This is a genomic window from Paenibacillus sp. J2R1T-4 (assembly GCF_059692235.1).
In genome coordinates this window covers 172,429-230,099 of record NZ_JCAUBA010000010.1, presented here as the reverse complement: position 1 = coordinate 230,099, position 57,671 = coordinate 172,429, and the positions used below count along the sequence as shown (strand labels likewise).

The window sequence follows — 57,671 nt, the reverse complement described above, 5'->3', positions numbered from 1 at the left end:
GGTTGGTCCGGAACGGCGTTCCCAAGCTCCAATGCGTGAGCCTTGTAATTTCTTCCGATGCAATAAATATTTTTGATTTGCTCCAACATTTTCTCTTGTCCCCTGCCTATCTTCGAATGATTGACACAAGTCTACTTTTTACGAACCATGCCATCCTTATCCACGATTGCTCCGAATGAAATACTGGACAGCCGCTCGAACAATTTAATGCTCTCTGGTTGCTGCATAATTTGCGGCAGAGCCCACTTGGTCAACACAGGGACCATCTTCAACTCACAGCCATCTTGCTTCGAGCAGGAAGCTTGGAGCACGGTAGAATCCCATGTTTTGGGCGCATCGGATCTAGTCGTGAACAAGAAATTACCCAGGCTATAGGCAATCCACTTTCCCTTGTAAGACTCAAAGCCTTGCAGGACATGCGGGTGTCCGCCGATAATCAGGTCCGCTCCCGCGTCAATGTATTTTCTTGCGTATTCTTTCTGGTAAGCCTCCGGCAGATCATTACGCTCCACTCCCCAATGAGCAATTACGATTACAATATCCGCCATACTTTTGGCTTGTCGAATCGATTCGAGAGGCATCTCCAGTGCATATGTGTCCGCTACTCCTGGCCGATCCTTGCCATCAGGATATTTACCAGCCTTCCAATCAGCAGTAGGAACCACTTTACTGAAAGAAACAAAAGCAATCTTCATCCCTTTCTTCTCGATCACAACGGGCTGGAACGCTTCTTTGACATTGCGGCCTGCGCCTACCCTCTTCAGACCGGCTTTATCCAGATTGTCGAATGTATCTAACAAACCTTCTACTCCATAATCCAAAATATGATTGTTCGCCAGATTGACCAGATCGAAGCCCGCTTCCTTGAAAGCCGGTAAAGCTTCAGGAGGTGATCGGTACACATACTCTTTCTTCTGCTCGTCACCGCGTTTCGTTATCGGACTTTCGAGGTTAGCAATAGTAAGATCAGCCTCTTGCAGAAAAGGCTTTACACTCGAATAAGGATAATCGAAACCTTTGTCCTGCAATATGTACTCAACGGTGCTTGCGAATATCACGTCTCCCACGAAGGACAGCCTCACCCGCGAGTCATCACCAGGCCATGTTACTGCACCGGTGTTGCCCGTCCCGCCGCTCGAATTCCCATTTCCGCCAGGTGCAGGGGTAGTAGTGGTTGTTGGAGCTGGAGTAGGAGTTGCACTGGGCATGGCAGTCTCTTTACTGCTATCTGGTAGCTTAGGGCTGCTGGGACTTGGAGTGATACTTGGCTTATTGTCCGAATTGGTTCCGGGACTAGGCTTAGCCAGAGTCGGTTCTGGTTGGGCGGTCTGCCCTCCCGGATCACGATTCGTCATCGCCCACACCGTTAGAATGAATACGGCTAACAGGAGCAAGGCTGCATAAGGCACAAATTGTTTACGTCCCCATATACGGGTTTTTTGTTTGCTGTTCTTATGTCTTTCTGTTCTGGATTCTCTCATCTGTAACTCCCCATCGTCGAATATCATAGTCTATTATAGCAGATTTCGATAGATTAGAGGCTACAATACGTTACGTAACAGTTGCATCATTTGTTCTGATAGTTTCCCCGGCAAAGCTTATTAATGGTCTCGACATAAAATTCGCGTTCCCTCTCCTGCACTCTTGCGCTTAGAGTCTCAACCGTATCTCCTGCCAAGACGGGCACTTCACTCTGTGCAATGATCGGTCCCTCATCATACTCTTCATTTACCAGATGAACCGTAATGCCTGTAACCTTCTCGCCTGCTGCCAGAACCGCTTCATGAACAAACATCCCGAACATGCCGTGCCCGCCGAACTTAGGAAGCAAGGAGGGATGCGTATTAACCACCTTATTCGAGTAACGCCCTAATGTCTTTGGACCTAACTTCTTCATATACCCTGCGAGAACAATCCAGTCCGCATCCTGTTCAGATAAGGTTCGCAAGATTGCTTCATCCAGATCCTGCTCGTCCGGATATGCTTTTGAGCTTAAGTGGAAGGCCGGTACATCGTGGAGTCGAGCCCGTTCCAAAGCGTAGGAGCCTGAATTATTGCTGATCACTGCACATACTTGAGCTTCCAGAATACCTGCTTGGCATGCATCAAGAATAGCTTGGACATTCGAACCATTATGTGACGCGAAGAGAGCTATGTTCGGTTTACTCATGAGTAGTTGTGATCTCCAATCTTTTTTGAATAAGCAAGGCGGCACACTCGTAACATTGAGCAAGCTCCTCCCTGGACACTTTTGCAGGATTATGCTCGAACGTGATGTGGAACTTGTCGCCCAGTCGAGATAAATAATCCAGATAGTCATTTTGTTAAGCTTCTCCGAACAAATTACCATAGTATGGATGTTTTGTCTTGCGTTTTATTGGACTATATTTCCGTTCCTATTGCATGATCCGCTGTCTAACCTGTTGGACGATATTGTCCTTCAGTCGCACGATGTCACTTATCAGGCCTTCACTCTTATGTTTATATTCACTGCGCAGCTCAGAAGCCTGCATCGCAGCCAGATTGATGTCCACTGTAAGCAACGCGGATTGAGCTGAAGCCTCGAATAGTAATGCCCCAATTCCTAGATCGGAGATGACGTTCTTATTGGCAAGAGGCGCTAACACTTCCGTTACTCTCAATGCCTCTAGACACACTTCCATCAAACGAAGAGGTATAGAAACAGCTTCCATGGACGCTGTAAGAATTGCTTGCTTGCGTATTTCTTTTTGCTCCTCTGTCACTTGGGGTAATTTCATTGCTGTCATGTACCGCTCAAAGGAAACAATATCTGCCTCGAGTAAATCCTCGCAATCCCTATCCGTTTGTTGTAAATGTCTTAAAGCATCGTCCACTTGTTCTGATATCGAGCTGAACCTCGCACCAGTAGAAAAGTTAGCGGCCATTGCGGCCATGGAAGCACCTAACGCACCTACAAGTGCTGCTATGCTTCCTCCCCCTGGTGTCGGTTTTGCTGCACTCGCTGATTGCAGAAAAGATCGAATACTATGATCCAGCTGCGGCTGATTGGTCTCACTCATCGTTCATTCCTCCCTGCACTTCCATAGTTGCTTTCATTTCGTATGCCTTTAGCACATTTTCGAATAAGATCGCGGTTGTCAGCGATCCCACGCCGCCTGGTGTAGGAGTAAAGGCCGCAATAATCTCACCTACTGAAGCCTCAACATCTCCGACGATTGAACCATCAGGCAGCTCATTGATGCCTGCATCAATAATGACATGACGTTCATGAGTCATTTCTTGGTTGATAATCCCCGGGGAGCCGACCGCTACGAAAACGAGGTCTGCATGTGCTAGGTGATGCTTGATATTCGGTGTTCTAGAATGACAGACAGTGACTGTTGCATTTTCTCGCTGTAATAGATGAAATAGCGGCATCCCGACCGTTTGTCCACGGCCAACTAGAGTTACATTGCGACCCTCTAGTGGATATCCGTAATGTTGGGCCAGCATAATACAAGCTTGTGGTGTTGCAGGTACAAGACCTGGAGCACCTGTGAGCAGTGCCAGCTTATTTGCTGGAGTTACGCCATCTACATCCTTGCAGGGAGACAGCAATTCTGTTATTCGTGCCGTAGCAATATGGCGCGGTAACGGCAGCTCCAGCATGATGCCATGAATGGAACGATCTTCGTTCAATTGTTGAATACAATTAATCAACTCTGTCTCCAAACATGCCGGGCTGAATTCATATAAATGAAATCCAATCCCAAGCCTTTCCGCAATTCGTCGCTTGGCCTGCACATAATAAGCCGAAGCTGGATCGCCTGTTACCAGGAGCACAGCCAGATTAATCGTCTCATTCTTCTGCCGCAGCAGCTCAAGCTTACCTTTTACAATTTCATAACGTTCCTCGGCAACAGCTTTTCCTCGCAATTGAATACTCATTCCTAATCCTCTCCTTCATTGTGTGAGATGATCCAGAAACACAAAAAAAAGCATTCCAAGTTGACGGCTTCCTGCATTAGCAGGCCTCAAGTCAGCTCCAAATACTCTACCCAGGCGAACGGTATTATGACAGTCAGGGCTCCCCCGTGGTACTCCACGCTTCGCCAGTTACCCAGACCGTAATCGTAAGTATGTCTTATGTAATACCCATACAATACCAAATAACTTGTATGATTGTCCATCGTTAATGCTATAATAAAGCATGCATCATGGAACACCTGGAGGCAACTTAATGGCAAACTGGAAACTTAATCTGATCGTACTATGGTTCGGTCAGTTTTTGGTAATGGCTGGAATGACGATGGTTATTCCTTTCTTACCTTTATATATTCAAGAATTGGGCATTACGGATCCGAATAAAGTATCCTTCTGGGCAGGCTTAGTGTTCGCCGGAAACTTCATCACTTCGTTCTTTTTCCAGCCGTTATGGGGAAAGTTAGCCGATCGTTATGGACGTAAGGTGATGCTGCTTCGATCCGGCTTCGGGATGGCTATCGTCATGGCCTTAATGGGACTGGCAGGCAATGTGTGGCACCTACTCTTCTTGCGTATTCTTAACGGCACGATTGCTGGGTACGTCCCGGCGGCTGTTGCCTTAATGTCAGCGACTGCACCTAAGAATCGTATGGGCTTTGCAATGGGGACCCTCCAATCAGGAGGAGTCGCCGGCACGATTCTGGGTCCTTTAATGGGGGGACTGCTAGCAGAGTGGATTGGCTTCCGTCCCATATTCTACATTACGGGCGGATTGCTCTTTATCGCATCGATGTTAGCGTTATTCGTCGTCAAAGAGAACTTCAACCTGGCGGATGCTGCAAGGAAACCAAGTGTCTCGATTATTGCAGGGTTCAAGGAATTAAGCGGGATTCCGCAATTAATGGCGCTTTTCACCGTCACCTTGCTTATTCAATTCTCCTTGTTAAGTTCGATGCCGTTAATGCCATTGTTCGTGCAGGAGCTTCACGGCAAGGGTGAATATCTAGCTTTCTTCGCCGGATTAGTCGGGTCAATTACAGGCATCTCTAATATGATCGCCTCTCCGCTTCTAGGACGATTGGGTGATCGTATTGGGCAAGTCAAAATATTGCTATTCTCATTAATCGGTTCGGCTCTTACATTCATCCCGCAAGCATTGGTGCTGAATGTATGGCAGCTCTTCGCCGTTCGTTTCATGCTCGGGATCTTCATGGGAGGGCTGCTCCCTTCCGTTAATGCGTTAATTCGTAAATTCACGCCTGATGGGATGGAGAGCCGCGCCTATAGTTTCAACAGCAGCTTTCTCAGTCTGGGTAACATGATTGGACCAATCGTTGGGGGAGCATTATCCGCTTTTATAGGCATCCGAGGTATTTTCTATATCGCCAGTGCGCTGTTAGTTGTGAATGCCGTCTGGGTCTATCAGACATTAGTTCGAAAGAAAGACAACCTTCAGAAGGATGTCAGGCGAACTTGATTTGACTTGACTGCACCTGAGCAATTTGTTCTCGGCTAGCCGAAAGCCGGATCAAGCGTCTTACTCTGCGTAAGTCAGCGCTTGACTTCCCATCTGTTCCCAAGCCTCAATGAAGGCTTGTTTCCCTACTTGCTGCCCCTTTCTCGCATCCATAGGGTTATTCAAGTAAACATATTGATCATCAAATCCTACAATCACCACGCAATGTTCATTTAACGAGGCCGATATTTCCTTGCCTTCGGGTGTCAACCAGGTTATCTTTTCATTGGCAGGGTAGAAGGAGTCTGTGTTCCATACAATAACTGGTTTACCTGCGGCAACAATCTTCTCGATTTCAGTAAAATCTTGTCCGCTTAAAATAAGCGCGCCAGGCTCGTATAAGGCTTCCAGTGTCTCAGCAATCGGATTTACATAAACCCCATATCCCATCGTATTGCCTGTAATATCTCCCACGAATCCCGCATCGGGATCCCCCCATACCTGAATTTCACCATTTTCACCCTTTTCTATTGGTGTAGGATCCACAGGCAGAAGGCCGATAAGATCCATCTTATCGACAGGAATTTGCATGAAATTCAGCAGCATCGCAAGACTGGTAATCTCGCAGCCGTTATATAATTCTGGAAACTGATTCATTGCAGGTACATCAATAATATTGCTTGGAATCTGATAATCTGCAGCCTCCGTAATAGTCGTCTCGAATATCGCAGTATTCTCTGTGTGGCCAAAGGGGATATAAGGAACTTCATTAACAAGCGATGTATTCTCCATATGGCTGAAATAGATCCCCGCCTCTTGCTGTCTTTCTTCTCCTAGATAGGGGTATCTGATCAACAGCCAAATGAGAGTAAGAACTCCTATTAAGAGACTCATGGATTTGATCTTCATCTTCATCATACTCACCTCCGTCAAACATAACTAACAGTACTATATCTAATTACTCTTCATTAAACTTTTAAGGCCAGCATAATCACATACACGCTTCCTCTACTATAAAACAAAAGAGGCCCGTAATGGACCTCTTTAATTAATTTATTCAATTGTTGCCTTCCGTTTCGGTTCCATCTTATCTACCAACTCTAACGAGGCCAATGGATCACGATCTTCCGACTCGTCAGATTCTATAAACCTCCTTAGAGCTTCCATCTTATTATCCCAAAACCGGTCAAAGAAGGCTAACCAACGTTTCAGCTCCAGCAGGGGATCAGGATCCAATCGATATCGGGTCTCCCTACCTACCTTCCTTTCCTTAACAAGCCCCGCTTCAGCCAGTATGCGGAGATGCTTGGACACCGCTGTACGAGTCATCGAGTAATGTCCGCTTATTATCGTGACAGGCATCTCTTTATCGACCAGTAGTCTCAGCAAGCTGCGGCGGGTTGGATCAGCAATGGCCTGGAAGACATCATGCTTCTGCACAGGCGCTGCCATCTCAGGCTTCGACATAGTTGCGAAGAGCCACCGTCAGGCCGCTCCAGCCACCAGACATTTTCTCACGCACAATCGCATGTGACTCGCCGAATTCAGTAACACTATCTGCATCCCAACCTGAATGGATGAGAGTAAACTCTGTTGTTCCTTCCAGATCGACAAGTTCAAAGGTTAGCGTCCAGTCCTTCCCCCATGTGAATGAAAGCCGATTCGGAGGATCCAGCTCCGTTACTTTGCAAGGGGAATCGCCGAAAGGTCCTGCATTTAGAACGAATTCATACCCATTAACGGGTTCAAAATTGTTCGGCATGAACCAGGCTGCAATTCCTTCAGAAGTAGCGACAGCATTCCAGACTTTCTGAATGGGAGCTTTGAGCACCAATGTTTTGGTGATGTCTTCCAACGTAGTTTGTTTGTTATTTCCCATCTGTTAATTCCTCCGATAAATATTAATTGTTTGCATTTACGAAACCATTTGGTTTCTCTTTTCATTATACGAAACCATTTGGTTTCGTGTCAATCACTAAAGGCTCCCTCTCATTCACTTCTCCATTCCTCAGGCAATAGTCGCTGATACTGGGGGTGCAAATACCGGTCATCCACGAGCATTAGAATACCTCGATCTTGTTCTGAACGGATTAACCTCCCGCCTGCCTGCAGAACCTTATTAATACCTGGGAACACATAGGCATAATCATACCCATTCCTCCCTGTACTCTGAAAATATTGCTTGATAATGTTGCGCTCCAATCCGATCTGAGGCAATCCTACCCCTATCACCGCTACGCCAATAAGCCGATCTCCGACCAAGTCGATCCCTTCCGAGAATATGCCGCCCATCACGGCAAACCCAGCCATGGTATTTGTATTACTCGCATCGAAGGAGGATAGAAACTGCTCCCGTTCTTCCTCTGTCATTTCATTATGCTGCAATAAAGTTCGGATCTTAGTCCCTCTCTCTTCCGCTACAAAAGCCTCATAAACACTATTCATATATTCGTATGAGGGGAAAAAGAATAAAAAGTTCCCTTTACTATTCTCAACAAGTTGAAGCAGCAGCTCCACTAATGGTCCCTTGGTTCTTTCCCGATCATGGTAACGCGTAGATAAGGGCTGAATCGATACATCCAGCTGTTCCTTCGAGAATGGTGATGGTATCGATAACTTGTAATCCTCAGGACCCGCTCCCAACATATCCATATAATAGGAACCTGGCGATAATGTCGCTGAGAAATAAATATGGGATCTATAGCCTTTACCCATTTGTTGCAGCAAATAAGAGGGATCCAGACAGAACAGCTTCACACGAACATCATTTCTGACAATCTCGTAGTACGTAACATACCGCTCATCATATAACTTATCAGCCCTTAAATAGGCTTGGGAGGCATAGTAAGTGTCGAGCAGCAGAGGCAGTGTCTGATTCGAAGGATAGACAGCTAGTTGCTTCTCGGCTTGCACAACGAATGCTTCAATGAGCCCGCTCAATAACTGAGGCCGTTCTTGGACAACGTAAAATTTGTCTGAGAACTCTTTTCGGCAAGCAATGAAATAATCATTCACAGCTTTTGCCGCCTGATGAAGCTCCGAGTTCACTCCCTTAAAGGCGCGCACAACTTCCAAGAAATCAGATTTGACAAGAGCTGCGGAGAACATCTCCCTCGCACGATCTACTAAATTATGTGCTTCGTCTACAAGGACTGCCGTTTGTTTCTTCTGTTCGGCGAATAACCGCTTCAAGGATATCCGTGGATCGAATATATAATTGTAATCGCAAATGACCGCATCCGCCGCATAAGAAACATCTAATGAGAATTCGAACGGGCAGACGGTGTGCTTGCGGGCATAGCTTTCAATAACGGGCCGTGTGATCAGTGTTTCATTAGATAAAATATCTAGAACAGCAGTATTGATCCGATCATAATACCCATCCGCGTATAGGCAATCTTCCTTCCTGCAGCTTACTTGTTCTTGAAAACATATTTTGTCCTTTGCTGTGAGCGTGACGGTATGAAGGTGTAAGCCCTTGGACTGCATCAAAGAAAAAGCCTCTTCGGCGGCAGTTCTCGTAATCGTCTTGGCGGTTAAATAAAAAAAGCGCTGCAGCAGTCCTTTTCCAATAGCTTTGATGGTCGGGAAGGTAGTAGAGATTGTCTTGCCTATACCGGTCGGAGCTCTTGCGAACAGCTTGCAGCTGTCGTCGATGCTTTTGTATACCCCGGCCGCGAGCTTTTTCTGACCCTGACGGTAAGCAGCGAATGGAAAAGACAGAGCTTCGATGCTTTGATCGCGCTCCAGCCTGTGTTGGAACACCATCTCTGCATAAGGAGCGTACTGTTGTATAGTCTCCAGAACGAATAACTCCAATTCCTCAAAGGTTGCTTCTATTGTGAACCGCTTCTGTTCCTCCGTCTCCACATGGACATAGGTTAGTTGTACAGCCATTCGCTCCATTCCATGCTCTCTAGCATACATATAGGCATAACATTTAGCTTGCGCCCAGTGCACAGGGAACCGGTCTTCCGTTATATGATCAAGGTCACTCGCAGTTGATTTGATTTCTTCGATTGTCATCAGATCGTCAGCCTGTAACAGCCCGTCGCATCGTCCATCCAACACAAATACAAGATCCTTGTATGGAATCTCGGCGGACAAGTAGACCTCCTTCTGATCTTGCTCCCTATATTGCTTCTGTATTTTCTGATGTGCCCTGGTTCCCTCTATAAGCGAGCCCGTTGTGCGGAATCCAGAGTCAATACTACCGCTCATGAATACATATTCGACTAAATACCGAACGGATAATGGAATCGTATTTGACATAATAGCCCCTTTAATAGGATGAACGAACATTTGTTCCTTCATTATAGCAAAAAAAGCTTCCCATCAACAATGATGATGGAAAGCTCGTATAAGAGAAATGAAATTAACGCGACAAGCTTTTACGCATTAGCCACAAGAAATAAGGCGCACCAATTAACGCTACCACAAGTCCAGATGGTATTTCCTTCGGTGCCAAAGCTACTCTTCCGATCAAATCTGCCAGCACGAGCAGAACAGCGCCCATCAACGTGGACAGCAGCAGCAATCGCTTATGATTGTAACCGCTCAACATCCGTGCCGCATGCGGGGCGAGCAACCCAACGAAACCAACTGTCCCGACGACAGCTACAGCAGCGCCTGCCAGTGCAACGGCTATGGCTGCAGCAAACAGCCGGGTCTTATGCGCATTAATCCCTAATCCGCTTGCAGATTCGTCACCCAACCCTAGTAGATCCAGCTTCCGGCACAATAACCAGGCTAGCGGAAGCAGTATGATCGGCCATATCACAAGCTGTGACAAATCACTCCAACCTCGTGCGTACGTGCTGCCAGATATCCACGCCAGAACCACAGCTACCTTCAAGCCTGAGATGATGACCAGTGCTTGGATGATGGCCGTGCCGAATGCCGACACTGCAATTCCTCCCAACGCTACTCGGATCGGTTGAAATCCTCCTTTACGGGCGATCAAGTACACGATAGAAGCAGCTGCCAATGCTCCAACAAATGCTGCCGCCGGCAATAAAGCAACAGGCATCTGCGGCCAGGCAATTAAGAGGAGCAGAGCTCCTACACCCGCGCCCGATGTCACCCCCATTATGGAGGGGTCAGCCAAAGGATTACGCACCACGCCTTGCAGCAGCATCCCGCTTGCGGCTAAAGCTGCTCCCGCCAATGCCGCAACCAAGGTACGGGGAAGTCTCAAATCAATTATGATGCTTTTGGCAAAATCAGAGCCTCCGCCCGTTAACAAAGCGAACAATTCAGCAGGACTAAACTTCAAGTCCCCAAGCGATAGAGCCAATACAATCGAACAAATGAACAGGACAACGGTACCAGTCATGAGCCATTTGAAAGGGATGCGTCTGCGGGCAATGCCGACATTCATATCATGCTGACCCGTAGAGTCCGATCGCATCTTAATCGTTCTTATCGTCAGCCATATGAGGAAAGGCGCTCCAATCAAGGCGGTAAACGCCCCTACAGGCAGGATGCCGAACTTCTTCATGAACAGCTGCACACACACATCAGCTGATAATACGACAACCGCTCCCCATATAAGTGACGCCGGGATCAGAACCAAATGACGGCGAAACCCAAGAAGCCGAATCAAATGAGGGGTAATAAGTCCAACAAATCCGATTGGACCTACTACACTGACCGTAACAGCAGCCAGGAACACAGCCGTCAATAAACCAATAAGGCGTGTACGAGCGACCCTCTGTCCCAATGAACGCGCAGTATCATCTCCGAGCGCTAATATATCCATGGAAGGAGCCAGTGTCAGAGCAATACCTGTACAGATTGCTATCCAAGGCCAACTGAACAAGAACCCGCTCCAGTCATTCTGAGTCAACGTTCCAGAGCCCCACAGGAAGAGACCTGCTGTCTGGTTCTCGTAGAGCAGCTGCATCGCTCCTGTAACGGAAGCAAAGATCATAGAGACAGCCATCCCGGCCAAGGCCATTCTTGCGGGAGTGGACTTCATACCGCCTGCAAGCAAATAAGCGAGCAAAGCTGCAAGTATGCCTCCAAGGAGGGCGACTAATAGCGAGAAGCCCTGCAGCATGGAAGGAGCAAATACAGTTGCTGCAACAACAGCGGCATAAGCGCCTGCGTTAATCCCGAGCGTAGAAGCAGAAGCCATTGGATTGCGAGTAAGAGATTGAAGCAGCACACCGGCAACTGCCAATGCTCCGCCAGCCAGCACGCCCATCATAGCGCGAGGCATACGCAAGTATCGAACCATATTATGCTCCAGTGAATCCGTTGGGCTAACAATCGCTTCGAATACGGTGCGAACCTTCAAATCCGCTTGTCCAAGGCTAATATCAATCAAAAACAAGGCAAAAAGCAGGAGAGGGCCCCCAATAAATACAAAGGCCGCTAACACTGCTTGTTTTCCATTCCACATCTTCACTCTTTTGCTCGCTTGAGCTCGTATCATACTCATTTGCTCAACAGGTCAGCTGCCTGATTAGCGAACACTTCTGCAGATAGAGGACCGCCGAACAACCATGTGCCTCCGCCTAAGGGGTAAGTCCGATTTTCTTTTACGAATGCAAGACCTTTCCACACAGGATTATCCTTCAATTGGTTCGTAAAAATATTATCTTTGTCGTTCACTACATAGAGGAAATTAGCTTTCTGGATAGCGGGGAGTGCTTCTACAGTGCTTTCCGAATACCCATACATTTCAAACTTGGTTGATTGGAACGCATTTTTAAGGCCTATCTTCTGAAGAATCTCTGCAGCCATAGACTGATTGGTGAAAATACGTATGGCTGGAATGTCTTTGGAGGTGAAGGCTTGAGCCAATGCGAACTCGGAACCTTCCTTCTTAGCCGCCTTAAGCTTCTCGGCTGCTTTGGTAAATGTAGCGTTCATATTCTTAAGGACAGTCTCGCCCTCTGTCTTCTTGTCCAATGCATCGGCAATGGATTTCAATGTATCTTCCATCTCCTGATACTGGCTTCCTTTACCTTCTGCCGGATACGGTTCATATAACAATGTAGGGGCAATGGCGGTCAGCTTGTCATAGATCGCTTTGTGCCGGAAGCTTACCCCGATAATAAGATCTGGCTTCAAGCTGGCGATCTTCTCTAAGCTTGGCTCTTGACGTGTTCCGACATCAACGACATCGGCTCCCAAAGCAGGCTTCACGTTTACCCAGCTTTTGTAACCAGTAATGTCGGCTACGCCTGCAGGTTGAACGCCTAGTGCCAAAACGTCTTCAGCATAAACCCATTCCAGGGCTACAATCTTTTTAGGTGTGCCTTTAATTTCTGTTGTGCCTGCAGCATGCTTGATCGATTTCGTTGCTGGCGGAGCAGCAGGGCTTGCTGAAGCCGATGGCGATGATGATGGAGCAGCAGTGGCTCCTGGTTGCTTGGTTTCTTCCGTTTTGCTTCCACAGCCTGTGACAAATACTAGTGCGAGTGTAAGCACTAAGGAAACGGATTTAAATACTGATGACATAACAATAACTCCCCCATATTCTTGATAATGATTCTCAACAACCCTTATTATATTGATACTGAGAATCATTGTCAATGATAAAAATACTGATATAAAGACAGAAAGAGACCCACGGCCATTGGCTGTGGGTCTTCAAGGTTTATATATATCAAAAAGGGGGTTGAGACTTATTATAGAGGTTGTTTCTTAAAATAAGATGAAAAATACATTTCATTTGTATTACAAAATTGCCAAGCCTAGAGATTACATTTGGAACGTTATGGACATCTTAAGGGCATAGAAAACAATCCTACAACATCAGACACGGAGGAATCCAACACATGCGCAACAAGAATCGGTTTTGGACAGCAGCAATACTCTCTTTAATCCTTCTCGTCCTAGCCGCTTGCGGTACGACAGGAACAAGCCCTTCCCCTACAGGTGATACAGCCGCAACTCCATCTACGGGTGCTCCCAAAAGTGGCGGAAGCTTAATTATTGGTGTGGGCGATGACCCCAAAGCTCTAAACCAAATTTACGCGGGAGATCGAGTTACCCTGACGATCAACCAATCCTTGTACGCCCCTCTTTTCTCCATTATTGAAGGCAAAAAGTCGTTCGTGTTGGCAGAAAGCCTTACGCCTTCACAAGACTTTCTTAAATACACGCTCAAGCTAAAAAGCAATCTAACTTGGCATGACGGCCAAAAGCTGACAGCTGACGATGTTGTTTTTACGATTCAAAGCATTCTCGATGAAAAGCAGCATAGCTTCCTAAGAAGCTTGTTCGTTCTAGAAGGAAAGCCAATTACAGCTACCAAAATCGATGATACTACAGTTGAATTCATCCTTCCGCAAGTAACGGCCGCATTCGAAGGTGCACTTGTGCAGGTATTCCCGATTGCTAAACACATCTACACGGGTGAAGCAGATATGGAAAAGAGCGCCAAGAATAACAATCCTGTCGGCTCCGGGCCCTTCAAATTCAAAGAGTATAAGCCAAGCGAATATGTAACCTTAGAACGATTCGATGGGTTTGTCGGCGGGAAGCCTTATCTGGATTCCGTGACATATCGCGTAGCCAAAGATACGAATGCTGCCAATCTGGCCATGCAGAACGGCGAGATCAACATGAAGTTCATCGATCCGCAGGACAACAAGAAATTCACAGATATGGGTAAATTCAATATCGTTTCCTTCAACGAAGGGCGATTGGCCTATATGGCTTTTAACACGAATATTGAAGCGCTGAAGAAAAAAGAAGTTCGACAGGCTGTTGCGTACGCAATTAATAAAGAAGATTTGATTACCGCATCCTACACATCGCTTGATTTTGCAGAGCCGGCACCATCTGTGATTACACCGGATACTCTGTATCACAGCAAAGATGTTAACAATTACAAATATGACGTGAACAAAGCCAAAGAATTATTGAAAAGCGCTGGAGTAGATAAATTAAAGCTGCGCCTGGCCTATGTGAATTCGAACAAAGCGCAAACAAGCCAAGCGCTCTACATCCAGCAAAAGCTTAAGGACGTAGGCTTAGAAGTGGAGCCCCTTCCGCTCGATCCTTCTGCTTACAGCTCCAAGATGATGAACCCGAAAAACACTGATTTCGAGCTGTCAATGGGCGGTTACATTATGGGCTTTGAACCAGACGCTTATAAATCCTTATTCGTGAGTACGGAGGCCTACAACTATTCTCACTATGTCAATAAAGATTTCGATGCGATGTGGGCTAAGGCTGCGATCGAGACAGATGCCGCAAAGCGCGCTGACCTGTACAAGAAAATCCAACAATTCGTTGCCGATGAGATGTTGTTCTATCCGATTGCTTACACCAAATCCATTATTGTGGTAGACAAAAAATACGAAGGCTTGAAGGAAGCGATCACGAAGCCAGTCATTATGTTCGAGAATCTGGGTAAACTGTACGTGAAATAAAGGTACACACTTGATACGACAATAAGCTGATGCAGCATCAGCTTATTTTCATTCTATTGCAAGGTTGCAGGAGGGACACCGTATGAACCAACTAATATGGAGGAGACTGCTGCAGGCCATTCCGCTGCTGTTCTTTATCTCCGTCTTATCTTTCGCACTAATCAAGCTAGCCCCCGGCGATCCTGTCCAGTCGTTTGTAACCCCGAACATGAGTCCGGAGGACGTGGCAAGAATCCGTCATAATCTGGGCCTGGACAAGCCTGCTATTGTTCAATACGTGTTATGGCTGAAGAACGCGTTGAGAGGGGACTTAGGTTATTCGTTGATCAATCATCGTCCTGTACTCCAACAAGTATTAGACAGACTTCCTGCAACTGTAGGTTTGATGGGGGTTTCACTCGTTGTATCCTTGCTGCTCGCGATTCCACTCGGATTGCTGGCTGGAGCTAATAAGAACCGTTGGATCGATAAAGGCTTGAATTTCATTTCTTACATAGGGATATCGATTCCGAGCTTTTGGTTAGCTATTCTGCTAATTTATCTATTCGCCATCAAGCTGCATTGGTTACCGAGTATGGGCATGCGCACAATCGGCGTACATTCAGTCTGGGATATTATTAAACACGGGATTCTTCCCTGTATCGTGCTCAGCTTCATGAACTTCGCCGTCTACATGCGTTATGTCCGCTCCAACACGATCGGGCAGCTCCAGGAAGACTACGTGCAGCTTCAATTCGCCTATGGCTCCTCCAAGCGGGATGTGTTATTCCGACACGTGTTGAAAAATGTACTCCTTCCTGTTATTACAATCCTTGGATTGTCTCTGCCGGAGCTAATAGCAGGCGCAATCATTACAGAAACAGTCTTTTCTTGGCCGGGAATGGGATCATTCGGGGTCACAGCTATGTTCGGCTTCGATTATCCGATTATTATGGTTATTACGATGCTTACCTCCATTATGCTGGTTGTCGGGAATATGCTCGCTGATCTACTTTACACTGTGGCTGATCCCAGAATTAAGGCGGGGAATTAAGCGATATGAACAAACGAATATGGGACAATTTACGAAGAGAACTTCTGGAACGAAAGCTAGGATTAGCAGCACTCCTGTTGCTGGCTATATTTACGATTGCATCCTTGCTTGCCTTCCTTAGCCCCTATGACCCTAATCAAATTGTAGTGCAAGATCGACTGCAAGCTCCGAACGGCAATCATTGGTTCGGAACAGACGATTATGGGCGTGATTATTTCACAAGAGCCTTGTATGGAGGGCGTATCTCCCTTTCGGTAGCTTTTCTGGCCATGCTCATTGCCACCGTGGTTGGCACGGCAATAGGAACGATTAGCGGCTTCATTGGGGGTCGCTTGGATGCCTTGCTCATGAGACTTGTCGATATCTTCATGTCGGTCCCCTCTTTCTTGATCATGCTGATTGTAAGTGTGTATTTCAAACCAGGCATTCAGAACATCATCCTCATTATAGGCCTGCTTACTTGGATGAATATCGCAAGACTGGTTCGCGCAGAGACGCTGTCGATCAAAGAACGCGAATATGTGCTGTATGCAACAATATCGGGTCAAAGCCGATTAAGAACCATTACGATGCACATTATTCCGAATATTATATCTACCGTAATCGTATCGGCCACAATCAATATCGCAACTGCCATTCTAATGGAGTCTTCACTAAGCTTTCTCGGTCTCGGTATTCAACAGCCGAATTCATCCTGGGGCAGTATGCTGAATAATGCGCAAGGCTTCATAAGTGATGCCCCCTATTTGGCTATATTTCCGGGTTTGTTCATTTTACTGACTGTGCTCAGCTTCAATGTTTTAGGCGATTTGCTTCGAGTCGCCTTTGAGCCGCGGGTTAACCAACGGTAGAAAGGAGTGTGGCCCAACATGGCCCAACAGTTATTGGATGTACGGGATCTGAAAACTTCCTTCTTCACAAGAGCGGGAGAAGTGCAAGCGGTAAGAGGAGTAAGCTTCCAGATTGCAAAGGGAGAAGTTGTCGGCATTGTAGGAGAATCAGGAAGCGGCAAAAGCATCACGGCGAAGTCGATCCTTTCTCTTATCCCTCGCCCCGGCAAGATCATTGAGGGAACTGTCACTTTCGAGGGCCAGGATTTATTAAAGCTCTCCGAGAAGCAGATGCGTAAAGTTCGAGGTAATCAGATCGCCATGATCTTCCAAGACCCGATGACTTCCTTGAACCCGGTACGCACCATTGGAGGTCAGCTAATCGAAGTTATGATGCGTCATCGTCATCTTAGTAAACGTGAGGCTGAAGCTCGAGCAGTGGAGTTGCTTACGCTTGTGGGTATCTCTTCCCCTGTGGAGAGGATGAACCAGTATCCACATGAATTCAGCGGCGGAATGAGGCAGCGCGCCATGATCGCGATGGCGTTATCCTGCGAACCTGAGCTATTAATAGCAGACGAACCTACAACTGCACTCGATGTTACCATACAAGCGCAAATTCTAGACCTGATGAAGGATTTGCAGAGGAAGACAAATACGGCTATTATGCTGATCACGCATGACTTGGGAGTCGTTGCACAAATATGTACGCGAGTCGTTGTTATGTACGGAGGGCTCGTTATGGAGGAAGGACCTGTGGATGAAATATTCTACAAGCCTCAGCATCCTTATACTATAGGTCTTCTGCGTTCTGTTCCGCGCATACAGAAGGGGGTTCGTGAGAGGCTGGTCCCGATTGAAGGGACACCTCCGGATCTGCTGCACCCGCCTCCCGGATGTCCTTTTGCCGGAAGATGTCCTCATACGATGGATATATGCTCCGAGCGTCCTCCTTATTATGATGCCGGGTCAGAGCATCGTTCCCTGTGTTGGTTGCTCGATCCGAATATTAATGAGAAAGAAGGATCGAAACTTGGCAAATAAGATCAAACAAATGGAAGATGTTCCTCTTATTCAAGTAAAGAATCTCAAGAAATCTTTTCCGACTAAGAAAAGCTTGTTCGGCCGTACGATTCAGGAAGTAAAGGCTGTGGATGACGTATCGTTCGATATTAACCGTGGAGAAACCTTTGGCCTGGTGGGGGAATCCGGCAGCGGCAAATCCACAACTGGAAGAAGCATTATTCGCCTATACGACGTTAGTGACGGTGAGATTCTGTTCGACGGACATAATCTCGCTCATTTTAACGAGCGGCATATGAAGCCGTTCCGTAGAAGAATGCAAGCGATATTCCAGGACCCCTACTCTTCCTTGAACCCCGCTCTGACGGTGACCGAACTGATCGGCGAGCCTCTGGCCATTCATGGAGTACATTCAGCGAAAGAACGCAAGGAAGTCATTGTGGATTTACTGGAGAAGGTCGGCTTGAAAAAAGAACACGCTGACCGTTATCCGTACGAATTCAGCGGCGGTCAGCGGCAGCGGATAAGCATTGCGCGCGCTTTATCGGTGAAACCGGAGTTTGTCCTGTGCGATGAGCCTATCTCCGCCTTAGATGTGTCTGTCCAAGCTCAAGTGGTGAATATGCTGGAGGATATTCAGACAGAGCTCGGCTTAACCTACTTGTTCATCGCTCACGACTTATCTATGGTCCGCCATATCTCGGATCGAATCGGAGTCATGTACCTCGGCAGTCTTGCGGAAATAGCAGAGAGCGATGAGCTGTATGAGCACCCTGCACATCCTTACACACAAGCCTTGCTGTCCGCTATACCAGTGCCAGATCCTCGTGCTGCCAAACGAGACCGCATCGTATTAACAGGAGACATACCTAGCTCTCTCGCCCCGCCTTCCGGCTGCAAGTTTCGTACACGCTGTCCTCACGCCATGACTCAGTGTGCTGAGGAAGCACCCCGTATGAAGGAAATATCCAAGGGGCATTGGGTGGCCTGTCACTTGTACGATAAATGATCATGGAAAAAGGGTGAGAATATGAATGCGAATGATCAGAGCAGAATCAAAGTATCACAAAATACAGCCATTCTGATTGAAGCTGCCCGTTCTTCCGGGTTATCGGATGAAACGCTGCTGCATGAGGCGAAGAGCGGGAATTTAGAAGCTTTTCATGGGATTGCTGAGGGTGAATTGGACTTCAATAATTTGATTGAGTATGCCTCGGAGAATCCGGACAAGCTGGAGCAAGCAGTCCGACATGGGTACCAAATTACGTTCAACACCATTAACGGGATGAAATATTACATCGGCCTGACATACGGGAAGCTGAGGGAACGGGATTATCCGAATTTCCCGGACCGTATTGAGGGATTGAAATTACGGCAGGAGGAATTAGACGAGCTTCGGTTAAGCTTATCTCCTTACTGGATCATAACCGAGACCTCGCGAGAGGAACAGCAGGATCGTATTACGGTGAGTATTACTCAACAGAAAGCTACATCATAGTTAAGGAGGGAGACTTCTTTCCTCCCTCCCTCCTTACTACTCATAAATATACTAGCCCTTAACCCTTGCGATACAAAGCCCGTCGTATGCTGGTAACAGAGTACTCTCCAGCCTTGGGTCCGAAGCAATCATCTGATTGAACTTACGCATCACTTGAACCGAATTGGAAGTTACTTTCGGATCGATCACCCGTCCGCGCATCAAGGAATTATCCCCTACTATGACCGCTCCAGGGTTAGCCAGACGAATGGCCCATTCCAGATAATTCACGTAATTCCCTTTGTCTGCATCTATGAAGTAGAAGTCGAAACGTATCCCCTCTTGCTCCAATTGCTTCAAACTATCAAGCGCTTCCCCAATCCGATATTCCACCTTGTCTCCAAGACCCGCATCAGTCAGGTGCTTGCGCGCAACAGCAGCGAACTCTTCTTTTAGCTCCAGAGAAATAAGACGACCTTCTTCGCTTAATCCTCTAGCCAAACAAATTCCGCTATAGCCGCCCAACGCCCCTATCTCAAGAATTCGTTTCGCCCCTTTCATGCGGGCTAACATCGTTAGCAGTCGACCGTAACCGGCTGCAATCGAGATCTCTGGCATCCCGTTAGCCCGAATCCCCTCAAGCACTCGAACCAGGTCTGCATCTTCTTCATACAAGCTCTCCGCATATTGTTCTGCAGTCAACAGTTGTTCTGTCATTCTCCATACCCCTCTTCTATGTAGTAAAAACGGTTTCGCATCGAATCATTTGTATCAACTTGCTGTTTCGCCTATACTTAATTGTATGATTTCCCAAAGGGGAAGGCAAACCATAAACGGAGTGAATGAACTTGACCGAACGAATACAGTTAGTGGCAACAGCCCCGATGGGCCTGGAAGCCGTAGTTGCACGGGAAGTGCGAGATCTCGGATACACCGATGTCCGTGTAGAGAATGGCAGAATTGCATATTGGGCTGATCCATTAGCCATTTGCCGTTCAAATCTATGGCTGCGAACTGCAGACCGAGTACTTATTAAATTAGGTGAATTCAAGGCGACTACTTTCGATGAGCTGTTCGAGGGTACCAAAGCATTGCCATGGCCGGATTGGATTCCTGGTCACGCAGAATTCCCTGTGAATGGACGCTCGCATAAATCACAATTATCCAGTGTTCCTGCTTGCCAAGGGATTGTAAAGAAAGCCATTGTGGAGAAAATGAAGCTGCGATACAACACCGAGTGGTTTCCGGAGGATGGCCCGCTCTACGTGATTGAGGTCTCGCTGCTGAATGATATAGCGACTCTTACACTCGACACGAGCGGTATAGGGCTGCACAAGCGCGGCTACCGCAAGCTTGTCACAGAGGCGCCGTTGAAGGAGACCATGGCCGCTGCCATGGTATTACTGAGCCGCTGGCGGCCAGGCAGGCCCTTGCACGACCCGTTCTGCGGGTCGGGCACGATTCCGATCGAGGCTGCAATGATCGGGTGGAACTTGGCGCCGGGACTCCGGCGCACTTTCGACGCCGAGGCGTGGGACGCGGTGCCGCAGGCACTGTGGCAGCGAGCGCGTGAGGAGGCGTACGATCTTGTGCGCGACGACGAGCCGCTCGAGATCGTCGGCTCGGATATCGACCGCGAGGCGATCGAGGTCGCGTTAGCTGCCGCCAAAGGCGCCGGCTTGTCCACGGAGATCTCATTCTACGAGACTCCGGTGGGCAAGTGGCAGCCGCAAGGCGACTACGGCTGTATCATCACGAACCCGCCCTATGGGGAGCGGATCGGCACATCTGAAGAGGTGGAGCAGGTCATCCGACAGCTCGGCTCCATCTATAAGCGGCTCGACACTTGGTCCGCTTTCATCTTAAGCCCAAGCAAGCAGTTCGAGCATTACTTCGGCCGTCCAGCGGATAAGAAACGGAAGCTGTTCAACGCCCGGATTGAATGCGCGCTGCTGCAGTACATGGGACCTCTTCCGCCGCGTCGAACAGACGAGCAGCCTCATAGTTAACAATCCGGTTCTAATCGTTTATAAGGCAGGTGCCTGATGAATACAGCGGGGATATATTTGCGCTATAAGCATTACTTCGCTTTTGCCTTCGGCCCGAATCGCCATTCCGGCAACTTGGGAATTGTGCGATTCGGGGGCCATATTGAGAATGGTGAATCTCCGGTTCAATGTGCGATAAGGGAAGCCAAGGAGGAGACGAATCGGGATGTCGTCCTTCTGCCGTCAACTCAGTCCTTTTATCTGGAATCTACTGCTGGTAGTTTCGAACTGATCCTATCCCCTTACACCCAAGAAGAGCCGCTGCATGAAGTAGACCCTATCTTAGTATCGCTCCATAATGCGATGTTCTGGGCCCGTACATTCGAAGAACCTGAACTAAGCGGGGAAACGAAAGGGATTATTCTACTCAGTGATCAGGAAATAATGAAGCTTTGCGAACCAGACACCAGTTACACTTATGGGGAATTCCAAGCCTGGGGCGGTCGAAGCACTACACGCCGACCGTATCCTGAGCACCTGAAGCTTGAGCCTTTTGTCCAACTTCGTTTTTTGGCATGGTTATTGAAAGCGCACCCCGACTTGATTCATAAGGTTTTTGCTCAGTAATTGATATAGACACAAATAAACCAGGAGACGGAGTGTGGACCCCGGCTACCTGGTTATTTATTTACCAACTACTTTAGTCTTCTTCGAGGGCGGGAGAACCATTTGATCCAAACGTTTCCTTCATCGTCACGAAAAAATTTAACGCCTATTAATTTCAAAGGTGTCCATATTTCCTGAAAAAAATAGTTCGGCATCAGCCCCGCCTCTTTCCCTATTATTGATTCATATTGCTAATAAGCTCATTTAATACACGATTAGCATCCTCATACGGAGTTTGACATGTTCCTGCCGGCTTATGCCCTCCACCGCCATATTGCAGCATCAAAGCGCCAACATCGACCGTCGAGGTTCGGTTAATAATGCTATGACCGCAGGCAAATACACAATTCTGTTTACCTTTGCCTTCCACAATCCAGATCGATATATTTTGCTCCGGAAACAGAGCATAGATCATAAACCGATTGCCTGGGTATATCGTCTCCACCCCGCGCAAATCGGTCACAATTACGTTACCGACGGTAGTCGTGTATTGACGCAGCATTTCCTGATAAGGCGCGTTCAGCTCATAATAACGTTTCACACGTTCTTGCACATCCGGAGAGTTCAGGATCTCTTCTGCACCCTTGTTCCCAATCTCATCTACCAGCTTCTCCATCAGTTGATAGTTACTAATCCGATAATCATGGAATCTGCCAAGTCCCGTCCTTGAATCCATCAAGAAGGATAACAAGTCCCAACCTTCGGGGTTCAAGATTTCCTGTGCGTTGAATTGCGCGGAATCCGCTTTATCGACTCCCGCCATAATATCGTCTATATCGCCAAACCGTTCTCGACCGCCATAATAATCATACACAACACGCGCCGCGCTTGGAGCGATCCGTGTCTCTCCCTCATAGGCAACAGGCTCTCCCATGCGTTGGAGTTCACTGGAGTGATGGTCGAACCATAACCCGCAGCCCGGAGCATATGGCAGGTTAGCCAATATATCGTTAGACGTAACTTCAACTAGACCGTCTTGAACGTCCTTGGGATGTACGAATTTCATCTCATCCACCATGCCCAGCTTCTTAAACAACATGGCGCAAACCAATCCATCGAAATCTGATCGTGTGATTAATCTCATTTTATCTCCTACTTCCATAAAAAATGATCCTAAAGTACTATATATTCTGGATTGTCCCATAATATTCCTGCTTTTCCTCATTAAAAACAGAAAAAAAGAAGCATTCTTCGTTCCGAGAAACGAAAAATGCTTCTTTTGACTTACGTAAAGCATGACTTACTTGACGATGGAATGAATCGGATGACCCAAGGCAACTTCTGCCGCTTCCATCGCGATCTCACCTAACGTTGGGTGAGCATGGATCGTGAGTGCAATATCTTCAAGCGTAGCTGCCATCTCGATAGCAAGGCCCATCTCAGCAATCAGATTGGACGCTTCCGGACCTACGATTTGGGCACCCAGCAATAGGCCTGTATCTTTGTCGCCTACAAGCTTAACGAACCCATCTCCTGCATTCATCGTAAGCGCTCGGCCATTAACAGCGTAGTTGAATTTTCCTGTTACTACATTTGATCCTTGCGCTTTCGCTTCCGTTTCGCTTAGACCCACACTTGCTATCTCTGGATCCGAGAAGACGACAGCCGGAATCGCTTTGTAATCAATAACACTGGATTTCCCTGCAATTACTTCAGCTGCAACTTTTCCTTCATAGGAAGCTTTATGAGCTAGTGCGGGGCCTGCCACAATGTCTCCGATCGCATAAATATTCGTGACACTTGTTTTGCATTGGGCGTCAATATCGATATATCCGCGTTCGTTCATTTTTACACCAATGGATTCTAAGCCAAGATCGGAAGTGTTCGGACGGCGGCCTACGGTTACCAGAACATAATCGGCCGTAAGCTCCTTGTCTTCACCTTTCACAGTATAGGATACTGTGACATCCGAGTCAGTCACCCTAGACTCCTTCGCCAATGCTTCAGTAACCACGTCCACATTAACCTTTTTCAGGTTACGGCTCACGAAGCGAGAAAGTTCTTTCTCGAATCCCGGCAGAATGGTGTCTGAGCCTTCCAGAACCGTTACTTTCGTTCCGAACTTAGCGAAGGTTTGACCCAATTCAATCCCAATATATCCGCCGCCTATAACAATCAGGCTTTTCGGAATTTCCGACAATGCCAATGCCTCTGTAGAGGATAAAATTCGTTTGCCGTATTTGAATGCTTTAAGCTCAATTGGAGTCGAGCCCGTTGCAATAATACATTGATTGAACTTATATTGAGAAGCTTCATTCTCGGTCGCTACACTCACAACACTCTCATTGACAAAGAATGCATCCCCTTGAATGACTTGTACTTTATTGCCCTTGAGAAGCGATGCAACCCCGCCTGTCAGCTTCTTTACAACCGTGTTTTTCCACTCTTGCACTTTATTGAAATCAATCTTGACACCTTCGGCTGTAATTCCGATCTCCGAAGCATGTGTCATGGTCTCATATTGATGAGCGGCATTAATCAGCGCTTTGGATGGAATACACCCGCGATTCAAGCAAACTCCGCCCACTTCCGCACGATCCACTACAACGACTGATTTCCCTAGCTGTGCAGCCCTGATAGCAGCCACGTAACCTCCAGGTCCGGAACCGATAACCAATACGTCTACATCCGTAGTAAATGTTCCTACAACCATGTTGTTACACCTCCATTACAAGCAATTGCGGATCTTCCAGCAACGACTTGATGTAATTCATCGCATTTTGTGCGGTAGCTCCATCAATCAAGCGGTGATCAAAGCTCAGTGACAATGCCATAACTTTACCAATAACAATCTGGCCGTTCTTCACAATTGGTTTCTCGGAAATACGTCCTGTACCTAGGATGGCCACTTCAGGATAATTAATTACTGGAGTGAAGAACATCCCTCCTGCCGAGCCGATATTCGTGATCGAGATCGTGCCGCCCTTCATCTCGCTCAAGGCTAACTTACCGTCACGACCGCGTGTTGCAAGGTCTTTGATCTCATTCGCGATCGACCATACGTTCTTGCGGTCTGCATCTGCCACTACAGGTACGATCAGACCATTATCCGTATCGGTAGCAATACCGATGTTGTAATATTTCTTGTACACCACTTCGCTCTTCTCATCATCGATCGATGCGTTAAGTGCCGGGAATTGACGAACGGCAGCAACCAGTGCCTTCACGATGAAAGGAAGATAGGTTAACTTGACGCCCTTCTTCTCAGCCAGTGGCTTAGCTTTCTCACGCAATTCCACCAATGCCGTTACATCTACCTCGTCCATGATTGTAACGTGAGGCGCAGTGTATACCGACTTCACCATGGCGTTCGCGATCGCTTTACGAATTCCCTTAAGCGGTACGCGTTCTTCAACGCGATCTCCTGCCACTGCTGCAGCCGTTGAAGCAGAAGCTTTACTCTCACTCGCGGTTTCTGCGCCTGCTTGTTCGCCGTTTGCTGCCTGCGCTGCTTGGCCGCCGCCCGCTTCGAAGCTTAACACATCTTCCCGTGTAACCTGGCCGTTCCGGCCGGTACCACGCACTTGGGCGATGGCTACGCCCTTCTCGCGAGCGAGCTTACGTACGCTCGGCGTCGCCAGCACCGCGCCGCTTGGTTCTGGCGCAGCAGCCGCTGCACTCGCTGTTCCGCCTGCACTTGCAGTATTAGACGCGGTTTCCAGCTTCACATTCGCTACCTTATCGGCTACCGAACCGCCAACGGCAGGCTGAGCCGCTTCTTGCGATGGCGCCTCAGGCTGTTTCTCAGGCGCTGCAGCCGGAGCCGCATGTCCAGCATCGCCGTGACCTGCATGGACGTCAGGCGGCAATTCGCCTTCGACGTCAATCGTCGCGAGGATGTCTCCTACTACGGAAACCGTTCCCTCGCTTACTTTGATCTCAACGATTTTACCTGTTACAGGTGAAGGAACCTCAACGGTTGCTTTATCATTCTGCACATCCATAATCGTTGCATCTTCTTGAATCGTATCACCAGGCTTCACATGCCATTTGACGATTTCGCCTTCATGCAAGCCTTCCCCCAATTCAGGGAGTCTGAAGTTATAAATAGCCACTAGTTCTTCCTCCTCCATTCACCCCACAAAGTGAAGTGTCACTCTGAAGCTAATTCGGATTACTTTCCGGGGGCCCCGGTATTCATTAGAAATCAAGAACCTTATTCAAACCGTCAATAATACGAGCTGGATTCGGTAACCACTCTTCTTCAATTTGCGGGAAGCCCATAACCGTATCCGGCGAAGCTACACGCAATACTGGGGCTTCTAAATGAAGAATCGCTTTTTCACTAATCTGAGCAATCACTTCAGCCGCAACACCTGCAGACCTCTGAGCTTCTTGTACCACAATGGCCCGGTTAGTCTTTTTAACGGACTCTACAATTGTATCTATATCTAACGGGCTAAGTGTGCGCAAGTCGATAACTTCAATTTTGGCCCCGCGGGATTTCTCAATTTCTTCTGCTGCTTTGAGAGAAGTGTGAACCATAGCACCATAAGTAATGATTGTAGCATCTGTTCCTTCACGAACAATATTCGCTTTGCCAAGAGGTACTACATAATCTCCTTCAGGCACTTCAGCACGGAATGATCTGTATAATTTCAGGTGCTCCAAAAAGAAGACCGGATCGTTGTCACGAATCGCTGCGATAAGCAGTCCTTTTGCATCATAAGGATTGGAAGGACATACTACCTTGATACCCGGAGTTTGAATCATCAAGCCTTCCAGACTGTCACAGTGCAGCTCAGGAGCCTTCACACCGCCGCCAAAAGGGGTACGGAATGTAATCGGACTGTTGTACTTGCCGCCTGAACGGTAACGCATACGGGATGCTTGAGCAACAATCGAATCCATCATTTCAAACATAAAACCGATAAACTGGATCTCGGCAATTGGACGGAAACCCATCACGCCTAGACCAACTGCAAGACCGCCAATCCCAGATTCCGCCAGTGGCGTATCAAATACCCGATCTTCGCCAAACTGCTTCTGCAAGCCTTCCGTTGCCCGGAAAACCCCGCCTACATTCCCTACATCTTCTCCAAAAATCAATACGTTCGGATCGCGCTCGAGCTCAACGCGCATCGCATCCGTAATCGCTTGAATCATCGTCATTTGTGCCATGGCTTAATGATCCCCTTTCGCAGCGGTATAAGCCGCCTTCTGCTCTTGCAATTGCTGGGTCGGCGTCTCGAACATGCTGTCGATAAGACCAGGAATCGTCATCTTCTCAGTGGACTCAGCTTTTTTGATTTGTTCAGCTACTGTTTCCTTAGCTTCCTCGGAAGCTTTATTCTCATCTTCTTCCGTCCAAAGCCCTTTGGACTCCAGATATTTACGGAAACGAACTAGCGGATCTTTGGTTGCCCATTCCGCTTCTTCATCTTTGGTGCGATATTTGGTTGGATCGTCTCCGGACATGGAGTGAGGAGAGAACCGATATGTGATGGCTTCAATAAGAGTTGGACCTTCACCGTTGCGGCCGCGTTCAACTGCATCTGCCGTTGCTTTGTATACAGCCAGTACATCCATTCCGTCGACTTGAACGCTACGAATTCCTGCAGCAAGACCTTTCTGAGCTATCGTCTTCGCAGCCGATTGCTTATCACGAGGCGTTGAGATCGCATAGCCATTGTTCTGCACGACAAATATGACAGGCAGCTTAAAAGCTCCCGCAAAGTTCATTCCTTCATAGAAGTCACCTTGTGAAGAACCGCCGTCACCTGTATATGTTATAACTACATTGTTTTGTTTGCGTTTTTGGAATCCCATTGCAATGCCCGCTGCTTGTACAATTTGCGCTCCGATGATGATTTGCGGCATTAGCACATTCACGTCATCCGGAATTTGACCGCCATGCTGATGGCCTCGGGAGTATAGGAAAGCCTGATACATGGGCAACCCATGCCATACGATCTGCGGCATATCCCGGTATCCTGGACATACGAAATCTTCCTTCGTCAATGCGTATTCGCTGCCGATCATGGATGCTTCCTGACCGGAAACCGGAGCATAGAACCCCAATCTGCCTTGACGGTTCAAGCTGACTGCACGTTGATCCCATACGCGAGTAAACACCATACGGCGCATAAGCTCACGTAATTGTTCATCGCTTAAGTTCGGCAAAGCTTCTTGATCAATAACTGCTCCGTCTCCGGAAAGAATCGTTAACGGCTGAATCTCTTCCATCCTGACTTCGGATAAAGATTTGCTCATGGCAATCACCTCGAACTAGTATTGTTTGCTGCCTTATTCAAAAACTGTTATAGTATATTACATAAGCTGTATCAAGAAACTGTATAAGTCTGTACTTGTAGAATGCAGTTTCCTTGATAATATCAAGTATAACAGGGCACTATCATTATATAGTACAGTTTCAGAAAAAGCTAGTGACAACTTCCTCTTTTTTGTCGAATTTGTCGAATCACAACGGTTATTTTGTGCAATAAATTAATATTTCACTCCCTATTTTTAACTGATTAAGGAGACATATTCAATGGATGACTCGATCTACTACAAACGTACCCTTATCAAAGAAAACTTACCCTCAGAAGCATTGCAAGAAACAAGATCGATACGGATCGTGCTTCCGCCGGGGTATAACGAGCTGCTCACTTACCCTGTTCTTTACTGTCAGGATGGAGAAGATTTCATCAATTTCGGGCGGCTTGCTACCCAAATGACTCGATTGATATTGGATGAAGATCTGGATCCTGCCATAATAGTAGCGGTTGATGTGAATAAAGCGGTTCGGACCGAAGAATATTCTCCAGAAGGGTCACGTTTCTCCGCTTATTGCCGTTTTTTCGCGGAAGAGTTAGTTCCCTTTGTCGAGAGGAAGTATCCGGTAAGAACGAACCCTGAATCCCGTATTCTTGCTGGGGATTCATTAGGCGGTACCGTATCGCTGCATTTAGCATTGGACTGTCCCGACTTGTTCACACGAGTCTTGTCGCTGTCAGGGGCTTTCTTGGCTAGTACACAAGAGCGAATCCGGCATGAGCAAGATCTGTCTTGGCTTGAACTCTACATGCTGATTGGGCTGCAGGAGGAAAGTGTGGAGACTACACGAGGAACATTCGATTTTCTTGCAGCTAATCGAGCAGCGCGCGGGCTGCTTGAGGAGAGGAACACACGCCTGACCTATCTAGAGGAGGAAGGGAAACATCTTTGGGGATTCTGGCAGCAGGAGCTACCTTCCGCATTGCATCATTTTCTAGGTTAATAGCCTTCACCTTCCACACCAAAAAAACGACCCGGATCCATTCTCCGAGTCGTTCTTTGCCAATCCTTATTCTCCACCATTGTACCTTTGCATAAGCACCTCTGCTTGAGTCTGCATTTCTTGCATCGAGGGAAGATTCGGATGTCGACCAGACAACGCCCCCCATGCCTGCATTGTTTCCATAAGGGCCAATATGAATGTGCGCATCGTAACCCCTTTTCCTGCCGTCAAGCTTACCAAGCTCCCCATTGTAGATGGTTTCACATGCGGATAATCAAGAGTTGGTGTTCCTACAGGGTTAAGCCCATCATCAAGCACCTCTCCAGACGCCATCTCATAGAACATTCGGACCATATGGCCCCTTCGCTCTGCATGACCCTCAACAACTACAAAAGCTTGTACAACAAAAGCTTTGTGCTGTCTGCGCTGAGAAATACCGCAAAACTTACGTCCATCCACAGCCAAATCGTATGCGCCTGGACAGTACGAGCCAATCACTTCCCCAGTTTCAATCGCAACTCCGAAGCGTTGCATCGTAGTTGCGATCAATTGACGCATAAGCTGAAACCCTGTCTGGAAATTTTGTTTGCCGTCTGAGATCGGTACAATCAGGGAAATATTCAAGACACCAGGGTCGAGTGGAACAGCGGCACCGCCTGAACTTCGAACTCCAACTTGATACCCTTGCGCGCTAAGCCAATTCATTCCTAACTCCGCCATAGGTAGACGCCGATCCCGAAGTCCCAGCACAAGCGCCTTCTCATGACGCCACAGGTGGACTACCGGAGCAGCCCCTTCTCCTACTTTTCTGCACATTAGCTCATCATAAGCGAAAGGAAACAATATATCCCCAACAAGCGTTCTTGAGCTAGTATCATGGATATAGAAGCCGCCGCGGGGGAGCTCAGATGGCTGCCGCTCCCCAACTCCTGACTCCGATTGTCCTTCCATTCCCAGTTCGCTTTCTTGTTCCGTTTCCTTGCTTGGTCTAGTTGTCATCTGGTACCTTAGCTCCTTCAAACCTTAATATCGTCTATCTCTGATTTGCTCTATACATTGCCCTGCCTAGGCTTCAAACTCGGCACCCAAGCATCTGTATCGTAACCTCTGGCTTCCCAATATCCGATGTGGTCTTTATCGATTAGCTCAATACTTTGCAGCCATTTGACAGATTTGTAGGCGTACATCTTAGGGACGATCAAACGAACAGGCCCGCCTAACTCCTGGGGAATTGGCTTGCCGTCAAGCAGAACAGCAACCATTACATCATCCAAGGCTGCTTGAGCTAATGTAAGGGTGTCCGTATATACCCCGTCACCGGAGTAAAATTTCACAACTCGCGCTTTGGATTGCACCCCTGCCTTTTCGAGCAGCTTCGAAAGTGCAATTCCTTCCCAAGTATTGTTATAGACGGACCATCCTGTTACACAGTGAAAATCGCTCACTTGAACACTTCTAGCCAAATCCGTGAACTGCTTCCAATCCCAACTCTGGGGGCGATCAACTAGTCCCGAGATCGTGAATTTCCAATTATCGGATGAGAATGATGGAATCGGTGTTACCGTATAAATCCGAAAATGCCCCTGACTGCCGCCTCCTACGGGAACGATAGAATCTGGCAACGGTTGCGGAGCAGGAAGCATTCGATTGCCGTCTTTTGACGGATCGTATGCATTTAAGTCTATTCCCCCACTACCGCCTCCCGAGAACAGCCAACGTCCGAATTTGGGGCCAATTAGCACAACCAGAAGTCCCAACAATCCCCAACGAATAAAAGAACGACGTGTGTACAAGACATCGCGCACCGTCTCCGTCACAGAGCGCGGTGTCTCCATTCTCGGTGCTCCCTCACTCTCACGCACGCCTTCACCCGCTTCGCGCTGCATAACAGCGCCTGGACGACGCATCTTCAGCCAACGGCTGCGGGTAACAGAATGGTAGATTGCGTATGGAACGCCTACCCAAGTAAACAGGTCATGCATAGTTAATGCAACATTGCTCCACACTGGAGGGAACTGACGGAATTGCCATAATACAATCCCGGACACAACCCACCCGACAAGCAGAATGAGGACTACACTTAAGTTCCATTGCTGCTCTGGCTTGCCTCGCAGCTGCCTGATATGTCGAATCATTTGCGGTAAATAGATCAGCACGATAACCGTTGATATCAAACCAAGCCAGATATGCCCTTCCTTGGTTAGCACCCTAACGACACCTAGCTCACGAAAAGGTTTGATAAACAAGAGAATACCGCTTACAGCGAGCAGGAGAACAAGCCAAGCATTCCAAGCATGCAGCATGGACAGTTTCTTACCGAAAGACTTCTTCTGCCATTTGTCCCATATTCTCATTCTCATTCGCACCCTTCAAGAGGTAGTGTCAGAAGCAAATAACAGGATCGCACTAGAGTTTATACTTATATTGTATAGCAATTGCCTTCCTGATGAAAGGCGACTTAATTAATATTGACAGCACTTTCCGGCAACGTTGTTGGATTAAAATAAGCATCTTCTCCATCATCAAATGGACGACATGCTTGAAGCGGTTACGGAACTTTTCCCCACCAGAACAAATAAGGAAGCCCTTGTTCGTGACGGCGAGGCCACTCAAAGTGCTTCCTTCTATTGATGGTCAGGTATTCAATATTAAGCCATCTGTGGCCGAGTGAACTTTTCCTGAAGCAAATTGAACAGAGACAGGATGAAATCCTGATGCTTGGAGCAACGAAAAGATATTTTCACTTCGCCTTTCCAATAAAACGTAAACAGATTGTTCTTCTGTCCGATCACAAGCTCTACGTCCCAGCAATTGTCGCGAAGCATGTATTTGTCCCGGTTGAAAAATAACTTAGGACCTTCCGACGTATGATACATCCCAAAAAAATCGCCGCCTACTTTGAAATAAAACCCTTGCTCCATTACACCTGCATTCCCGTACACGTCATTCACTCCTTTTTTTGATTAGAATTTGGGATAATTTATCCTCATATAAACAGAAAAAACTCCAACTTCTTTCGGTAACTGGCTGGCTTAGCCTAAAAGGCAGTAGCCCCTGTAGTTTTGCGCCGCTGGCTTTCACCAGGTTTGCCGTATCGAGAATGTTCGAAGTTTGTCGTAATTTCTTATGTAGTTCTTATAGCATACAAGATTGAGGTAAGTTAAGCATCGTCCTTTTTTCCTATTTACAATCAATTAAATTGTGTATTTTCACACAAAAAAAAGAAGACCGGCGCATTGCACCGGCCTTTCAGGTTATGAGTATCTTCACACAGGAATTTTACAAGCCAAATGGGCGAACTATAATCACCAATAAGATGTAAAGAACCAAGATAATACCGACTGAGGTGAATCCTACTCCACAACCTACACCTGCTCCGCCAACGAATCCCATGTTCCGTCCTCCTCTCTTCAATGCATCTTTGTGGCTGCACCACACTACACACTGTATGAATATAGGGGACCTGTGGATTGGATATACGCCCGTTCCTGCAAAAAATCTGTGTTTTTTTACACCTGCTTGACCAAAGTAAACCAACTAACCATTCGCTATTTCTAGCTGCAATGCTGGTTGGATCAGTGTCCGCATCCACAATGTTTGTTCTTAGACTTTACATTTGCAGACATTCTACGTTTTCCTCTGCAGCAAGCAGCGCAATCGCGACGGCAAGATGCACGTCCCGAACCGAATAAATTGCACACATTTCTACAAAAAGCGCTGCTGTTACTATTCACACCAAGTTTTTTCGAGCTGTATGAATTCATATTTTTCCTCCCTATTTCTCGGAATAATGCATTGTATTCCTAAGGATGAGCCGAGGAAAGGGACAGGTTATTCAAAGACATCAACACTATTTTGAGGTCCTTTATGCTTATATGGCTTGCTGCCCTTCGGTGTGATAGACTAGAGCACATAACCGAGCATGCTAGAGGTGGATGGATCATGAATCGCAATGTATGGAATCTGCTTGTCCTTATCGAGTTAGTATTGGCCTTATTGTTCACCGTCATTTGTGTCATTGTGTTTTTTGTGCAGCCTGACTCACTGCTTCTTCAACTAATGTTAGCGTTCATAGGCTTAGCGGGAATATACAATGGGATCTTTTTGTTCCGCAAGATTAAAGAATCAAGAACTCCGAGCGGTAGAAGAGCCGGCAGCCGACCTGTTCCTAACCAAAAGGCCAAACGAAGCTCCGGTAAAAAATGAAGGATCAGCACCCCATTTTACGAGTGACCTGGTCCTGTTGATACGTCAAAGAGCATCGATCCCTGCAACAGGGAAAGATGCTCTTACTCATTCAGCAGTTATGCTTTTAAGTATTTTATTGCCTTGTCAATTGCTTCATCTTCCGTGGGTGCGGTTATATACCGCCCGTTCACGAAAATAAACGCTGCTCGCGAACAAGGACCGCAATAGGACTTGCAGCCTACCTTGATCTCTGTGTTGGGTACAAGTTTCTGCAGCTTAGGCAGCATTGTCTTTACCTTCATATGCTTGCATTTGTCACAAATCCGTATATCATTGGCCATGACTCAGGTATTCCTTTCCCGAATGCGGCAGCGTGTTATTCGCCGAGATTTCCTTTGCTCGGGTTAGTAATGAAGAACCCTTCGTTCGGCACATACAAATAATCGATCTTAACGCCGTCCAGCACATCTTCTGTTCGCTCTAATAACACTTCAATCCCTTTATCGGTCATTACGATTTCGTCGTTTTCGTCAGCGTCATCCAACCCTAAGGCGTATTGAACAAGTCCAGCGTGCGTAAACTCTACTTTCACTCTAACCTTTAATCCTTTGTTCTCTTCCAATTCCAGTTCCTTGAGCAGTACTTTTGCCGCACTGCGCGTTATTTTGCACTCCATGTCCAATCACTCCTTGTCCCTTAAGTCATCAAAATCATATCATGTTTTGCTCGCATCGTCTAATCTTAAGCCCGCATTGCCCTTGGAGGTTGTACCATGTAAAATAGTGGGAGGCCCTCCATAAGGGTTAACTGATGAAGGGGTGAACCCATGCTTTCGTTCTATAAAAAATATTACAAAACTGTGTTTGACATTGGTCTGATGGTGTTGACCATCTATTTGTTCATGCTGACATTCAGTTATTTGTATCGGATCGCTACGCCTATCTTCTTAGCCTTCGTCATCTACGCTATCATCGAACCGTTGGCCAAGTTCCTGAATCGCCGCGGGATGAAGAAGTCCATTGCGACAGCAATCTCTACCCTACTGTTCATCATCCTTATTCTAGCTGTATTCATAGGGCTAGGAGCTATCTTCACGGCGCAGATCTATTCCTTGTCCCAAAAAATCCCGGGCTACGCGCTGACTTTGCAAGATCAGATCGTGAATAATACGGCCTACTGGCAATCCAAGTTGGATTCATTACCGCCCGATATCGTGGACAAAGCCAAAGAATACTCGCGTGTTGTTACAGAGAAAGGAGCCTATCTCGCTACCTTGTTCCTTGGTTGGATATTCTCCATGCTAACTTCTTTCTCATCGTTTGTAGTGAACTTCACCATTGGAATAATACTGGCCTATTTCCTAAGCATTGAGATCGACACATGGAAACGGCTGGCCAGTGACAAAACACCGCGCACGTTCAAGAGTGCCTTTTTCTTCCTCAAGGAGAATGTGTTAAAAGGTATCGTTTCTTATCTAAAAGCGCAGATCAAGCTTATTTCGATCACGTTTATCATTATTTTCCTGGCATTGCTGCTGCTTGGAGTCAAGAATGTATTCTCCATTGCCTTGCTAGCCGCGTTCTTCGATGTACTACCGTTGCTCGGTGTATCCACCGTGTTCATTCCGTGGATTATTTACTTATTCATCGTAGGAAATACATCGCTTGCGATCTGGATTAGCGTCGTGCTTGGAGTGGTCATTCTTGTTCGCCAAATCATGGAGCCTAAGATAACGGGAGATTCATTGGGTGTATCTGCCTTCACTATGCTTTCCTTCATGATCATATCCTTGTCCTTGTTCGGTGTAGCTGGATTGATATTGTCGCCGATCCTGATCATTCTGATCAAAGCGCTTATGGAGCAAGGCTATTTGAAACGATGGATCCGGCTCCCAGCCGAAGAATATTAATCCTCCAGCTCGTATCTTCCTTCCAAGCGGGAGGAGAACCAGTTCATCAAGAGCATCGTTACCGCAATATCATCAATTGGCATGAAGGGCATCACATCAGGCAGAATCCAGTATAACAGTGCTGGTATGACGAGTAGAAGCTTCATGTAAACAGGAACTTTATTTGAACCTAACAGGCGGAATACTCTCCGGAATACATGAGCCCAGTGGCGCAGAGACAATAGTTTTCGCATAATGATCAAACCCTCCATTCCAATAAAGTTAGCTGCTGAACCGATGTTCATTCACCTATGAACGTCGGTTTTTCTTTGAAGTGCGGTATACAAAGATTGCAAAAGAGATAAGGATAATCGCTCCAGCGACACAGACGGCAATCATCACTTTGTGGGCTGAATCCGGTAAGCCGCTGCCAGCGGATGCATACGAACTCGCCGGAAAACCGAGATATAGGAGAGCAATTAAAGATAAGGTCTTTAGAATCGAATAACATTGACGCAATGCCGACTTAAGCATGAATACCTCCTGGAACGAGAAATCAACTTGGATTAGGGAAGGTGCTGTACTCCTCAGCTAGCCTCATAGCTTCTACCATAAGCGACTCTACTTTACCGTAAAGAGAATCGAATTGCTCAATGGGAAGCGGATTAATGCCTTGTCCGGCTTCGATCGTAAAGCCGGGCCGGCGGAACTGTTGGATAAACCAGTCCTTATAGCCAGCATCACTGCCAGCCAGCTTCACAGATTGATAACCGCTGGCTTGTGCAAGTTTATCGGCCATTCGTCTGGAGATTGCAGGCTCCATCCCTCTGTAATTCCAGTATATCTCTTCTCCCTGTGTGTGAAAAGCAACCGCCATTTGAAAGTTTCGTGACCGTGTGAAGGCAGCCATCGCCTTGGCTTCCGGTTCTGTAAGCGGGCCGCTCCCTGTGTAATCACGCGGCCCAGGCTGCGGAGCGGACGGTCGTCTGCGTGCGCATTCTTCCTCCCAATAGGCCGGGAACTGATCATTCAGGTCAACTCCTTGAATATTCGCTTTCCATCCCGTAAAGTCCATTTTGCCCTTATTCCACTTCAATAAACGCTTTCCATGAGGATGGCCTGGCCACACTCCGCAATGAACGAGCTCAACTCCGTCCGGATTCACCATTGGCACGATCCAGAGCGATACCTTATCATATAGCTCTTTCATCATTCTGGCTGCTGGATTCATACTCTCTCTGCCACCGCTTACAGCTTCTGCAAGCCGTTCTAAGAATTTCATCAGTACGAGAGACGTTATCCATTCATTCGCGTGGAAGGACCCGTTGAAATGCACCTCACAAGCCCCAATTCCAATACGCAGAACAGGTATGGGTCGATCCATCACACTATGTCCGATCCATTCGACCTGGATGAAGGGATATCGAATGAGAAAATGCTGAATATCACCCATTAATTCCATATACCCATATGGAGCGGAAGTATTCACTAATGGGCCTGTGGAATCACGCCTTGTAAAAACTTCTTGAGGCTTGAGGGCGGAAGGAACAAACACAATCTGACCTGGCACCAAGTAATGAGCAGGATCAGGGTGCATACTGCGATTGCGTGCAGTCAGCTCCTCTAGAGTCAATTCTGCTCGTTCTGCTAGACGAAACCAAGTATCACCCGGCTTCACCACATAAGGCATGGACAAGGTAACGCCTCCTCTTTAATCATCTCGATATCCATCCATATGCCCGAGGACAAACGGTTCATGCTCTTTCCTGATCATGGAAATTGAGAAGACCGTCCGAACTTGTCGGACGGTCCATGTCAAGGGATGTTATAACAAGGCGACCTGCCAATAGACAGGCGAGCTGTTGAGATGATCACCCAGCCATTGCCGAGCAATTTGTTGGAAGGTAGGGGCTTCGCCACTGCAGAACAACTGGTGCATGGGGAGTGATTCCGTGGCTGCCAACTGGCCGCGATGGTACAGAATCGTGCTCACTTCCCTTGCTGTTTCTTCAGCCGAGTTAATCAAGTTCACTTCCGGTCCCATTACTTCCGAGATCACGTCTGTTAAGAAAGGATAATGTGTGCAGCCAAGGATCAAACAATCAATAGAGCTATTCCGGAGTGGAGTCAATGACTGTTTCACGGTCTCCCTGGTTTCTTCCGAGCGAAACATCCCCTTTTCTACAAGCGGTACGAGTCGGGGACAAGCATAACTGACTACTTCAAGCGTGGGCGAGATGGCCCGAAGGGCGTGAAAGTATGCTCCGCTCTTAACTGTGTTTTCTGTGCCGATCACTCCTACCTTGCCGCTCCGTGTAGACTTGATAGCAGCGCGTGCTCCTGGATGGATGACTCCTAACACAGGTACAGAGACCATAGAACGAATTTCTTGAATAGCTAATGCAGTGGCAGTATTGCAAGCAATCACGATCATCTTGGGATTAAAGCGGATCAAAAACTGAACAATTTGACGTGTGAATAAAATCACTTCATCGGTTTCTCTCGGGCCGTAAGGTGTCCTTGCTGTATCGCCGAAATAGATGATTTTCTCCTGAGGAAGCTGGCGCATCACTTCTCTGACGACGGTCAGTCCTCCGACACCGGAGTCCAGTATGGCTATGGCTTGCTGCACGAAGTCTCGCTTCCTTCTATCAAAAAGTAAGGTCTATCTTTACAATATGAGACCTTACAAGGAAATGTTCGAGTGCGCATGACACAATAAAAAACGACATCCTTCATTTGAAAAGGAGGTCGTTTACAGAGAAAGCTTATCTTACTTGTTCATCAACTCAGCGATTTGTGCCAATTCATACCCTTCGCTTTTGATTTGCTTCAGAATCCGATCCATGGCATCAATATTTTCCTTGGAGGCATGGTGCATGAGTATGATATTCCCGTCATGAAGATTATTAATAATATCGTTATAAGCATCATCTGCGCCATTCTTGCGCGGCTCCCAATCTTTCATGGCTGTTGACCAAAAAAAGGAAGTATATCCCATATCCGATACAAGGTTTAACAAATGCTTACTGAATGTTCCATAAGGAAACCGGAACATTTTGACTGGCTCAAGACCTGTAATCCCTCGATACAAGCTCTCAAAATCACTGAATTCTTTCTTGACTGCCTCGTCAGATAATGTAGTAAAGTCCTTGTGAGTAATCGTATGATTCGCTACAGTATGCCCTTCTTCTAATAACAGCTTTATATAATCGGGGTTATTCTTCAGATTGTAACCCGTAACGAAGAAGGTCGTCTTCACATCGTTATCTTTCAAAGCTTTCAGAAGCTTCTTATAATCCAGCAATTCTCCGCCCACATCAATAGTCAAATAAATCTTCTTACCTTCGCCTACCCATACTGCTTTCTGATCAGGTGTCAACGATTTCACTTCTGCCGGGAAACCTGGCACCTCGCCCTTTTTTTTCTTCATGTAATACCAACTAATCGGCTTCATATCAGCGGCTGTAGGATTTTTGAGCCCCGCGGCTGGAGACAGATTAGGCGCTTGTGTAGCTGGCGGCTTCTCTACCGGCTTGTCATCCGGTGTCTTAGTCGGCTCAGGCGTCGGTTTAACCGTCGGGACCGGAGTCGCTGATGGCGTTGGTGTAGCAGTTGGTGTGGGTGATGGGGTCACACTAGGTTTGGAACTTGCTCCAGGTGCTTCTTCTAAAGTCACATTAGGAGAAGTACAGGCTGGAATAATAAGGGCAGTCAGTAGTGTTGCTGTTAATATCCATTTTGTCGAATGCAGAAAGATCACCTCTATGTTAAATTTCGACAAAAAAAGCAAAATTCCTCCGAATCCATTTGATACAATTTGCAATAAATCACGATCATTATGCTTGTTTGCGCGATGCTCTCCACAGCAACAATTGAATTATAGAAATGAGGGTGAACCCAGTCAAAGCAAGGAACGGGATGGTAACAAAACCGAACCAGTTAATATAGACAGCGTCACATGGCACCATACCGCAGGAGAACGAATTGGACGGAATCCAGTCTGTCTTTTCCATCAAATAATGGTAGGCGGAAATACAAGCGCCCAATATCGTCATCGGCAGGACATAAATATAGATGGACGTGTTCTTGCGAACTGCGGCAATGCCAAGCAACAAGACTTGGGGATACATTAGAATCCTTTGATACCAGCATAGCTTACAAGGCAAATACTCCTTGATTTCGGAAAAATACAAGCTGCCCAAAGTTGCAACTAACGCGACAACCCAGGATAAATGCAGCCCATTTTCCAATACGAACTTTCTCCATTTCACGGATAAAATCCCCCTTAACTGCGAACTTGTTATTAAGCATCTGATAAGCTAATATGTAATCGGACAATTATATCCTACCATATAAGGGGGCTATTAAAAAACCGATGTTATCTTCTTCACAAAGCAGGTTCTTAGAGAAAGCTTTTACGGGGGACCATATATCCCTACAGCTTCTGCAACCCCATCATGCTCAAGCACTTTACGATTATAAGAATGAGAACCGCGATTTTCTTCAACCGTTCTCCCCTAGGTTCCAAGATGAACACTTCACATTGGAATTCCAAAAGCAGTCCATTCAAACAGCGATGATGGACGCTGCAGAAGATCGGGCCTATCGATTCGGAATTTTTATGCAAGAAGGCGGGCTGTGGATCGGGCAAATCAATTTGACAGGAATTATTAGGGGGGCATTCCAAAATACGCTACTAGGCTATTCTATGGATTATCGTTACAATGGGCTTGGTTACATGAGCGAGGCGGTTCACCTATGTGTAGGTGCTGCATTCCACGAATTGAAGCTTCACCGTGTACAAGCTGCCGTCATGCCCCGCAATGCGGGATCTATTCGTGTACTTCAGAAAAATGGGTTCACGGAGGAAGGCTACGCTAGAAACTACCTGAACATTAATGACGTATGGGAAGATCACTTCTTGTATGCCTTATTGTCAGAACATTATCAATGATCCGTTTTGTATCATAACTATCGACGTGAAGTATTATGCCGTAAACTAAATTTAGGTACTAGTTCAGTAATTACAGAAACGATGACCTACCTCGAGTAATGGAGCTGATTGCCTGTGCAAAAAATACCAATTATAGGAATAGGCAAGGACGGGCCAGCACTTATGATCCTCCGTTCCAAAGACATAGTCAAAATTGAACGGCTTCGTCACCATGAATATCAAGTGCATACCAAAGAAGACAGTTATATTCTGGATGTCTCGATGGAAACGCTTGAGGAGTGGCTCTATGAGGAAGGCTTTCGACTTCTAGATCGAAATAACCTGGTCAATATTCATCATATCTCCGAGTATGATTTACTTAAAGGACGTGTATATTTCGGAGATTCCGAGAGTCAGAAGACCAAATCTGCCACACTTGCCCGTTCCCAATACAAACATCTGGAAACTTTATTGCGTTTGTTGAAATTATCCGATGAACAATCGTTTCAACAAGTGGTTGATGAAGCCGCAGCGATCATTAACCATGACACCGAGCTTGATTATGATCAGATGAAAATACAACGTTCCTTCCATACTTTATTGGATGTAGCGGATAGGCAACGTACAGAAGCCAGAATCAAACAGTTGGCATACCATGATGCATTAACAGGTCTGCCTAACCGATTATTGCTTCAGGAGCGCATGAAAGAAACATTCAAGAATTCAGATCTCTCCGGTAGTCAGACCGCTGTTTTTTTCCTGGATCTGGATCGGATAAAAGTAATAAATGATACGTTAGGCCATCATGTCGGCGATCAAGTGCTTATTCATTGGGCCTCTTGCATGAATGCTCTGGTAGCACCCTATGGCATTATAGCGAGATTCAGCGGAGATGAATTCATCATCCTGCTGCCGGATGTGCCGGATCTTGAGTTTGTTCGCCGTTTTGCCGAGAGTATCATGCAGTTGTTTCACGCACCGTTCCTCTATTCCCACCACGAGTTGTACAGTACGGCAAGTATTGGCATCTCCCTTTATCCACAAGATGGAATTGACCCCGAAACGCTGCTTAAATACGCCGACTCCGCCATGTATAAAGCCAAGGGTCAGGGTGGGAATACGTTCGAGTTCTATAATTCTGAACTGGATGAACGATCACTGGATCGACTGAATTTGGAAATTGATTTACGTAAAGCCGTTGAGCGCGGGGAGATCGTCGTCTATTATCAGCCTATTGTCACTCTGGAAACTGGTAAGATGATAGGAATGGAAGCACTAATGCGGTGGAAGCATCCTGTTCGCGGACTTATATCCCCGATGGACTTCATTCCGCTGGCTGAAGAAACAGGATTAATCGTTTCCATGGGGAATTGGATCTTATTCGAAGCTTGCCGCCAAAATCGGGAATGGGAGCAAAAAGGGTTTCCGCCTGTTTGTGTATCGGTCAACATCTCCGTCAAACAGTTTCAGTCATCGCAATTCGTTCACACCGTCCAACAAGCCTTACAAATTACGGGGCTAGATCCGCGTCTCTTGTGTCTAGAGATCACGGAGAATGTAGCGATGACGAATGTTGCCTTTGTCGTTCGAACCATTAATGAGCTGCGTGAATTAGGGGTTGCGATCTCAATCGACGATTTCGGCACCGGATATTCCTCACTAAGCTACTTGAAGCGATTCCGCGTGCATACGCTTAAGATTGACAAATCGTTTATACAAGAAGTGAACACCAATGATGAGAGCGCCGCAATCGTTACCGCCCTCCTGGCTATGTCTAGAGGTTTAAATATCCGAACTTTGGCAGAAGGCGTAGAAACGGCCGAACAGCTTGCTTTTCTTCAGCAGCATGGTTGTAACGAGATCCAAGGTTATTTATTCAGCAAACCTCTTCCTGCTGACATTTTCCAAAGACTGCTGGAGGCCGACAGCAATTTCTTGGAATCGATAGGATGAAACTTTTTTCTTCCCAATCCGTCTATTATGTAAGATATGGATCGTTAGAAAAGGGGGCACCATGGAAAATAAACCGGTCATTTCAGCGAACACTGCCGCCAATCCTCAGAGATCGGTTAGCAGCAGGTATAAGCGTAGGCGCAGCTGGCGCCGACGGTTCAGTATTACATTTCTTTCGCTATTATTCCTAGCTCTATTATTTACCGGTTGGTTCTTCCTAACTGCATCCGGTACTCAGCTTCGTTATATGATGGCGGACACATTGATTACAACCCAGCATCGTCACTGGGCCAAATATTTGATAGGCAGCCAGGGACTTGAAAAACAAGTGTCCAAGTATACCCAACAGTTCGATGAGATGGCTGAAATGCCTAGCACGATGCCCGTTAATATTCCTACTGTGGTTGAACTAGCCAAACAAGAAAAGAAGCTGATCGAGATCGAGCCGATCAAAGGGGCCAAATTCAGTGGCTACTTGGTGTCCATCTCCGATCCTAAGAAAATCCGTCTCGCCGTTCCTGATAAAGTGGGTAAAGGTGAGAGGGTTTCGAGCATGGTCAAGAGGACTGGAGCTCTTCTAGGCATTAATGCAGGAGGCTTCGTGGATCCGAATTGGGTCGGTAATGGATTCCAGCCAACTGGACTCGTAGTGGCCAACGGGAAAATATATTACAACGATGGTGATGACAATACACCCGTATCCATCGTTGGCATAGACAAAAATGGACGCATGGTCGCAGGGAAATATTCTCCTAAGGAAATTCTCGCTATGGGGGTTAAGGAAGCCGTGACCTTCACGCCTAAGTTTATCGTCGACGGCAAAGGCTTGGTGAAATCTCAGGCCGACGGTTGGGGCATTGCACCGCGTACTTGCATGGCGCAGAAGGAAGACGGCACGATCATGTTCGCCATCATTGATGGGCGTCAGACGCATAGTATCGGAGCGACTCTCTACGATATACAGGAAATCTTTCTTGAGCGTGGCGCTGTGATCGCAGCCAACTTGGACGGCGGATCTTCCACCGTGCTCGTACACGATAACGCGATCATTAACAAACCGGCCAGCCCGCATGGTGAACGCTATCTGCCTACTGCATTTTTGGTGTTCGAGCATCCTGAGAGCGTGCAGATCAAGAATGTTTGGGAAGGGTTAGATATTAGTAAGATTGATCCTTCAAAGTGGTGACATGGGTTTTGGAGGTGGCAACCTTTGGGTGCATAATAACCTCCGTTCCAGATAAGAAATGGGCTACAGCCGCTCTTGAAGTCATGTCCCTTTGATTGTAGTAGTACTGTGTTGGGACATGACTTCAAATGCGGCACGTGAACTTTCCGCTCCATTTCTTATCTTGCACTCTAGTTATTATGCACCGCAGTCAGTCCCCACTTTGCAGGTTCTAGGGGCGGGGAGTAGTAAGAGCAAGTGCAAGTGCACTGAGCGTAGAAAAAAGGTGCTATCCGCTTTTCGGATGCACCTCTTTTTTTGAATTTTACAGCTTCTCATCAGCCGCAGCTAGCTGACCCAAGTCGAGCGAGTAAGTAATTCTACCTTTGTTCCCTGGAAATCCGGGATCACCCTCAAAGCCCAACCGCAACGATTTACTCACAAACGATTTCAACAACTCTTGCATGATCCAAGCCGTTAGTTGCAATAACGTCTAACCGCAGTGATTTTATGTTTCTCAAATTCACTTGTAAATGAATGATGCGTTGGTAATTGTTCGTTATGTGAGCAATTTCCCTTACTCCTTGTTCATCCTCCGCGATTAGCTTGAATTCCTTCAATGTTTCATCCTGGCCTCGCCCCCACTGCATGCGTGCTTGGTAAGCGTCTATATGAATTAATGTCAACATCCGATGAAGCCCCGTGTCCAGTACGATCGAAATATTCGATATTCCAACGGGTTCCTCCCATTGGAGATGTAACCAAGGCCGCTCGTCACCCTGCTCTGACATCCAGCGATGGGTACCTACTGCCGTCAGATCCGGACGTACTCCCTTTTCTCCATGCACGGAGCGAGTATGTCCATCGATAACATGAATTGCCTTGCCTTGCACTTGTTCCGATGACGCTGTAACTCGTGCTTGCCTCGCTAGATTCCTCTCCAGCTTATGTCCGGGCAGAAAAGCTCCTTGGCGAAGCAGTTGCTGCTGGGCTTCTTTCACAATGCTCTTATTATTCCAGGCTTGTTCCAAAGGGAGCTTATGCTTAATCACAAAGGCTGCGAATGTCCCTACCCCTTCCCCCATCACCGCGCATGTCGCCATGACCCGGATACTCGAGAAAGCAATATGTGTAGCCGACATATTGCGGCCAGCGAACATAAGATTCGATATGTTCTTGCTGATCATCGATCGCAGAGGAATGCTATATAGATACGGAGTATACGGCTGATGGCACGGATTCTCATCCTTCGCATCAATACCTTGCGGGGGATGGGTGTCCATGGACCATCCTCCATAAGCGATTACATCTTCAAAATCAATCGCCTGCTCGATATCGTTCTGGTTCAACACGTGCTGACCTATGAAACGCCGCGACTCTCTTTTTCCAGGAAGGAAACCAAACCAATCGAGAGCCCAATTCTCAGCTTCCGGGTGATTCCCGCTATTCTTAATATGGTCCCATACTCCAAGCATGATGGCGAGCAGCTCATCACGGATCTGCTCGTTGTCCTTGATCGTATCCAGCATCCCCCCGAATTCTACCCACCAATAGCCGAATTCCCAAGCCTCATGGTCTCTGAATTTCAAGTCTTCCTCACTAAATTTGCGGGCCCATACCGGCGGGACAAAAGGCATCGGACGCCCCATATCTCTAGATGTGAATAAGAGCGACGATCCAAGACGATAGGCATCCCGGTTCAGGATCGCGCCTGACTCGTTAAATTCATGAGATGCCTCACGACCGGTCGTAAACGCAGCTCCCGCTTCAAAACCCAGCCTTCCGTCACCGGTACAATCCAGAAACAGATCCGCATGAATCTCAAAATGATCTTCCGTGCTTTCTCTCACCGCAGTAGCGGAAATAATCCTTGATCCTTCCATATTCGCTCCGACTACCGTCGTGTTCAACATTACAGTCAAATTAGATTCAGCTCGGCATTTTTCGTACAATATCAGGTCCAGCATATTCGCACTGCGTTGTGGATTCCGTACGGAACATTCCAACATAATTTCTTCAATTATCCCGCTTTCTCTCCTCTCAGATTCCAGCACTGTCCCTCTCGCTGAAGAACCTGATATGTTCATGCGAACCTCAGACGACGCATTTCCACCTAGAACGGGACGGTCTTGACAGAGTATGACTTGAGCACCATTACGAGCTGCCGCAATTGCAGCGACTACCCCTGTGGGGCCTCCGCCGGCAATCAAGATTTGTGTAATCAACTTGATCGTATCGTGTCTTCCCATGGTTTCTCTAGACTCCTTTTATTAGTATAATATCTTTAATTACATATTAATTGCGGCCCTTACACTTTGGGAATTCATACAATTTCTTGTTCATATCCAAAATTACACTTCAGAATTAAACGGGGTGAATATACGTGTCAGAGTGGGTGCCAGAGCTTATTACTCACGCATATTGGGAACAGAAGGAGCAATTCTTATATGACAAGGACACTTATTCGACATGGGTGCTCTTTGCTGTAGAAGAAGGCCGATTCGAGTATAAGATTGGGAATGCGTGTGGGGAAGCGGAGTTCGGAGACCTGGTGATATGCCCGCCCCATATAGCATTTTACCGAAGCACATTGTCCCCCTTATCCTTTCATGCCATTACGTTTACAATTATCAACGATGAGAATCAGTCCATCCTTAACCTTTTGCCTGAACGCAAAATAAGGCTGGCACAAACTCAGCGCTTGTCAGAGAACTATCATCTTTTAAGACTTGCCGATCAGGCTCTGAACTTTAATATGAATACTCAGAGATTGAAGCAGCACTATTTTTTGGATCTGTGGCTTATGCTCATTCAGCAAAACCGCCAGCAGTTGAATGTTATTCCGTTTTCGAACGATGATGAGTTAATACGTGATGTTGCCCTGTATTTAAATAACCATGCTCATGAATCCATTGAAATCCAGAACGTCGCTAGCCACTTTGAATTGACTCCTGTAAATTTGCTTCGCAGGTTCAAGAAAGTATATCAGATCAACCCCCTGCAATATTTAACATCGATCCGTGTGAAAAAAGCTTGCAGATTGTTATTGCAAACGGAATGGAAGCTGGACGTTATCGCAGAGAAATGCGGATACGAGAATGGCTTTTATCTCAGTCGGGTGTTCAGCAAGATAATGGGAATCAGTCCCTCTGCCTTCCGAAAACAAAACCGATTCTAGGGGAGCATAAAGAAGAAAAGGTGCGTCCGCTTAGAAGTCTGGAAATCATTTAAATGTTCTGCCTAGAGGTGGAACTATCATTCAAAGCTCTCTTCATGAAGATTTTTTAATTTCTTTTTCGATACTCACCTGGCGGATACCCTGTAAACTTCTTAAAGTTCCGGATAAAAGAGTTAACACTGAGGTACCCTACTCGCTGCGCCACTTCGTTTACCTTCAATTCTGATGTCTCCAGCAGCTCGGCTGCTTTTTTCATTCGATAGGTTTGCACATAATCACTAAAATTCATTCCCATCTTTTCTTTGAAATAAGTGGATAAATAGGACGACGTTATTTTCAAATGATCAGAGATGATATCTAATGAGATATCGTCACCATAATGGTTGTGAATGTAGGTCAGAACGAAGTCGCATATCGGATCTGTTTGATCCTTTTTATGGTCGTATAGGATACAGGCCGCTGCCACAAGCTGCTCCAGATATCGATCAAACGCCTCTAAGGTATAACAATCATGGGGCTTCTCATCCTGTATGGTTTCTAACAGACGATCCCGTTCAGCAGGCGAAAAGCTTTTCAACAATTGCTGGGAAAAGCTTTGGGCAAATCGAACGAAATACTCAACGGATGCTTCCTTTTTTTCCAGTAAAGCAAGCATTTTTCTGCCTATTCGCAATAACTCCTTCTCGTTTCCGGCCTCCATATGTGCCTGGAGCTCATTTCTTTCCCAATCCTCACGTATATTTTCTGTTATTTTAGTGGAAAAAGGGATAATCTGGGCATCCTCTCCTAATTTCCTCGACTCCAGCAATCGTAAAATGTGTCCGTAGGTTTCTGTAAAAGCGGTCGGGTCTGTTTGATGCGGACTGACTGCGATCGTGATCAAACAGTATAGCTGATCCATATCGAATATTTTCCTCAACCGTTGCAGATGTTCTTCGATTCGATTCGCCTCGTCACCATTCGAGAAAATAAGGGTAAGGATTAAATTCTGCTCGATTTGGAAGGTTAACGAGTCGTTAAACGATTGCGAAATATGGGTATGGATCAGCTCTCTGATAAAGAAAGAAGCCTTCGGTAATTGAATGTCGATTTGCTTCAGGTTTTGGCTTCTAAAGGTCAAATGAAAGCCAATAAGAACAAACGGTGTGTCAAAAGCCATGTGCATCTTCAAATCTTGCGTGTTGGTGTGAATTTGTTTGAGATGATTGATGTACGCGTAATTTTTCAGAAGCGAGTTCTTCCGAGTCAAGTCCTGTCGGATATCGTGATGAGCTTGCGAAATATCTTTAATCTTTTCGCTAATGAAATCGAATTCTCTGATGCTGCTGTTTGTAGGCATGGATACATGATGGTGTTGAATGGAATCCAATATTTTGCGGATCGGATTGTTCAAGCGTTTCGTGAAAAAAATCGAGGCCCCGAGACTAAGTGCTATAGACAATAGAAGAAATCCAGCTAACAGCCAGTTCAAACGCACGATTTTTGCTTTGATTTGTGAAGAGGGAATAACGCTGAAATACGTATATCCGGTTTCCTTGCCCACCTGATAGTACAAGTAACTTTTGCCTTGCTGGATATATCCGGTCTTCTGACCGGATGCCAGTAAAGAAGAAGGAATTGCTGAATAATCCGAATCAGAAGCATAAATAGTCGTGCCCGTTTCATCGGAAATAAACAGCTTGCCGTCTTTGGCCGGCTGGTAAAAAGAAGTGAACATGCTCCTGCTATTCAACAGAAGGATTAAGGAAAATTGGGGGTTGAATTGATTTTTGACCAACACTGGGATGAATTGACCTCTATGGATCTGCTGTCCGAAAGAGTTCATGAAAAATGCTGATTCGGGGAACAGCTTGAAGCTATAAGGCTTTGCTAGCTCCTGAAGCCAAAAATCCTTGGTATACACCTCGTTCCCATAATAATTAACGAACATTTCCTCGAAAGTTCTTGTCCCTTCCTTTTCAATCACGATCGAGTGATCACCCAGTAAATAAATAATGTTATCGATCATTAAATAGGAGTCCGCTAACATGGATTGAAGCTCGTTTCGAATGCGGTATAGCAGCATAGCGTTGATCTGCCCCCCGGTCGAACCGTTCAATAGCTTCGCATTTTCATTGACGTGCAGGCTCATTCCGAATTTTTTGATCGATAATATATGATTTTCATAATCATTAACGGTGGTATTCAGGTTAGCCTGACTTGTGTTCACGATTTCATTTTGTATGTTATTGAGAAAAAAAGAGTTGGACATAAAATTGAACAAAACCAGTATGACCACAATGATCATAAAGCTCGTCATCAACTTTATAAATAAGCTGCTGTTTTTGTGTTTAAGATATGTTTGCTTGAACAGCATCATGTCCATCCCCTTTTTTTCCATAATCATAGCATATTCCTGTGAGTTTTAGAGTCACGGCAAGCTAGCCATTTTATCGAATGTTATCCGATCTTTAAGTTTTTCGGCTTACGGATAGCCTTCTATAATGTTGAGCATTGTGGTTACAGCCGGACCAAGTAAGATATGGGTACAAGGTTCGACAAACCGTTGTTAATGAAATTTGAAAGCTAAGGGGAGATCAGAAAGCCTATGCAGTATACCATGGCGCAAAAAATGATCAAGCACAAATATTTACTTCTAATGTTTCTGCCGTGCTTGTTGTATTACATTTTATTTAAATATGTTCCCATGTTCGGAATCGTCATTTCTTTCAAAAACTACAATCCTTTTGTAGGCGTTATGGGGAGTGAATGGGTCGGATTCAAATATTATTTCATGTTTTTTAACAACCCTGATTTTTTAAAGCTTTTAAGAAACACCTTCTTGTTGGGAATGTATAAATTGATTTTTGGATTCCCCGCACCGATTGTTCTCGCGCTTCTGCTTAATGAATTGAAGAATATGGTGTTCAAACGATTTGTGCAAACAATTAGCTATTTACCTCATTTTATCTCGAATGTCATAGTAGCCAGTATGGTTGTCATGTTCTTGTCTCCTTCAGGGGGCATTGTCAACAATCTCATTGAAGCATTCGGTTTTGAAAAGATTAATTTTATGCTAATGCCGGATATGTTCCGTTCCGTGTATGTGCTTTCGGAAATCTGGCAGCATGTAGGATGGGAAACGATTCTATATTTGGCCGCACTAACTTCCATTGACCCGATGCTGTATGAAGCCTCTGAGATGGACGGCGCTTCGCGTCTGAGAAAGCTATGGCACATCACCTTACCGGGAATTGCACCTACGATAGTTATTCTACTTATTCTGAATGTTGGCAAAGTGATTGAGATTGGCTTTGAGAAGGTTTTCCTGCTCTACAATCCAGCCACCTACGAGACCGCGGATATTCTAAGCACCTATGTTTACCGGGTCGGACTCATGCAGGGTAACTTTAGTTACGCTTCGGCTATAGATGTATTTACAGGGTTGGTCAGTTTAGTCTTTATTGTTTCAACAAACTATGCAAGCCGGAAGCTATCTGAAACAAGCTTATGGTGAAGGAGCTGTCTCATGAAATCAAGGATCTCTCTTTTTACGGTGATCAATGTTGTCGTTTTACTCGGTGTTGCTATTGTCACGCTGTATCCCTTCTTGTACATGATAGCCGTATCCTTAAGTAAGGATGTTTATGTGATGAAGGGCGAGATTTCATTTTTTCCAAAAGGGATTAATCTGGATATGTACAAATTTGTTTTGAATGACCCCCGTATTTTAACAGGTTATGTGAATACCCTGATCTATACGATTGTGGGGACCGCCCTCTCCTTAATGATTACTTCACTGGGAGCCTATTCGCTGTCCAAGAGAGAGATGCCCTTCTTCAAAGCCTTCACTTTAATGATCGTGTTCACCATGTTTTTCAACGGAGGCATGATTCCAACCTTTCTGGTCGTCAAATCCTACGGGTTGATGGATACGCTATGGGGGATGGTATTGCCGGCGGTCGTAAGTACATGGAACCTGTTGATCATGAGAACGTTTTACAGCGGAGTTCCAGTAGAGCTGGAGGAATCCGGAAAGATCGATGGTTTAAATGAATTAGGCATTTTCTTTAGAATCGTCATGCCGCTGTCCAAGGCCATTTTTGCGACGATAGGACTTTTTTATGCCGTAGCCATGTGGAACAATTTCATGCTTCCCCTCTTATATTTACGTAATCCCGATCTGTTTCCGCTGCAGGTTATATTACGGAATATCGTCCTGGCAGGCCAATTAAATTCTTCGGATGCTATGGGGATAGGAGGCGATCAGGTCATTGTGGAAGAATCCTTAAAGTATGCCACGATAATGGTAGCTACCTTGCCTATTCTCGCCGTGTATCCATTCCTGCAAAAGTATTTCGTTAAGGGGGTGATGATCGGGGCGATCAAAGGATAAAGAATTTCTTATTTGAGGTCTACATATGGAAGACGTAGTAAAAAAAAGGAGCGGTTGCAGTGAAAAAAGGATTATATCTGTTCATGATGATCATGTTGAGTATGACATTAATTGCAGGATGCGGTGAAAAGAAGCAAGAAGGCGGCCAAGCTGCGACAACCAATCCGGAGAAATCTGGAGCTTTGACGAAAAAGACGTTTACGATGTTAACCGATTCCCACCCCAGCTATCCTTACAATAAAGATTGGCCAGTCTGGAAGATGATCGAGGAGAAAACAGGGGCCACATTTAATGTGCAAACACCTTCCGGTAAACTCGAGGATACGATTAACTTATCGATCGCCTCGGGAGATATGCCTGATCTGATGTTTATGTATGGAAGATCGCAGACTAATAAATTCGGACAACAGGGCGCTCTTGTCAACATTCTAGATTACAAGGCTGATATGCCAAATTTCACTAAATGGATGGAGAAATATCCGGAGATTGCGAAAGCGCAATTGGCGGCAGACGGGAACATGTACATGTTTCCCAATGAAGGGTTTGGCGAAGCAAACCGAATGATTTGGATGTATCGGCAGGATGTGTTCCAAAAGCACAACCTAACTGCTCCAACCAACTTCGATGAGCTGTATACCGTGCTCAAGAAATTGAAAGAACTGTATCCGAAGAGCTATCCGTTCAGCTTCCGGCTTGGGAATAATCTGTTATTGCTTAAAGTGCTATCTGCTAACTTTCAAACCAACGAAGGCTTCTATCTCGACGGTGGAGACGTCAAATACGGTCCAACCGAGCAAGCCTATCAAAAGATGCTTGGATATTTAAATAAGTTTTACAAGGAAGGCCTTATGCCTCCAGACTGGTTAACCGTTGATGCAAAGAAATGGCAGGATCTGATGTCCACGGAGCAATCGTTCGTTACAGTTGATTATATTGGCCGAATAGATTTCTTTAACGACGCTATGAGGAAAAGCAATCCTAACTTTAATCTGACTTTCATGGTCCCCCCTATCGGTAATCAAGGAGGGAAACCACAGAACGCTTATATGCACGTTGTCGATTCTGGGCTTACGGTTTCGATTAAATCCAAGCAAATCAAAGATATTATGCGAACGGTAGATTTCCTTTATAGCGAGGAAGGAAGATTGCTTTCCAGCTGGGGGGCTGAAGGAGTAACCTATATTGTTGATAATGGAAAGAAAAAAATAAAGCCAGATTACAAGACAGCCGTCGATTTCCGTAAGGAAACGGGTCTAGCGACCAATGGTACTTATACTTGGATCGATTATGATGCCTATTTGTCCATGGCTTCCAAGGAGCTTCAAGATGCTTATGTCGAAGCCCGTAAGTATGACGCCCCCTACCGCAGCCTGCCTGATTTTAATCAAAAGGATTTGGAGACTATCACGACTACAGGTGCTGCAATCGACAAATATCGTGACGAGAATGTGATTAAATTCATCATCGGTGAACAGAGCTTGGACAACTGGAGCAACTATGTGAAAAGCTTGAATAACATCGGCCTCCCGAAGTTGCAGGAGCTGTATAAAACCGGATTTCTGAAGAATTCCAAATAAAGCTCCGCAATCGAGGATAAAACAGTTAAGGAGAACCCCCAATGAACCTCACCATATATGTGAACAAAGGGCCCTTTGACAGCACCCTGGAAGCAGCCTATTCGGAGCAGCAAGTGGATTGGTGGGATGATACCGACGAGCGAGCTGTGTATTGCACCGAATGTTTTGCTGCCGTAGAGCTTCAAAAACATCTACAGACGCTATTAGGTGATCATACCGTTGTTCGGTTAGAGAACACTGAGCATGAATGGGCCCATGGAAAAGATAGAAGCAATAGCATTTTCATCGGAACACTGCTCTCCAATCCTTATATAAGGGCTTTCGAAGCGGAAGGTTTGGTGCACGGTCACGAGCTGAACGATGAGAACGGCGAAGCCTTTCTGATCGAAACCCTGCAATCGAATGAAGAATTGTATTGGGTATTATCCGGGGTAGGCAGCATCGGCAGCCTATATGCTGTTTACACATTTCTGGAAAAGCTCGGCTTCCATTGGTACGCCCCTGGTGAAACAGGTGTCATTACTCCGGAGCCCCTCTCTCGCCTCCCCGAGATTCGATGTCAGGAAAGGCCAAGCTTCCGGACAAGAGGCTGCTATTCAGAATTCATCGACGACCGAAATGCCGATTTATTCGATTGGATGGCACGTAATCGAATGAATTATGCCCATTTATTTACCATTAAGAATCCACATGCGCTGAAGAAAAGGGGAATCCGTATTGCGGGCGGAGGTCACGATATCCTCTACAAGTATTTGGACCCGCTTAGCCCTTACCCTTACGCGCATCCCTTGTTTGGAGGAGATGGGAAGCCGCAAGACCCCTATCCCGTAAGTCTGGAATACAAAGGGGACACCGACAGCGATGGGATACTTGCTTATGTGGAGTCCCATCCTGAGTGGTTTGCACTAGTAGACGGGGAAAGAAGTTACTACCGCAGCCCGGAAGCCTTAAAGGAGCAGTATTTCGCCGGAGACAATCATTGCCTGACACATCCGGACGCATCGGATGAGCTCGCCAAAAATATAATCACTGCTCTTGTCGATGGAGATTTGAAGCATGTGGATGACTTGAACTTTTGGCTGCTAGATAACGGGAATTGGTGTTCCTGCGATAGGTGCAGCAGCAGTGGCAATTATACGAGCCGGTTGATCCTGCTTGTCCATCATTTGAGACAAAAGCTCTGTCAGGCGATGGCAGAGGGCATTCTCAAGAGGAATGTCCGAATCCTGTTCCCAGCTTATCATGAAACGCTGGAAGCTCCTGATAGACCCCTTCCTGAATCGTTTGATTACCACAATTGCTTTGCTATATTTTTCCCTATCGAAAGATGCTATGTCCATACGTTCAACAATAAGGGTTGCACAGAGACCAACCTACAGCTGCTTCATAATTATGAAAGCTGGACCGTGAATACAAACCGTCATTTTCAAGGGGAAATGTTTATAGGTGAATATTTCGGTGTAAGAACGTTTGCTGCTATGCCGATTCTCTTAAGCAGCATCATTGCTAATGATATCCCTTATTACTACGAGACGGGAGCCCGACATTTCTATTATATGCATATCACAAGCGGAAGGTGGGGAATGCTCGCCCTCAACAACTACCTGTATGCGGCGCTCCTGTGGAATGCTAAGGCTGATACACGAGCCATCATGGATACGTATTTTGTACAATACTACGGCGAAGCTGCAGGCCTGATGAAATCCTTCTATGAGAAATTAGAAGTCGCACTAAGCAATATCAAGTATTTGAAGCATTATCAGGAGATCGATGGAGAGAAGCATTCCCTTTGGTTAAAGATCAAAGATCGTGAGGAAAACTTGTTTCCGTCTGAACACATGAAATATGAAGCCAACGGAGAAAACGGTAACTCGGGAATTAGCCTGGTTGCTACCGTAGAGCAACTCCATGCTTGCAGAGCGATTCTGGATGCGGCCCTATTCAAGGCGGAGAAGTCCATCGTAGCTCAGAGGCTGCTTGAGGACGAGATGAGATTCGACTATGGCCATACGATGATTATGTTCTATTACCGAGTGGTTCGTACGGTGACACTGCTGCAGGCGGATAAATCGCTGCTTGCCAGAGCCGAGTTTGCTCATTGCCAGTTGTTTGCCGAGAAATTGAGAGCATCAAAGCTTCCATTAGACAATTATGATTACAGCAAGTATTACGATAGCGGTCTTGACGCAACATGGATCAAAGCATATTACGAGCAGCTGCTTACCGAATTTTTAGATTAAAGGTTAGGACAGGGGAGGATATACTGCCTTTCTGCGTGGCGAGAGGAGACAGAGGGTTGTGGGTATCTGAGGATGGCGGCCAGAGCTGGAGCTTATCAGCATTTCCTGGCATATTGACGGATAATTATGGAGTGACTGCCCTTCTATTCGACCGTGTCGTCTATGCTGCTGCTTACGAAGATGGCATTTACCGATCGAACGATTCGGGGGACAGCTGGGTGAAACTTACCGGTTCGGATAATCCCGACAAACCGGCACGAATGGTTCTGTCTGCCTCTGGAGATTGCATTTAACGATCCTCTTGCCGATTTGGATACAACAGCGTCCTATATGGTCGTCAGCAAGAGGTTACGAATTTAATACCGGCGTCGATACTGAAAACGCATGGAGACTGGTATTTGTATCTGGATCAGCATTCAGCCTCGAACATATTAAAGTTGCAGCTCTAGATGAGAAAATAGCTTAAGCAAAGACCGCGGAAGCGGACCGTAGCTGCCGATTTTCGCAATTGTATATTACTATAACAAAACAAAAGACCGCGATTTCTCGCGGTCTTTCCACATGCTTGACGTCCCTGGAGGGATTCGAACCCCCGATCGCACGCTTAGAAGGCGGATGCACCTTTTCAACTATTACATTTAAGTAGGGTTAAGGTGGATGGTCTACCTGGTTTCCTTAGGGAGCATAACTTCAGCGTCAGCCGGCATAATGTCTTCGCTTGTAGCTGCCACTTCATGACGAGCATCTTTCCAAGCGCGCACCTCGTCGCTGACGTTACTTGCTACTTCCTTCGCCTTTTGCACCCAATCCCCGGTCTGCAAGGAAACTTGCTTGGCGATTTCTTGTGTTTTGCTGCTAACGTTACTTGCAATTGATTGTGTCTTCTCACTCACTGTAAGGACTTGCTCCGATAAATCAGCTCTCAGATCTTTACCGGACTTTGGAGCCAGTAATAATGCGGTTACAGCCCCAAGCACACTGCCAATTACCGCTCCTACCAAGAATTCCTTACCTTTACCACCCGCATTAGGATTCGACATTTGGATCATCCCTTTCCATCGTAGGTTTGGGTTGGTTCGCCTTTTGTTGCTTTCGATGCTGCCACTTTTGCCATACCTGAAACCCCCATGCCGCCCATTCGATCGCTTCAGCAATTCGCGGCTGCCGCCCTTCGACTGCCTGACCCGCTTGCTTCACCGACTGTGTGACCGTAGCTGAAACTTGCTTCACAGAGGTTGTTACCTGCTGTACCGATTCGCCCACTTGACCAATAGACTGGAACAAGCCGTCTAATGTTTTCATTTTTTCGTGAACGTCCTCCGTAACTTGCTGTGCGGTCTGCATGACTTTAACGGTCTGTACGGACATTTCACCCAATTGCTGCTCCATGCGCTCCAAGGTTTGGTTCATCTGCTTCATGGATGTACGCGCTGTTTGCAGAGCGGCGATAAGAAACCAGACCAATGCGATAAATGCTGCTGCTATAAAGGCTATACTAATTTGCCAAATCATACGCGGATCCCCTCTTCTCGGCGGTTTCATTATGCAATGGGTTCAATGGTTGTGCTGCAATTTCTGCTAGACGAATGCCCATTTCTTACTTCCATTATAGATCGGAAGCGCCCACTTTGACACAACAATTGGCAAAAAAAAGAACGGACCGTTATGCTCGGACCGTTCCATGGTTAACTGAGCTTTTAGGGAACCGTTCATTGATTTGCTGCAGAACAGCATCTACTCCATCCTCTACTGTCTCTACGCTGCATACCACTCTCTGCTCGTATTGCAGGTTTGCGTGAGTATACCTGGGATCGTAATAATAAGCGAGCAGCAGGGCAACAGCTTCAGCAAAACGTTCTTCCTGCAGGTGTCCATGAATTTCTGCTGCGATTGGAGTATGAATCCGGCTCCGAATGTGATCGAAAGCTTGAATACATGCCGCTTTATGCAGACTTGGTTTATACTCCTCCAAGATGTGAGCGACCCGCTTTTCTAAGGGCAAGTCCACAAACAGCTGCTCTCCCTTGGCCTTAGCTTCCATCAAGAAGTCCGGAATGTTGATTTTGCCAATCCGCTTACTCTCGGCTTCCAGCAGGATATAAGGACTATTGTTTAATTCCTGAAGGCGAAGGGCGAGGAGAGCCTCGAACGTTTTCTGATTATTAGGAGTCAGTCCTACTTGGCCAAAAATTGACCCCCTGTGTCCGGCCATGCCCTCCAGATCAAGCACAGGAAGCCCCTTCTGAGCAAGCTGCCGAAGCAGCTCGGTCTTCCCAGATCCGGTGTAACCGTTAATTACGATAGCTGGCTTTGTGAGCTCATAATGCTCCAGGAAGTCTACGACCCATTTGCGGAATGACCGAAAGCCTCCCTGCAGCCGCGCAACACGGATGTCCATGAGAGACAACAGCGTTGCCGTAGTCTTGCTGCGCATCCCTCCGCGCCAACAGAACACAGCCTTAGGACCAGGAATAGAAGCGAACTGCTTGATATACTGAGGCAGCTTCGCAGACACGACCTCGAGTCCCTTTTCCTTAGCGGCATCGAAGCTAACTTGTTTATATAATGTTCCAATCACGGCCCTTTCCTCATCATCGAAGAGAGGAATGTTCAAGCTGCCCGGGATCGTTGCATCTGCAAATTCTGATTGTGAGCGCACATCTATTAATGTAATCTCCTGCATTTTGTGCCGTTCCAGCAGCTCTTCAATGCGAATTTCTTGCACCATGACAAGTTCAGTTCCTTTCTAGTTGTTACGCGGATGCTAGGAATAGAGAGCTATCCATTCCGCACTTGAATATGTCCGGCGTGCTCGCCGACGGCTTCGCCGATCGCGGCGGCTTCAACGCCCGCAGCGCGAAGCGCGGCGTACAGCTCCGCCGCCTGCCCGGGCGCGACCGCGATGAGCAAGCCCCCCGAGGTGACCGCGTCACAGAGCATCCATTGACCAATATGGTCAATGGATGCATCGAACGTGACGCTGCCCTCGAGGTGGGCGAAGTTGCTCTTCGTGCCGCCCGGCACGAAGCCCGCCTCCGCGAGCTCGCGCACGCGAGGCAGGAAGGGCACGCGCTTCGCATCGATGCGCAAGCCTACGCCGCTGCCCTTGGCCATCTCGGACGCATGTCCGAGCAGGCCA

Annotated in this window: 56 protein-coding genes, 1 tRNA gene and 2 riboswitches (2 of these 59 only partly in view); of the genes, 21 read left to right on the top strand and 36 right to left on the bottom strand. The window is 46.7% G+C overall.

The window, feature by feature from the left end:
- The 5 genes from AC58QD_RS18405 to AC58QD_RS18385 all read right to left on the bottom strand — a co-directional run.
- Nucleotides 1-89, bottom strand: partial view of a fumarylacetoacetate hydrolase family protein gene (locus tag AC58QD_RS18405; RefSeq protein WP_497335860.1) — the start only. 544 nt of this gene lie to the left of the window's left edge; 89 of the gene's 633 nt are visible here — the first part of the coding sequence; it begins with the start codon at nucleotides 87-89; its stop codon lies off the left edge, out of view.
- Between the two features lie 42 nt (nucleotides 90-131).
- The gene (locus AC58QD_RS18400; RefSeq protein ID WP_497335858.1) at nucleotides 132-1,481 is read right to left on the bottom strand and encodes a CapA family protein; all 1,350 of its coding nucleotides are present in this window, start codon (nucleotides 1,479-1,481) and stop codon (nucleotides 132-134) included.
- Nucleotides 1,482-1,567: 86 nt separating this feature from the next.
- Nucleotides 1,568-2,170, bottom strand: coding sequence for a phosphoribosylglycinamide formyltransferase (gene purN / locus AC58QD_RS18395; RefSeq protein ID WP_497335856.1), 603 nt, complete (start codon nucleotides 2,168-2,170; stop codon nucleotides 1,568-1,570).
- Between the two features lie 226 nt (nucleotides 2,171-2,396).
- Nucleotides 2,397-3,041: a cyclodeaminase/cyclohydrolase family protein gene (locus AC58QD_RS18390; RefSeq protein ID WP_497335854.1), complete on the bottom strand. Its 645-nt coding sequence runs from the start codon at nucleotides 3,039-3,041 to the stop codon at nucleotides 2,397-2,399.
- On the bottom strand, nucleotides 3,034-3,909 hold the full coding sequence (locus tag AC58QD_RS18385; protein WP_497335852.1) for a bifunctional 5,10-methylenetetrahydrofolate dehydrogenase/5,10-methenyltetrahydrofolate cyclohydrolase: 876 nt from the start codon (nucleotides 3,907-3,909) through the stop codon (nucleotides 3,034-3,036). Before AC58QD_RS18385 ends, AC58QD_RS18390 begins: the two co-directional genes overlap by 8 nt.
- A 101-nt stretch (nucleotides 3,910-4,010) precedes the next feature.
- Nucleotides 4,011-4,091, bottom strand: a riboswitch (ZMP/ZTP riboswitch).
- A gap of 110 nt (nucleotides 4,092-4,201) precedes the next feature.
- Between AC58QD_RS18385 and AC58QD_RS18380 the strand changes: the two genes are divergently transcribed.
- Nucleotides 4,202-5,422, top strand: coding sequence for an MFS transporter (locus AC58QD_RS18380; RefSeq protein ID WP_497335850.1), 1,221 nt, complete (start codon nucleotides 4,202-4,204; stop codon nucleotides 5,420-5,422).
- A 60-nt stretch (nucleotides 5,423-5,482) separates the two neighbouring features.
- Here AC58QD_RS18380 and AC58QD_RS18375 read toward each other — a convergent pair whose 3' ends face one another.
- The 6 genes from AC58QD_RS18375 to AC58QD_RS18350 all read right to left on the bottom strand — a co-directional run bounded on the left by AC58QD_RS18375 (nucleotide 5,483) and on the right by AC58QD_RS18350 (nucleotide 12,871).
- Nucleotides 5,483-6,319 (bottom strand): C39 family peptidase, encoded by an 837-nt coding sequence (locus AC58QD_RS18375; protein WP_497335848.1) that lies wholly within the window; start codon nucleotides 6,317-6,319, stop codon nucleotides 5,483-5,485.
- 135 nt (nucleotides 6,320-6,454) lie between these two features.
- Entirely contained in the window at nucleotides 6,455-6,853 is a 399-nt protein-coding gene (locus tag AC58QD_RS18370) for an ArsR/SmtB family transcription factor (protein WP_497335898.1), read from the bottom strand.
- Nucleotide 6,854: 1 nt separating this feature from the next.
- Nucleotides 6,855-7,280: an SRPBCC family protein gene (locus AC58QD_RS18365; RefSeq protein WP_497335846.1), complete on the bottom strand. Its 426-nt coding sequence runs from the start codon at nucleotides 7,278-7,280 to the stop codon at nucleotides 6,855-6,857.
- 110 nt (nucleotides 7,281-7,390) lie between these two features.
- Nucleotides 7,391-9,673: a helicase C-terminal domain-containing protein gene (locus tag AC58QD_RS18360; RefSeq protein ID WP_497335844.1), complete on the bottom strand. Its 2,283-nt coding sequence runs from the start codon at nucleotides 9,671-9,673 to the stop codon at nucleotides 7,391-7,393.
- 103 nt (nucleotides 9,674-9,776) lie between these two features.
- A complete protein-coding gene (locus AC58QD_RS18355; protein WP_497335842.1) occupies nucleotides 9,777-11,846 on the bottom strand; it encodes an iron ABC transporter permease in 2,070 nt (689 codons plus the stop codon).
- Entirely contained in the window at nucleotides 11,843-12,871 is a 1,029-nt protein-coding gene (locus AC58QD_RS18350) for an ABC transporter substrate-binding protein (protein WP_497335840.1), read from the bottom strand. The genes AC58QD_RS18355 and AC58QD_RS18350 overlap by 4 nt, the downstream gene beginning before the upstream one ends.
- Nucleotides 12,872-13,191: 320 nt before the next feature.
- Here AC58QD_RS18350 and AC58QD_RS18345 point away from each other — a divergent pair, with 320 nt between their 5' ends.
- From AC58QD_RS18345 to AC58QD_RS18320, 6 genes are all read left to right on the top strand, one after another.
- Nucleotides 13,192-14,793: an ABC transporter substrate-binding protein gene (locus tag AC58QD_RS18345; RefSeq protein ID WP_497335838.1), complete on the top strand. Its 1,602-nt coding sequence runs from the start codon at nucleotides 13,192-13,194 to the stop codon at nucleotides 14,791-14,793.
- Nucleotides 14,794-14,875: 82 nt separating this feature from the next.
- Nucleotides 14,876-15,826 (top strand): ABC transporter permease, encoded by a 951-nt coding sequence (locus tag AC58QD_RS18340; RefSeq protein WP_497335836.1) that lies wholly within the window; start codon nucleotides 14,876-14,878, stop codon nucleotides 15,824-15,826.
- Between the two features lie 5 nt (nucleotides 15,827-15,831).
- Complete coding sequence (locus AC58QD_RS18335; RefSeq protein ID WP_497335834.1) at nucleotides 15,832-16,677, top strand: ABC transporter permease; 846 nt, start codon at nucleotides 15,832-15,834, stop codon at nucleotides 16,675-16,677.
- 18 nt (nucleotides 16,678-16,695) lie between these two features.
- On the top strand, nucleotides 16,696-17,700 hold the full coding sequence (locus AC58QD_RS18330; protein WP_497335832.1) for an ABC transporter ATP-binding protein: 1,005 nt from the start codon (nucleotides 16,696-16,698) through the stop codon (nucleotides 17,698-17,700).
- Between the two features lie 10 nt (nucleotides 17,701-17,710).
- Nucleotides 17,711-18,688, top strand: a complete 978-nt coding sequence (locus tag AC58QD_RS18325; protein WP_497335896.1) for an ABC transporter ATP-binding protein — start codon at nucleotides 17,711-17,713, stop codon at nucleotides 18,686-18,688.
- Between the two features lie 21 nt (nucleotides 18,689-18,709).
- Complete coding sequence (locus tag AC58QD_RS18320) at nucleotides 18,710-19,177, top strand: hypothetical protein (protein ID WP_497335830.1); 468 nt, start codon at nucleotides 18,710-18,712, stop codon at nucleotides 19,175-19,177.
- Nucleotides 19,178-19,228: 51 nt separating this feature from the next.
- Here AC58QD_RS18320 and AC58QD_RS18315 read toward each other — a convergent pair whose 3' ends face one another.
- The gene (locus AC58QD_RS18315) at nucleotides 19,229-19,873 is read right to left on the bottom strand and encodes an O-methyltransferase (protein ID WP_497335828.1); all 645 of its coding nucleotides are present in this window, start codon (nucleotides 19,871-19,873) and stop codon (nucleotides 19,229-19,231) included.
- 131 nt (nucleotides 19,874-20,004) lie between these two features.
- Here AC58QD_RS18315 and AC58QD_RS18310 point away from each other — a divergent pair, with 131 nt between their 5' ends.
- Nucleotides 20,005-21,165: a THUMP domain-containing class I SAM-dependent RNA methyltransferase gene (locus AC58QD_RS18310; RefSeq protein ID WP_497335826.1), complete on the top strand. Its 1,161-nt coding sequence runs from the start codon at nucleotides 20,005-20,007 to the stop codon at nucleotides 21,163-21,165.
- 36 nt (nucleotides 21,166-21,201) lie between these two features.
- Nucleotides 21,202-21,771, top strand: a complete 570-nt coding sequence (locus AC58QD_RS18305; RefSeq protein ID WP_497335824.1) for an NUDIX hydrolase — start codon at nucleotides 21,202-21,204, stop codon at nucleotides 21,769-21,771.
- A gap of 214 nt (nucleotides 21,772-21,985) precedes the next feature.
- Here the strand turns inward: AC58QD_RS18305 and AC58QD_RS18300 are convergent, their stop codons facing one another.
- The 5 genes from AC58QD_RS18300 to pdhA form a co-directional block, all read right to left on the bottom strand.
- A complete protein-coding gene (locus AC58QD_RS18300) occupies nucleotides 21,986-22,894 on the bottom strand; it encodes an exopolyphosphatase (protein WP_497335822.1) in 909 nt (302 codons plus the stop codon).
- Between the two features lie 156 nt (nucleotides 22,895-23,050).
- Nucleotides 23,051-24,463, bottom strand: coding sequence for a dihydrolipoyl dehydrogenase (gene lpdA, locus AC58QD_RS18295; RefSeq protein WP_497335820.1), 1,413 nt, complete (start codon nucleotides 24,461-24,463; stop codon nucleotides 23,051-23,053).
- Nucleotides 24,464-24,467: 4 nt separating this feature from the next.
- The gene (locus AC58QD_RS18290; RefSeq protein ID WP_497335818.1) at nucleotides 24,468-25,865 is read right to left on the bottom strand and encodes a dihydrolipoamide acetyltransferase family protein; all 1,398 of its coding nucleotides are present in this window, start codon (nucleotides 25,863-25,865) and stop codon (nucleotides 24,468-24,470) included.
- Between the two features lie 85 nt (nucleotides 25,866-25,950).
- On the bottom strand, nucleotides 25,951-26,931 hold the full coding sequence (locus AC58QD_RS18285) for an alpha-ketoacid dehydrogenase subunit beta (RefSeq protein ID WP_497335816.1): 981 nt from the start codon (nucleotides 26,929-26,931) through the stop codon (nucleotides 25,951-25,953).
- Nucleotides 26,932-26,934: 3 nt separating this feature from the next.
- Complete coding sequence (gene pdhA / locus AC58QD_RS18280; RefSeq protein ID WP_497335814.1) at nucleotides 26,935-28,023, bottom strand: pyruvate dehydrogenase (acetyl-transferring) E1 component subunit alpha; 1,089 nt, start codon at nucleotides 28,021-28,023, stop codon at nucleotides 26,935-26,937.
- A gap of 280 nt (nucleotides 28,024-28,303) precedes the next feature.
- On the opposite strand from pdhA, the gene AC58QD_RS18275 reads away from it, so the two are divergent.
- Nucleotides 28,304-29,032: an alpha/beta hydrolase gene (locus AC58QD_RS18275; protein WP_497335812.1), complete on the top strand. Its 729-nt coding sequence runs from the start codon at nucleotides 28,304-28,306 to the stop codon at nucleotides 29,030-29,032.
- A gap of 66 nt (nucleotides 29,033-29,098) precedes the next feature.
- Here the strand turns inward: AC58QD_RS18275 and AC58QD_RS18270 are convergent, their stop codons facing one another.
- The 4 genes from AC58QD_RS18270 to AC58QD_RS18255 form a co-directional block, all read right to left on the bottom strand.
- A complete protein-coding gene (locus tag AC58QD_RS18270; RefSeq protein WP_497335810.1) occupies nucleotides 29,099-30,031 on the bottom strand; it encodes a lipoate--protein ligase family protein in 933 nt (310 codons plus the stop codon).
- 50 nt (nucleotides 30,032-30,081) lie between these two features.
- A complete protein-coding gene (locus AC58QD_RS18265; RefSeq protein ID WP_497335808.1) occupies nucleotides 30,082-31,392 on the bottom strand; it encodes a molybdopterin-dependent oxidoreductase in 1,311 nt (436 codons plus the stop codon).
- 288 nt (nucleotides 31,393-31,680) lie between these two features.
- A complete protein-coding gene (locus AC58QD_RS18260) occupies nucleotides 31,681-31,974 on the bottom strand; it encodes a hypothetical protein (RefSeq protein ID WP_497335806.1) in 294 nt (97 codons plus the stop codon).
- Between the two features lie 73 nt (nucleotides 31,975-32,047).
- Nucleotides 32,048-32,133: riboswitch (cyclic di-GMP riboswitch) on the bottom strand.
- 178 nt (nucleotides 32,134-32,311) lie between these two features.
- Nucleotides 32,312-32,425, bottom strand: coding sequence for a YjcZ family sporulation protein (locus AC58QD_RS18255; protein ID WP_497335804.1), 114 nt, complete (start codon nucleotides 32,423-32,425; stop codon nucleotides 32,312-32,314).
- Nucleotides 32,426-32,974: 549 nt separating this feature from the next.
- On the opposite strand from AC58QD_RS18255, the gene AC58QD_RS18250 reads away from it, so the two are divergent.
- Nucleotides 32,975-33,238, top strand: coding sequence for a hypothetical protein (locus AC58QD_RS18250; RefSeq protein WP_497335802.1), 264 nt, complete (start codon nucleotides 32,975-32,977; stop codon nucleotides 33,236-33,238).
- 98 nt (nucleotides 33,239-33,336) lie between these two features.
- On the opposite strand, the gene AC58QD_RS18245 is transcribed toward AC58QD_RS18250, so the two are convergent.
- Both AC58QD_RS18245 and AC58QD_RS18240 read right to left on the bottom strand, forming a co-directional pair.
- Entirely contained in the window at nucleotides 33,337-33,561 is a 225-nt protein-coding gene (locus tag AC58QD_RS18245; protein WP_497335800.1) for a YuzB family protein, read from the bottom strand.
- 35 nt (nucleotides 33,562-33,596) lie between these two features.
- A complete protein-coding gene (locus AC58QD_RS18240; RefSeq protein WP_497335798.1) occupies nucleotides 33,597-33,896 on the bottom strand; it encodes an iron-sulfur cluster assembly accessory protein in 300 nt (99 codons plus the stop codon).
- Nucleotides 33,897-34,046: 150 nt separating this feature from the next.
- Here AC58QD_RS18240 and ytvI point away from each other — a divergent pair, with 150 nt between their 5' ends.
- Nucleotides 34,047-35,129 carry a sporulation integral membrane protein YtvI gene (gene ytvI, locus AC58QD_RS18235; protein WP_497335796.1) on the top strand — a complete coding sequence of 361 codons (1,083 nt, stop codon included), beginning with the start codon at nucleotides 34,047-34,049 and terminating at the stop codon, nucleotides 35,127-35,129.
- Here the strand turns inward: ytvI and AC58QD_RS18230 are convergent.
- From AC58QD_RS18230 to AC58QD_RS18205, 6 genes are all read right to left on the bottom strand, one after another.
- The gene (locus tag AC58QD_RS18230; protein ID WP_497335894.1) at nucleotides 35,126-35,368 is read right to left on the bottom strand and encodes a hypothetical protein; all 243 of its coding nucleotides are present in this window, start codon (nucleotides 35,366-35,368) and stop codon (nucleotides 35,126-35,128) included. The genes ytvI and AC58QD_RS18230 overlap by 4 nt on opposite strands.
- Nucleotides 35,369-35,417: 49 nt before the next feature.
- A complete protein-coding gene (locus AC58QD_RS18225; RefSeq protein WP_497335794.1) occupies nucleotides 35,418-35,642 on the bottom strand; it encodes a hypothetical protein in 225 nt (74 codons plus the stop codon).
- A 22-nt stretch (nucleotides 35,643-35,664) separates the two neighbouring features.
- Nucleotides 35,665-36,798: a M14 family metallopeptidase gene (locus AC58QD_RS18220; protein ID WP_497335892.1), complete on the bottom strand. Its 1,134-nt coding sequence runs from the start codon at nucleotides 36,796-36,798 to the stop codon at nucleotides 35,665-35,667.
- A gap of 135 nt (nucleotides 36,799-36,933) precedes the next feature.
- Nucleotides 36,934-37,740, bottom strand: a complete 807-nt coding sequence (gene racE / locus AC58QD_RS18215; protein ID WP_497335792.1) for a glutamate racemase — start codon at nucleotides 37,738-37,740, stop codon at nucleotides 36,934-36,936.
- Nucleotides 37,741-37,881: 141 nt separating this feature from the next.
- Nucleotides 37,882-38,892 carry a polysaccharide deacetylase family protein gene (locus tag AC58QD_RS18210; protein WP_497335790.1) on the bottom strand — a complete coding sequence of 337 codons (1,011 nt, stop codon included), beginning with the start codon at nucleotides 38,890-38,892 and terminating at the stop codon, nucleotides 37,882-37,884.
- 55 nt (nucleotides 38,893-38,947) lie between these two features.
- A complete protein-coding gene (locus tag AC58QD_RS18205) occupies nucleotides 38,948-39,382 on the bottom strand; it encodes a disulfide oxidoreductase (RefSeq protein WP_497335788.1) in 435 nt (144 codons plus the stop codon).
- Nucleotides 39,383-39,486: 104 nt separating this feature from the next.
- Here AC58QD_RS18205 and AC58QD_RS18200 point away from each other — a divergent pair, with 104 nt between their 5' ends.
- The 3 genes from AC58QD_RS18200 (at nucleotide 39,487) to AC58QD_RS18190 (ending at nucleotide 43,183) form a co-directional block, all read left to right on the top strand.
- Nucleotides 39,487-40,065, top strand: coding sequence for a GNAT family N-acetyltransferase (locus AC58QD_RS18200; RefSeq protein ID WP_497335786.1), 579 nt, complete (start codon nucleotides 39,487-39,489; stop codon nucleotides 40,063-40,065).
- A 114-nt stretch (nucleotides 40,066-40,179) separates the two neighbouring features.
- Nucleotides 40,180-41,997, top strand: coding sequence for a putative bifunctional diguanylate cyclase/phosphodiesterase (locus tag AC58QD_RS18195; protein ID WP_497335784.1), 1,818 nt, complete (start codon nucleotides 40,180-40,182; stop codon nucleotides 41,995-41,997).
- Nucleotides 41,998-42,058: 61 nt separating this feature from the next.
- Complete coding sequence (locus AC58QD_RS18190; RefSeq protein ID WP_497335782.1) at nucleotides 42,059-43,183, top strand: phosphodiester glycosidase family protein; 1,125 nt, start codon at nucleotides 42,059-42,061, stop codon at nucleotides 43,181-43,183.
- 413 nt (nucleotides 43,184-43,596) lie between these two features.
- Here AC58QD_RS18190 and AC58QD_RS18185 read toward each other — a convergent pair whose 3' ends face one another.
- Nucleotides 43,597-45,411: an FAD-dependent oxidoreductase gene (locus AC58QD_RS18185; RefSeq protein WP_497335780.1), complete on the bottom strand. Its 1,815-nt coding sequence runs from the start codon at nucleotides 45,409-45,411 to the stop codon at nucleotides 43,597-43,599.
- A gap of 134 nt (nucleotides 45,412-45,545) precedes the next feature.
- Here AC58QD_RS18185 and AC58QD_RS18180 point away from each other — a divergent pair, with 134 nt between their 5' ends.
- Nucleotides 45,546-46,340 carry a helix-turn-helix domain-containing protein gene (locus tag AC58QD_RS18180; RefSeq protein WP_497335778.1) on the top strand — a complete coding sequence of 265 codons (795 nt, stop codon included), beginning with the start codon at nucleotides 45,546-45,548 and terminating at the stop codon, nucleotides 46,338-46,340.
- A 106-nt stretch (nucleotides 46,341-46,446) separates the two neighbouring features.
- Here the strand turns inward: AC58QD_RS18180 and AC58QD_RS18175 are convergent, their stop codons facing one another.
- The gene (locus tag AC58QD_RS18175; RefSeq protein WP_497335776.1) at nucleotides 46,447-48,726 is read right to left on the bottom strand and encodes a helix-turn-helix transcriptional regulator; all 2,280 of its coding nucleotides are present in this window, start codon (nucleotides 48,724-48,726) and stop codon (nucleotides 46,447-46,449) included.
- Nucleotides 48,727-48,927: 201 nt separating this feature from the next.
- Here AC58QD_RS18175 and AC58QD_RS18170 point away from each other — a divergent pair, with 201 nt between their 5' ends.
- Genes AC58QD_RS18170 through AC58QD_RS18150 form a run of 5 tightly spaced genes read left to right on the top strand, consistent with a single transcriptional unit; the run spans nucleotide 48,928 to nucleotide 54,825 of the window.
- Entirely contained in the window at nucleotides 48,928-49,836 is a 909-nt protein-coding gene (locus AC58QD_RS18170; RefSeq protein WP_497335774.1) for an ABC transporter permease, read from the top strand.
- Nucleotides 49,837-49,848: 12 nt separating this feature from the next.
- Complete coding sequence (locus AC58QD_RS18165; RefSeq protein WP_497335772.1) at nucleotides 49,849-50,715, top strand: carbohydrate ABC transporter permease; 867 nt, start codon at nucleotides 49,849-49,851, stop codon at nucleotides 50,713-50,715.
- 59 nt (nucleotides 50,716-50,774) lie between these two features.
- Nucleotides 50,775-52,292 carry an extracellular solute-binding protein gene (locus tag AC58QD_RS18160; protein ID WP_497335770.1) on the top strand — a complete coding sequence of 506 codons (1,518 nt, stop codon included), beginning with the start codon at nucleotides 50,775-50,777 and terminating at the stop codon, nucleotides 52,290-52,292.
- A gap of 41 nt (nucleotides 52,293-52,333) precedes the next feature.
- A complete protein-coding gene (locus AC58QD_RS18155; protein WP_497335768.1) occupies nucleotides 52,334-54,532 on the top strand; it encodes a DUF4838 domain-containing protein in 2,199 nt (732 codons plus the stop codon).
- A 56-nt stretch (nucleotides 54,533-54,588) separates the two neighbouring features.
- A complete protein-coding gene (locus AC58QD_RS18150) occupies nucleotides 54,589-54,825 on the top strand; it encodes a WD40/YVTN/BNR-like repeat-containing protein (RefSeq protein ID WP_497335766.1) in 237 nt (78 codons plus the stop codon).
- A 279-nt stretch (nucleotides 54,826-55,104) separates the two neighbouring features.
- Here the strand turns inward: AC58QD_RS18150 and AC58QD_RS18145 are convergent.
- The 5 genes from AC58QD_RS18145 to selD form a co-directional block, all read right to left on the bottom strand.
- Nucleotides 55,105-55,182, bottom strand: a tRNA-Arg gene (locus tag AC58QD_RS18145).
- A 12-nt stretch (nucleotides 55,183-55,194) separates the two neighbouring features.
- The gene (locus AC58QD_RS18140) at nucleotides 55,195-55,572 is read right to left on the bottom strand and encodes a YtxH domain-containing protein (RefSeq protein WP_497335764.1); all 378 of its coding nucleotides are present in this window, start codon (nucleotides 55,570-55,572) and stop codon (nucleotides 55,195-55,197) included.
- Complete coding sequence (locus tag AC58QD_RS18135) at nucleotides 55,559-56,044, bottom strand: DUF948 domain-containing protein (RefSeq protein WP_497335762.1); 486 nt, start codon at nucleotides 56,042-56,044, stop codon at nucleotides 55,559-55,561. Before AC58QD_RS18135 ends, AC58QD_RS18140 begins: the two co-directional genes overlap by 14 nt.
- A 151-nt stretch (nucleotides 56,045-56,195) precedes the next feature.
- Nucleotides 56,196-57,260, bottom strand: a complete 1,065-nt coding sequence (mnmH, locus tag AC58QD_RS18130) for a tRNA 2-selenouridine(34) synthase MnmH (protein ID WP_497335760.1) — start codon at nucleotides 57,258-57,260, stop codon at nucleotides 56,196-56,198.
- A gap of 50 nt (nucleotides 57,261-57,310) precedes the next feature.
- Nucleotides 57,311-57,671 carry the 3' end of a selenide, water dikinase SelD gene (gene selD / locus AC58QD_RS18125; RefSeq protein ID WP_497335890.1) on the bottom strand. 686 nt of this gene lie beyond the right edge of the window, so only the last 361 of its 1,047 coding nucleotides appear in the window; its start codon lies off the right edge, out of view; it ends in the stop codon at nucleotides 57,311-57,313.

Coding starts and splice junctions, on each gene's coding strand:
- AC58QD_RS18400 (WP_497335858.1), bottom strand. CDS start 1,481: ATGAGAGAATCCAGAACAGAAAGACATAAGAACAGCAAACAAAAAACC.
- purN (WP_497335856.1), bottom strand. CDS start 2,170: ATGAGTAAACCGAACATAGCTCTCTTCGCGTCACATAATGGTTCGAAT.
- AC58QD_RS18390 (WP_497335854.1), bottom strand. CDS start 3,041: ATGAGTGAGACCAATCAGCCGCAGCTGGATCATAGTATTCGATCTTTT.
- AC58QD_RS18385 (WP_497335852.1), bottom strand. CDS start 3,909: ATGAGTATTCAATTGCGAGGAAAAGCTGTTGCCGAGGAACGTTATGAA.
- AC58QD_RS18380 (WP_497335850.1), top strand. CDS start 4,202: ATGGCAAACTGGAAACTTAATCTGATCGTACTATGGTTCGGTCAGTTT.
- AC58QD_RS18375 (WP_497335848.1), bottom strand. CDS start 6,319: ATGATGAAGATGAAGATCAAATCCATGAGTCTCTTAATAGGAGTTCTT.
- AC58QD_RS18370 (WP_497335898.1), bottom strand. CDS start 6,853: ATGGCAGCGCCTGTGCAGAAGCATGATGTCTTCCAGGCCATTGCTGAT.
- AC58QD_RS18365 (WP_497335846.1), bottom strand. CDS start 7,280: ATGGGAAATAACAAACAAACTACGTTGGAAGACATCACCAAAACATTG.
- AC58QD_RS18360 (WP_497335844.1), bottom strand. CDS start 9,673: ATGTCAAATACGATTCCATTATCCGTTCGGTATTTAGTCGAATATGTA.
- AC58QD_RS18355 (WP_497335842.1), bottom strand. CDS start 11,846: ATGAGTATGATACGAGCTCAAGCGAGCAAAAGAGTGAAGATGTGGAAT.
- AC58QD_RS18350 (WP_497335840.1), bottom strand. CDS start 12,871: ATGTCATCAGTATTTAAATCCGTTTCCTTAGTGCTTACACTCGCACTA.
- AC58QD_RS18345 (WP_497335838.1), top strand. CDS start 13,192: ATGCGCAACAAGAATCGGTTTTGGACAGCAGCAATACTCTCTTTAATC.
- AC58QD_RS18340 (WP_497335836.1), top strand. CDS start 14,876: ATGAACCAACTAATATGGAGGAGACTGCTGCAGGCCATTCCGCTGCTG.
- AC58QD_RS18335 (WP_497335834.1), top strand. CDS start 15,832: ATGAACAAACGAATATGGGACAATTTACGAAGAGAACTTCTGGAACGA.
- AC58QD_RS18330 (WP_497335832.1), top strand. CDS start 16,696: ATGGCCCAACAGTTATTGGATGTACGGGATCTGAAAACTTCCTTCTTC.
- AC58QD_RS18325 (WP_497335896.1), top strand. CDS start 17,711: ATGGAAGATGTTCCTCTTATTCAAGTAAAGAATCTCAAGAAATCTTTT.
- AC58QD_RS18320 (WP_497335830.1), top strand. CDS start 18,710: ATGAATGCGAATGATCAGAGCAGAATCAAAGTATCACAAAATACAGCC.
- AC58QD_RS18315 (WP_497335828.1), bottom strand. CDS start 19,873: ATGACAGAACAACTGTTGACTGCAGAACAATATGCGGAGAGCTTGTAT.
- AC58QD_RS18305 (WP_497335824.1), top strand. CDS start 21,202: ATGAATACAGCGGGGATATATTTGCGCTATAAGCATTACTTCGCTTTT.
- AC58QD_RS18300 (WP_497335822.1), bottom strand. CDS start 22,894: ATGAGATTAATCACACGATCAGATTTCGATGGATTGGTTTGCGCCATG.
- lpdA (WP_497335820.1), bottom strand. CDS start 24,463: ATGGTTGTAGGAACATTTACTACGGATGTAGACGTATTGGTTATCGGT.
- AC58QD_RS18285 (WP_497335816.1), bottom strand. CDS start 26,931: ATGGCACAAATGACGATGATTCAAGCGATTACGGATGCGATGCGCGTT.
- pdhA (WP_497335814.1), bottom strand. CDS start 28,023: ATGAGCAAATCTTTATCCGAAGTCAGGATGGAAGAGATTCAGCCGTTA.
- AC58QD_RS18275 (WP_497335812.1), top strand. CDS start 28,304: ATGGATGACTCGATCTACTACAAACGTACCCTTATCAAAGAAAACTTA.
- AC58QD_RS18270 (WP_497335810.1), bottom strand. CDS start 30,031: ATGACAACTAGACCAAGCAAGGAAACGGAACAAGAAAGCGAACTGGGA.
- AC58QD_RS18265 (WP_497335808.1), bottom strand. CDS start 31,392: ATGAGAATGAGAATATGGGACAAATGGCAGAAGAAGTCTTTCGGTAAG.
- AC58QD_RS18255 (WP_497335804.1), bottom strand. CDS start 32,425: ATGGGATTCGTTGGCGGAGCAGGTGTAGGTTGTGGAGTAGGATTCACC.
- AC58QD_RS18250 (WP_497335802.1), top strand. CDS start 32,975: ATGAATCGCAATGTATGGAATCTGCTTGTCCTTATCGAGTTAGTATTG.
- AC58QD_RS18245 (WP_497335800.1), bottom strand. CDS start 33,561: ATGGCCAATGATATACGGATTTGTGACAAATGCAAGCATATGAAGGTA.
- AC58QD_RS18240 (WP_497335798.1), bottom strand. CDS start 33,896: ATGGAGTGCAAAATAACGCGCAGTGCGGCAAAAGTACTGCTCAAGGAA.
- ytvI (WP_497335796.1), top strand. CDS start 34,047: ATGCTTTCGTTCTATAAAAAATATTACAAAACTGTGTTTGACATTGGT.
- AC58QD_RS18225 (WP_497335794.1), bottom strand. CDS start 35,642: ATGCTTAAGTCGGCATTGCGTCAATGTTATTCGATTCTAAAGACCTTA.
- AC58QD_RS18220 (WP_497335892.1), bottom strand. CDS start 36,798: ATGCCTTATGTGGTGAAGCCGGGTGATACTTGGTTTCGTCTAGCAGAA.
- AC58QD_RS18200 (WP_497335786.1), top strand. CDS start 39,487: ATGTTATCTTCTTCACAAAGCAGGTTCTTAGAGAAAGCTTTTACGGGG.
- AC58QD_RS18190 (WP_497335782.1), top strand. CDS start 42,059: ATGGAAAATAAACCGGTCATTTCAGCGAACACTGCCGCCAATCCTCAG.
- AC58QD_RS18185 (WP_497335780.1), bottom strand. CDS start 45,411: ATGGGAAGACACGATACGATCAAGTTGATTACACAAATCTTGATTGCC.
- AC58QD_RS18175 (WP_497335776.1), bottom strand. CDS start 48,726: ATGATTATGGAAAAAAAGGGGATGGACATGATGCTGTTCAAGCAAACA.
- AC58QD_RS18170 (WP_497335774.1), top strand. CDS start 48,928: ATGCAGTATACCATGGCGCAAAAAATGATCAAGCACAAATATTTACTT.
- AC58QD_RS18165 (WP_497335772.1), top strand. CDS start 49,849: ATGAAATCAAGGATCTCTCTTTTTACGGTGATCAATGTTGTCGTTTTA.
- AC58QD_RS18155 (WP_497335768.1), top strand. CDS start 52,334: ATGAACCTCACCATATATGTGAACAAAGGGCCCTTTGACAGCACCCTG.
- AC58QD_RS18140 (WP_497335764.1), bottom strand. CDS start 55,572: ATGTCGAATCCTAATGCGGGTGGTAAAGGTAAGGAATTCTTGGTAGGA.
- AC58QD_RS18135 (WP_497335762.1), bottom strand. CDS start 56,044: ATGATTTGGCAAATTAGTATAGCCTTTATAGCAGCAGCATTTATCGCA.
- mnmH (WP_497335760.1), bottom strand. CDS start 57,260: ATGGTGCAAGAAATTCGCATTGAAGAGCTGCTGGAACGGCACAAAATG.